At 35.4% G+C, this 57,671-nt stretch carries 50 protein-coding genes (2 of these 50 running past the window's edge); 23 read left to right on the forward strand and 27 right to left on the reverse strand.

The features are described 5' to 3' along the window. Together AC51AA_RS18200 and AC51AA_RS18205 are read left to right on the forward strand one after the other, a co-directional pair. On the forward strand, window positions 1-647 hold the end of the coding sequence (locus AC51AA_RS18200) for a methylmalonyl-CoA mutase family protein (RefSeq protein ID WP_500703615.1). Its footprint begins 2,794 nt before the window's first position; 647 of the gene's 3,441 nt are visible here — the last part of the coding sequence; its start codon lies off the left edge, out of view; the stop codon is at window positions 645-647. 503 nt (window positions 648-1,150) lie between these two features. After that, a complete protein-coding gene (locus AC51AA_RS18205) occupies window positions 1,151-3,931 on the forward strand; it encodes an outer membrane beta-barrel protein (RefSeq protein WP_500703616.1) in 2,781 nt (926 codons plus the stop codon). Between the two features lie 88 nt (window positions 3,932-4,019). Here the strand turns inward: AC51AA_RS18205 and AC51AA_RS18210 are convergent, their stop codons facing one another. Further along, complete coding sequence (locus tag AC51AA_RS18210) at window positions 4,020-4,403, reverse strand: flagellar motor protein MotB (protein ID WP_500703617.1); 384 nt, start codon at window positions 4,401-4,403, stop codon at window positions 4,020-4,022. Between the two features lie 311 nt (window positions 4,404-4,714). On the opposite strand from AC51AA_RS18210, the gene AC51AA_RS18215 reads away from it, so the two are divergent. Next, entirely contained in the window at window positions 4,715-5,200 is a 486-nt protein-coding gene (locus tag AC51AA_RS18215; RefSeq protein WP_500703618.1) for a type ISP restriction/modification enzyme, read from the forward strand. 50 nt (window positions 5,201-5,250) lie between these two features. Here the strand turns inward: AC51AA_RS18215 and AC51AA_RS18220 are convergent, their stop codons facing one another. Together AC51AA_RS18220 and AC51AA_RS18225 are read right to left on the reverse strand one after the other, a co-directional pair. Continuing rightward, a complete protein-coding gene (locus AC51AA_RS18220) occupies window positions 5,251-5,637 on the reverse strand; it encodes a T9SS type A sorting domain-containing protein (protein WP_500703619.1) in 387 nt (128 codons plus the stop codon). 373 nt (window positions 5,638-6,010) lie between these two features. Further along, entirely contained in the window at window positions 6,011-6,391 is a 381-nt protein-coding gene (locus tag AC51AA_RS18225; protein ID WP_500703620.1) for a T9SS type A sorting domain-containing protein, read from the reverse strand. Between the two features lie 186 nt (window positions 6,392-6,577). On the opposite strand from AC51AA_RS18225, the gene AC51AA_RS18230 reads away from it, so the two are divergent. The 3 genes from AC51AA_RS18230 (at window position 6,578) to AC51AA_RS18240 (ending at window position 9,084) form a co-directional block, all read left to right on the forward strand. After that, the gene (locus tag AC51AA_RS18230) at window positions 6,578-7,450 is read left to right on the forward strand and encodes an AraC family transcriptional regulator (protein ID WP_500703621.1); all 873 of its coding nucleotides are present in this window, start codon (window positions 6,578-6,580) and stop codon (window positions 7,448-7,450) included. Between the two features lie 159 nt (window positions 7,451-7,609). Next, window positions 7,610-8,482, forward strand: coding sequence for an alpha/beta hydrolase (locus AC51AA_RS18235; RefSeq protein ID WP_500703622.1), 873 nt, complete (start codon window positions 7,610-7,612; stop codon window positions 8,480-8,482). An 83-nt stretch (window positions 8,483-8,565) separates the two neighbouring features. After that, window positions 8,566-9,084, forward strand: coding sequence for a hypothetical protein (locus AC51AA_RS18240; protein ID WP_500703623.1), 519 nt, complete (start codon window positions 8,566-8,568; stop codon window positions 9,082-9,084). Window positions 9,085-9,150: 66 nt separating this feature from the next. Here the strand turns inward: AC51AA_RS18240 and AC51AA_RS18245 are convergent, their stop codons facing one another. Further along, window positions 9,151-10,116: a TerC/Alx family metal homeostasis membrane protein gene (locus AC51AA_RS18245; RefSeq protein WP_500705658.1), complete on the reverse strand. Its 966-nt coding sequence runs from the start codon at window positions 10,114-10,116 to the stop codon at window positions 9,151-9,153. 245 nt (window positions 10,117-10,361) lie between these two features. Continuing rightward, on the reverse strand, window positions 10,362-11,378 hold the full coding sequence (locus AC51AA_RS18250) for a glutamine synthetase beta-grasp domain-containing protein (RefSeq protein WP_500703624.1): 1,017 nt from the start codon (window positions 11,376-11,378) through the stop codon (window positions 10,362-10,364). Window positions 11,379-11,783: 405 nt separating this feature from the next. On the opposite strand from AC51AA_RS18250, the gene AC51AA_RS18255 reads away from it, so the two are divergent. From AC51AA_RS18255 to AC51AA_RS18310, 12 genes are all read left to right on the forward strand, one after another. Further along, window positions 11,784-13,973, forward strand: a complete 2,190-nt coding sequence (locus tag AC51AA_RS18255) for a glutamine synthetase III family protein (RefSeq protein ID WP_500703625.1) — start codon at window positions 11,784-11,786, stop codon at window positions 13,971-13,973. 390 nt (window positions 13,974-14,363) lie between these two features. Then, window positions 14,364-14,987: a hypothetical protein gene (locus AC51AA_RS18260; RefSeq protein WP_500703626.1), complete on the forward strand. Its 624-nt coding sequence runs from the start codon at window positions 14,364-14,366 to the stop codon at window positions 14,985-14,987. A gap of 66 nt (window positions 14,988-15,053) precedes the next feature. Then, window positions 15,054-15,539: a hypothetical protein gene (locus AC51AA_RS18265; protein WP_500703627.1), complete on the forward strand. Its 486-nt coding sequence runs from the start codon at window positions 15,054-15,056 to the stop codon at window positions 15,537-15,539. Window positions 15,540-15,544: 5 nt separating this feature from the next. Next, window positions 15,545-16,282 carry a CsgE family curli-type amyloid fiber assembly protein gene (locus AC51AA_RS18270; RefSeq protein ID WP_500703628.1) on the forward strand — a complete coding sequence of 246 codons (738 nt, stop codon included), beginning with the start codon at window positions 15,545-15,547 and terminating at the stop codon, window positions 16,280-16,282. A gap of 70 nt (window positions 16,283-16,352) precedes the next feature. Further along, window positions 16,353-16,847: a curli assembly protein CsgF gene (locus AC51AA_RS18275; protein WP_500703629.1), complete on the forward strand. Its 495-nt coding sequence runs from the start codon at window positions 16,353-16,355 to the stop codon at window positions 16,845-16,847. Between the two features lie 55 nt (window positions 16,848-16,902). Further along, on the forward strand, window positions 16,903-18,291 hold the full coding sequence (locus AC51AA_RS18280) for a CsgG/HfaB family protein (RefSeq protein WP_500703630.1): 1,389 nt from the start codon (window positions 16,903-16,905) through the stop codon (window positions 18,289-18,291). A 66-nt stretch (window positions 18,292-18,357) separates the two neighbouring features. Then, entirely contained in the window at window positions 18,358-19,851 is a 1,494-nt protein-coding gene (locus AC51AA_RS18285; RefSeq protein ID WP_500703631.1) for a carboxypeptidase regulatory-like domain-containing protein, read from the forward strand. Between the two features lie 235 nt (window positions 19,852-20,086). Then, window positions 20,087-21,265: an AIR synthase related protein gene (locus AC51AA_RS18290; protein ID WP_500703632.1), complete on the forward strand. Its 1,179-nt coding sequence runs from the start codon at window positions 20,087-20,089 to the stop codon at window positions 21,263-21,265. 160 nt (window positions 21,266-21,425) lie between these two features. Continuing rightward, complete coding sequence (locus tag AC51AA_RS18295; RefSeq protein WP_500703633.1) at window positions 21,426-21,782, forward strand: hypothetical protein; 357 nt, start codon at window positions 21,426-21,428, stop codon at window positions 21,780-21,782. Window positions 21,783-21,879: 97 nt separating this feature from the next. Continuing rightward, a complete protein-coding gene (locus AC51AA_RS18300) occupies window positions 21,880-22,485 on the forward strand; it encodes a GNAT family N-acetyltransferase (protein WP_500703634.1) in 606 nt (201 codons plus the stop codon). Between the two features lie 432 nt (window positions 22,486-22,917). Then, window positions 22,918-25,257: a GH92 family glycosyl hydrolase gene (locus AC51AA_RS18305; protein ID WP_500703635.1), complete on the forward strand. Its 2,340-nt coding sequence runs from the start codon at window positions 22,918-22,920 to the stop codon at window positions 25,255-25,257. A gap of 203 nt (window positions 25,258-25,460) precedes the next feature. After that, the gene (locus AC51AA_RS18310; RefSeq protein WP_500703636.1) at window positions 25,461-25,904 is read left to right on the forward strand and encodes a hypothetical protein; all 444 of its coding nucleotides are present in this window, start codon (window positions 25,461-25,463) and stop codon (window positions 25,902-25,904) included. Window positions 25,905-25,968: 64 nt separating this feature from the next. Here the strand turns inward: AC51AA_RS18310 and AC51AA_RS18315 are convergent, their stop codons facing one another. The 15 genes from AC51AA_RS18315 to AC51AA_RS18385 form a co-directional block, all read right to left on the reverse strand. Continuing rightward, window positions 25,969-27,828: a M61 family metallopeptidase gene (locus tag AC51AA_RS18315; protein ID WP_500703637.1), complete on the reverse strand. Its 1,860-nt coding sequence runs from the start codon at window positions 27,826-27,828 to the stop codon at window positions 25,969-25,971. Between the two features lie 103 nt (window positions 27,829-27,931). Further along, a complete protein-coding gene (locus tag AC51AA_RS18320) occupies window positions 27,932-28,210 on the reverse strand; it encodes a DUF2805 domain-containing protein (RefSeq protein WP_213297686.1) in 279 nt (92 codons plus the stop codon). A 111-nt stretch (window positions 28,211-28,321) separates the two neighbouring features. Next, window positions 28,322-29,158, reverse strand: a complete 837-nt coding sequence (locus AC51AA_RS18325) for a sterol desaturase family protein (protein WP_500703638.1) — start codon at window positions 29,156-29,158, stop codon at window positions 28,322-28,324. A gap of 136 nt (window positions 29,159-29,294) precedes the next feature. Further along, complete coding sequence (locus AC51AA_RS18330) at window positions 29,295-29,537, reverse strand: GlsB/YeaQ/YmgE family stress response membrane protein (RefSeq protein WP_500703639.1); 243 nt, start codon at window positions 29,535-29,537, stop codon at window positions 29,295-29,297. A gap of 45 nt (window positions 29,538-29,582) precedes the next feature. After that, window positions 29,583-30,290 carry an aquaporin Z gene (gene aqpZ / locus AC51AA_RS18335; protein WP_500703640.1) on the reverse strand — a complete coding sequence of 236 codons (708 nt, stop codon included), beginning with the start codon at window positions 30,288-30,290 and terminating at the stop codon, window positions 29,583-29,585. 26 nt (window positions 30,291-30,316) lie between these two features. After that, complete coding sequence (locus AC51AA_RS18340) at window positions 30,317-30,673, reverse strand: DoxX family protein (RefSeq protein WP_500703641.1); 357 nt, start codon at window positions 30,671-30,673, stop codon at window positions 30,317-30,319. An 83-nt stretch (window positions 30,674-30,756) separates the two neighbouring features. After that, window positions 30,757-31,653, reverse strand: a complete 897-nt coding sequence (locus AC51AA_RS18345; protein ID WP_500703642.1) for an EamA family transporter — start codon at window positions 31,651-31,653, stop codon at window positions 30,757-30,759. Between the two features lie 251 nt (window positions 31,654-31,904). Next, window positions 31,905-33,047 (reverse strand): peptidylprolyl isomerase, encoded by a 1,143-nt coding sequence (locus tag AC51AA_RS18350; protein WP_500703643.1) that lies wholly within the window; start codon window positions 33,045-33,047, stop codon window positions 31,905-31,907. Between the two features lie 40 nt (window positions 33,048-33,087). After that, entirely contained in the window at window positions 33,088-34,164 is a 1,077-nt protein-coding gene (locus AC51AA_RS18355; RefSeq protein ID WP_500703644.1) for a peptidylprolyl isomerase, read from the reverse strand. A gap of 14 nt (window positions 34,165-34,178) precedes the next feature. Then, window positions 34,179-34,820 (reverse strand): gliding motility-associated peptidyl-prolyl isomerase GldI, encoded by a 642-nt coding sequence (gldI, locus tag AC51AA_RS18360; protein WP_500703645.1) that lies wholly within the window; start codon window positions 34,818-34,820, stop codon window positions 34,179-34,181. A 6-nt stretch (window positions 34,821-34,826) separates the two neighbouring features. Continuing rightward, a complete protein-coding gene (locus AC51AA_RS18365; protein WP_500703646.1) occupies window positions 34,827-35,831 on the reverse strand; it encodes a DHH family phosphoesterase in 1,005 nt (334 codons plus the stop codon). A gap of 203 nt (window positions 35,832-36,034) precedes the next feature. Beyond that, a complete protein-coding gene (locus AC51AA_RS18370; RefSeq protein WP_500703647.1) occupies window positions 36,035-37,270 on the reverse strand; it encodes a voltage-gated chloride channel family protein in 1,236 nt (411 codons plus the stop codon). Window positions 37,271-37,384: 114 nt separating this feature from the next. Beyond that, window positions 37,385-37,771, reverse strand: a complete 387-nt coding sequence (locus tag AC51AA_RS18375; RefSeq protein ID WP_500703648.1) for a RidA family protein — start codon at window positions 37,769-37,771, stop codon at window positions 37,385-37,387. Between the two features lie 165 nt (window positions 37,772-37,936). Then, on the reverse strand, window positions 37,937-38,242 hold the full coding sequence (locus tag AC51AA_RS18380; RefSeq protein WP_500703649.1) for a chaperone modulator CbpM: 306 nt from the start codon (window positions 38,240-38,242) through the stop codon (window positions 37,937-37,939). Next, on the reverse strand, window positions 38,232-39,152 hold the full coding sequence (locus AC51AA_RS18385) for a DnaJ C-terminal domain-containing protein (protein WP_500703650.1): 921 nt from the start codon (window positions 39,150-39,152) through the stop codon (window positions 38,232-38,234). Before AC51AA_RS18385 ends, AC51AA_RS18380 begins: the two co-directional genes overlap by 11 nt. A 315-nt stretch (window positions 39,153-39,467) precedes the next feature. Between AC51AA_RS18385 and AC51AA_RS18390 the strand changes: the two genes are divergently transcribed. The 5 genes from AC51AA_RS18390 (at window position 39,468) to AC51AA_RS18410 (ending at window position 44,889) form a co-directional block, all read left to right on the forward strand. Continuing rightward, window positions 39,468-40,181: a hypothetical protein gene (locus AC51AA_RS18390; protein ID WP_500703651.1), complete on the forward strand. Its 714-nt coding sequence runs from the start codon at window positions 39,468-39,470 to the stop codon at window positions 40,179-40,181. Window positions 40,182-40,337: 156 nt separating this feature from the next. Beyond that, entirely contained in the window at window positions 40,338-41,867 is a 1,530-nt protein-coding gene (gene guaA / locus AC51AA_RS18395; protein ID WP_500703652.1) for a glutamine-hydrolyzing GMP synthase, read from the forward strand. A gap of 113 nt (window positions 41,868-41,980) precedes the next feature. Then, window positions 41,981-42,316, forward strand: a complete 336-nt coding sequence (locus AC51AA_RS18400) for a hypothetical protein (RefSeq protein ID WP_500703653.1) — start codon at window positions 41,981-41,983, stop codon at window positions 42,314-42,316. Between the two features lie 84 nt (window positions 42,317-42,400). After that, complete coding sequence (locus AC51AA_RS18405; RefSeq protein WP_500703654.1) at window positions 42,401-44,488, forward strand: LysM peptidoglycan-binding domain-containing protein; 2,088 nt, start codon at window positions 42,401-42,403, stop codon at window positions 44,486-44,488. After that, window positions 44,488-44,889, forward strand: a complete 402-nt coding sequence (locus tag AC51AA_RS18410) for an OsmC family protein (RefSeq protein ID WP_500703655.1) — start codon at window positions 44,488-44,490, stop codon at window positions 44,887-44,889. The genes AC51AA_RS18405 and AC51AA_RS18410 overlap by 1 nt, the downstream gene beginning before the upstream one ends. Window positions 44,890-44,955: 66 nt before the next feature. Here AC51AA_RS18410 and AC51AA_RS18415 read toward each other — a convergent pair whose 3' ends face one another. The 7 genes from AC51AA_RS18415 to AC51AA_RS18445 form a co-directional block, all read right to left on the reverse strand. Continuing rightward, window positions 44,956-46,818: a glycoside hydrolase family 35 protein gene (locus AC51AA_RS18415; protein WP_500703656.1), complete on the reverse strand. Its 1,863-nt coding sequence runs from the start codon at window positions 46,816-46,818 to the stop codon at window positions 44,956-44,958. Window positions 46,819-46,984: 166 nt separating this feature from the next. Then, window positions 46,985-48,364, reverse strand: a complete 1,380-nt coding sequence (locus AC51AA_RS18420) for a Gfo/Idh/MocA family protein (RefSeq protein ID WP_500703657.1) — start codon at window positions 48,362-48,364, stop codon at window positions 46,985-46,987. An 88-nt stretch (window positions 48,365-48,452) separates the two neighbouring features. Further along, window positions 48,453-49,763 (reverse strand): DUF3472 domain-containing protein, encoded by a 1,311-nt coding sequence (locus tag AC51AA_RS18425; RefSeq protein WP_500703658.1) that lies wholly within the window; start codon window positions 49,761-49,763, stop codon window positions 48,453-48,455. 91 nt (window positions 49,764-49,854) lie between these two features. Then, window positions 49,855-51,552 carry a RagB/SusD family nutrient uptake outer membrane protein gene (locus AC51AA_RS18430; protein WP_500703659.1) on the reverse strand — a complete coding sequence of 566 codons (1,698 nt, stop codon included), beginning with the start codon at window positions 51,550-51,552 and terminating at the stop codon, window positions 49,855-49,857. Window positions 51,553-51,562: 10 nt separating this feature from the next. Then, window positions 51,563-54,565 (reverse strand): SusC/RagA family TonB-linked outer membrane protein, encoded by a 3,003-nt coding sequence (locus AC51AA_RS18435; RefSeq protein WP_500705659.1) that lies wholly within the window; start codon window positions 54,563-54,565, stop codon window positions 51,563-51,565. 999 nt (window positions 54,566-55,564) lie between these two features. Continuing rightward, a complete protein-coding gene (locus AC51AA_RS18440) occupies window positions 55,565-56,617 on the reverse strand; it encodes a substrate-binding domain-containing protein (RefSeq protein ID WP_500703660.1) in 1,053 nt (350 codons plus the stop codon). Window positions 56,618-56,807: 190 nt separating this feature from the next. Continuing rightward, window positions 56,808-57,671 carry the 3' end of an alpha-1,3-galactosidase-related protein gene (locus tag AC51AA_RS18445; RefSeq protein WP_500703661.1) on the reverse strand. It continues 1,014 nt past the right edge of the window, so 864 of the gene's 1,878 nt are visible here — the last part of the coding sequence; its start codon lies off the right edge, out of view; the stop codon is at window positions 56,808-56,810.

Consider the following 57,671-nt stretch of genomic DNA (forward strand, 5'->3'; position numbering starts at 1 on the left):
ATGACATTAGAACGACTTTGCAGGCTTTGTATGCGATTTATGACAACTGTAATTCATTACACACCAATGCCTACGATGAAGCCATTACAACACCTACAGAGGAGTCAGTGCGTCGTGCTATGGCGATTCAGTTGATTATCAATAAAGAATTAGGTTTGGCAAAAAATGAAAACCCGATTCAAGGATCATTTATTATCGAAGAATTAACTGATTTAGTAGAAGCTGCTGTTTTACTAGAATTCGACCGTATTACTGAAAGAGGTGGCGTTTTAGGAGCGATGGAAACCATGTACCAACGTTCTAAGATTCAGGAAGAAAGCTTGTATTACGAGACTTTGAAACACAATGGAGATTTCCCAATAGTAGGGGTGAATACTTTCTTGAGTTCAAAAGGGTCTCCAACGGTAATCCCTGCTGAGGTAATCCGTGCTACCGAAGAAGAAAAACAATATCAAATTACGATGTTAGATAATTTGCATCAATTTCATGACGAAAAAGTGAATGAGCATATAAATAAACTACAAGAGGCAGCCATTAAAAATGAAAACTTATTCGACTATCTAATGGAGGCTACAAAAGTTTGTTCGTTGGGTCAGATTACTTCAGCATTGTTTGAAGTAGGAGGACAATACAGAAGAAATATGTAGAAAGTACTATAGGTAAACTTGCAAACACTCTCTATGCTGTATAGTATAGGGAGTGTTTTTTTTATGCCCATTTGTTTTCTTTGTTTGTTTATAAGCATCGATGTTTATTGGTCTGCCGACAGGAAAAGAACTGTCACAGTATTGCAGAAAAAGCGTGTATGGAGTAGGTAGTTTGAAGGCGTTTTTGATTAATAATAGTTTTCGTTTTGCTTTTAAAATCATAAGAAAAAACTTAGTTAAAACCAAGGAGTTATTCCTAAAATAATTCAATATTTGTAATCTTTTTTTTCTTAATTTGTGATGAGATTACAAGTCAGAATTTACAAAAGCTATTGAAGTTTGCGCTGTTTTTATTGATCATTCAGTGGTGTTATTACTGTTGAAATGTGCTAATGTATTGTATAGTAATGAATTAGTTTTTAAGTAGTACTGCTTACTTAGATAGGAAGTCTTTGGTCTGATTGTTTTTTTTGGAAGATAAATTAAGGTTTTGAAACAATTTTATGAGTAAAACAATTTCATTTTTACATACAAAAGGCGCAAGCGTTACTAAAATACATCTTTTGGTGATGCTATGCTTTTTTAGTCTTTTTTCTAATGCGCAATCCAAAATAACCATAAAAGGAAAATTGATTGACAATACAACTTCAACTGCCATTGAAGAGGCTACAGTCTATATTACAAGTGTAAAAGATTCGACAGTTATTGATTATACGATCTCGGATAAATATGGAGATTTTGTGTTTCAAACCAAAAAAATAACAATTCCCTTTTATTTGAAAACATCAGCTACAGGTTATAAGAATCATGTGCGTAAGGAGAATTCATGTACAGAGAACAAGGATTTTGGCTTTTTGTCGCTTTTGAAAGAAGAAATTCAACTAGACGAGGTAGTTATAAAAAGTGAAGTACCTCCTATCAAAATCAAGAAAGACACATTAGAGTTCAATGCATCTTCCTTCAAGGTACGTCCTGATGCGAATGTGGAGGCTTTACTCAGGCAATTACCAGGAGTCGAAATTGATGCGAACAAGAGAATAACCATCAACGGTAAAGTCGTTAATAAAATATTGGTTGATGGAAAGCCTTTCTTTGGTGAAGACGGACAAATTGCGCTTCAGAATTTACCTGCTGACCTGATTAAAAAGGTGCAGGTTTCGAATACCAAGAGCAAGGAAGAAGAATTGACCGGACAACATTCGTCTTCGAATAAAGCGACTATCAATCTTACTTTGCAAGAGGATAAAAGCAAAGGTTTTTTTGGAAAAATAATGGGTGGTATTGGAACTAATAATCGTTACGAAACCAGTGGAATTGCCAGCTATTTTAAGGATAAACGTCGTATTAGTGCAATTGTTTCGTCAAATAATATCAATGCAACTGGCTTTTCCATGGACGAGGTTTTTGATAGTATGGGAGGAGGAAGAAATGAAGAAGATACTGAGAATGGTTCAAGTAGACCAGGCATTACCCGTTCTAATCAGGCTGGGATAAATTATGACGACCAAATCGCAAAAAAAGTGGATTCTCATCTGGACTACAACTACACCAATTCGGATTCTGAGAACCGCAACAAAACGTCACAGACTTCTTTTTTACCTACAGGAAATATTCAGAATAATTCAGAAAGTACGACGAATGTTTTGACCAATAGTAATATTGTTAATACTGGGCTTGAATATCAGAAAGGGAATAAAATCCGAGTGTTTATGAATCCTAAATTTTCAAAACAAGTTTCAACGACAAAAAATAGTTCGATGTCCTCTTCGCATGACGATAAGAATCAATTATTAAATGATAATACAGCAAAATCAACATCTGAAGATGAAATAGGAAGTTTTAAAAATAGATTGTATGCGATGAGGACTTTTGAAAAAAAGAATAGATATGCATCGGGTATTTTTTTTAGTACCAACGAAAGGCGTGAAGGTCTTTCATTGATTAATTCGACTACCGCCTTTTATCGAGATACTAGGCCAAACGACACTCGAAATCAACAAAGCTTACGTAAGATCGTGAATGATAGTTATATAACGACTCTTACTTATAATGAGCCAGTTACCGATTCCTCATCGGTAGAGCTGTCTGTAGAGGCACAATATATAAAAGCTAATTTAGGTAAATCTACATTTGATTTTAATCAAATGGATGGGGGTTATACGGACAAAAATGAATTGATGTCATCATCCATTGGATCGCTTGAAAAACATTTCGACCCTACTGTTTCTTATAAGATTTCTAAAAATAAAATTTATTTAGCAGCGAAACTAGGTGCCTATATTGTTAAATCTAATAACGGATCTAATTATTTGGACGCTGTCACCAGTTTGGATAGGAATTATGTGTTTCCTGATGCCAGTTTTAATATGAGGCTAGCTTTAAAGAAGAACAAAAATCTATATCTGTCCTATAATCATCAACTGACGACCCCAAAAGCCGAACAGCTTTTGCCCGTAGCCAATCTATTCGATCCTTTGAATACTATAATAGGTAATCCGAACCTAGATTTGGCCACTTCTCATGTAAGTACCATGACTTTTAGTAAATATGACAATTCATATCAGTCGGGCTATTATATTTATGCTAATTCTACCTACAATGATAGTGAGATTGTGATGACTTCGATGTATGATGAAAATGGAAAGCAAACCACGACATATACTAATGTTTCTGGGACCTATACCATTGATGGTGGAATTCATTTGATGAAATCGACCAAGAAGGATTTACATACCTTTAAGTATGGTTTGAGTGGTGTTTTTGGTTATAGTTACAAAAAGGGATTCATCAACGATGAGATGTATGGAGCAAAAATCAAGTCGGTAACTCCATCCGTAAGTATTTCGTATAATTATGCCGATTTGTTAACCATTTTCCCATCCTACTCCTTTAGTTTTAACAACAGTCATTACAGCAATTATAAACTCGAAGAGACCCAGAACCATCTACACAAAGCTAAAATGGAATTGACTAATTATTTACGTAAACAATGGGTTTTCGGAAATGATTTTAGTTACAACTACAATTCGGATATTTCTGGAGGTTTCAAAAAGGATTTCTATTTATGGAACACCAGTTTATCTTATAAATGTAAAGAGGATCAGTGGATTTTTAGATTGAAAGTATATGATATTCTGAATCAAAACCAAAGTGATATACGGACCATTACCGAAACTTCAGTAATAGATACCCAAAACACGGTTTTGAAACGATATGGAATGCTTTCATTGACCTACAAGTTTCAAAAATTTGGAAAGAAACTGGGGGTAAATGAGAATAAATAAAGGAGTTGAGAAGAACAAAGAAAAGAAAGTTCAAAAAAGACAGTTAATTTTCTCAAGTTACCATTTCTAATGGTTTGGAGCTGTTAACTTAGATTTTGCTTTTTACCGTTCCTTTTGACTTGCTTCTTAATTTTTCAATTATGGCATCTGCTTTTTCATTTTGACAGATGAATCGAAGTGATTCCGCATAACGATAATAATAGACTGGGTCTAAATCAGTTGTCATGGCAAATAGTTCACCATACCAGTCTGCTGCTTTTTCCAATTTAAAATTCGAGTAAGAGGAATTTCCTAGTTTTTGGAATAATTCTACTGATTTATAGCCTTTTGCAGCCACTCTTTCGTAGGTTTTTATGACATCAACGTAGGCATATTTGTCGCTTATTTTATTAGTGACATAATTTTTTTCACTTTGAGCTGAAGCGGCAAATGAAAAAATAGTTAGTAGGATTACAGCTAATTTTTTTTGCATATAAACTAGTTTAAAAGATTTTTTAGGGCGGTCATTTTTTTGCTCTTATGAAATAATTCATAACCGAAGCTACTTTCATATACCCACCATTGGTATTGATTTGGTCGATTTTTAATTTTTGCAAATATATATAAATCAATTACATAACGCTTTGTTCGGTATTTTTATTATATTTATTTTAAGAAGAAAACGGCTTTATTTGTAAGTAGCTGTATTATATTAAGAAGTTTCATACAGTAAAAAACACTAGAGAGAAAGAGTGTAGTTTGCCGATATGGATTCTTTAACTTTATTGCTCCAAAACTAGAAGTATGATGACCATTCCACAATATCTAAATAAAGTACATAGTTTATGCAGTGCACCAACTACAATAGAATACTTTAATGCTGTTGAATTGGAAAACTGTATGCTAAAAATTCCCTTGGATCAAAATGAAGATTATTTTTTTCAGCCTATTGTTTTCCAAAAAAAAGCTGATGAATCACTTTCGATAAATACTGAGTTGGTAAGACAAATGGCCAGTTGCTTAGGATTGGTTTTTATAGCAGAAGAGGAAAAAGAAGGTAATGTCTGTTTTGCAAACAGTGGTGAATTACGTCCCGAATTCAAACAAGCTTTCACAGAGGTAGAGCTGTTGGCTTATCATTATACGCTTTTGCATTCGCGGCGGTACCTTGAAGCGAATAAAGCCTTTTTAAAGGATACTCAGTTGAGGATTTTGATACCACCAAATGCTGATTTTTTTTGGAAATTGGTTCAAATAGGAAAAGATCTGTTCAGGAGAGAAGGTGCATGAAAACAAAAAAGCAGCTCAAGAGCTGCTTTCCATTTTTAAGGCAAAAGGATTTAACGACGAAAGGCAGGACTTTCGTTTGTTGTTTGATCTAGTTTTACTTTTTTTGATTTTTTAGTTGTCACCTTAATTTCATGTTTAACAACTTTTTCACTTTCAGTTACTTCTAAGAAATAAGTTCCGGCTGGATAACCTTCTAAACTTATTGTTTTAGAAATTTCTAATTTGTCTTTTGGAGATTCTCCTGTATACAACAAATTGTGGTTTGCATCATAGATTGAAAATGCAGATTTTTCAACAGTGTTTAAATTAAAACTGATTACTTCTCCATTTCCGGTCACTATATTTAAAATATAATTTCCTTTTGAATCCATCGCGTAGGTAAAAAATGTGGTCAACAAAGCGGTTACAACTAAGCCTAATTTGGGAATTTTGGTCATGTTTTTTTTAATTGGTTAAGTACTATTTTCGGAAAGCGTAAAACTACAAATACAGATTCAATTTTCTGTAAAAAAATCACTTTTTAAAGGTGTAAAGCTGCTGATTTTAAGATGTTTCGCTGTTTTAATTGAATTATGTACGTAAAAACTTAATATTACGGCCATTTCTGAAGTTGTTTTTTAAGGGGGTAATAATCAGTGTTTTAAAATTATTAAGAATAGTTTTTCAAAAATTTGATTGGATAGTAATTCGATACAATTTGAGCATAAAAAAAAACAGCTCTTTGAGATCAAAGAGCTGTTTTTAAAATAATGATTTTGACTTAACTAACGGTATAATTTTATTTTTATACGGTGATGCAAGTATATTTTTTTAGCGGGCCGCTACGTTTGCAGTAGTAAAAATTGCTTTTGAAGATAAAACTGAAGTTTGATCAGTTATCGTGATTTCATGTTTTGCACTTTTACCATTTTGAATTACTTCTAAGAAATACGTTCCTGTTGGAAATTGCTCTAAGTTAAAGGTTCTCAAAATTCCTTCCTTACCAGAAGCAGTTTCAGTATAAATTAATGTACCGTCTTTTTCGTAAATCGCAAGGTTGGCTCTTTTGGCTTGGTTTAAAGCAAACGTAATCTGTTTGCCATTATTTTTTAATACATGAAGACCTGAATCTTCAATTCCATCATTGGCATAAGTACTCATTCCTGTGAAAAGCACTGCGCATACTAAACTTAATTTTAAGATCTTTTTCATAGCTTTCATTTTTTAAATTATTACTTAATTCTCTGGGACAAAGTTAGTTCGGGAAAAGCTTGTTTTTCACAGCTGTATTTGCCTATATATATGCTGTATTCTCATTTACGAAAGCGTTATAGGTTAAAATTTGAAGTATATTAGGTGATTTTGTTAATTTTGCAGTTATCTTTTAAAAAACTGATCATGAAGACTATAGCTCCCGCACTTGAAGTAATATCAAGCTCATACGGAAGTTCTTTCACCTATACAAAACATGCAGGAAAGGCCAACAGTAGAGCTCATTTGTGGCATTATCATCCCGAAATTGAATTGGTTTTTGTAAAGGGAGGGGCAGGGAAAAGACAGATAGGTAGCCATGTTTCGTATTATACCAATGGTGATTTGATTTTGATAGGTTCTAATTTGCCTCATTGTGGTTTTACCAATGAACAAACAGGAAATCAAAATGAAATTGTTATTCAATTTAGGCCGGAATTTCTGGGGAATGGTTTTTTTGATACCCTTGAAATGAAAAAGATTCAAAATATTTTGAGTCAAGCCAACACTGGAATAGCTTTCGGTGGAGAAACAAAAAGACGAATAGGAGAGCAGATTGAAATGATGGAAAGTCAGCTTCCTTTTGAGCGTTTGTTTACACTTTTAAGTATTTTGAATGACTTAGATTCTTCAGAAGACTACACAGTACTTAATGCCGATGGTTTTTCGTTGGAATTGTATGCCACCGATAGTGATCGAATCAATGTTGTATTTAATTATGTAAAAGATCATTTTCAACAAGCCATTGCTATAGATGAGGTTTCAAGTATGGTAAGTATGACGACACCATCCTTTTGTAGATACTTCAAAAAAATATCAAATAAAACATTTACAGCCTTTGTAAACGAATATCGATTGGTTCATGCCTCGAAGCTTTTGGCAGAAAAACCAATTAGTATTAATGATGTTTGTTTTGAAAGTGGATTTAATAATTTTAGCCACTTTAGTAAATCTTTTAAGCAGTATACAGGTAAAAGTGCTTCTCAATACCGCAATGAACACAAGATTATTATTAGTTAAGTTTTAAATAACACAATGAAGTAATTAGAATTCATAAGGTAAGCTGTTGAAAAAAATATCACAATTAAAGGATCCGACTATTGAAAAAATGGTCGGATTTTTCATATGATTTGGTCGGAATAAAGTATATTTACATTCCCTAATCCGAAAATTTAAAATATGAAAAACCTGAAATTTTTAGTATTTACTGTTCTGCTGTCTGTTTCTTCGATGTCGTACGCGGCAAAAGTGGATACCTTGCAAATAGCCAGTACAGCGATGAGTAAAACCTATAAAGCGGCAGTGGTGTTGCCTAATTCGTATTCAAAAGGGAAAAGTGCCTATCCGGTCATGTATTTGTTGCATGGTGCTTATGGACATTTTAGCGACTGGTTAAAAAACACTCCTAATAAAAAATTAGTACAAGGTTTATCGGATCAGTACAATATGATCATCGTCATGCCAGAAGGGGAAACCTTTAGTTTTTACTTGGACAGTCCCTTTAATAAAGAAAGTCAATTTGAAACCTTTATTACACAGGAAGTAATTCAAAAAGTGGATAAAACATATAGAACCATTAGTAATAGAAACGGAAGAGTAATCACGGGGCTCTCAATGGGGGGGCATGGAGCTTTGTATTTATCAACTAGACATCCTGAACTGTTTTGTGCGGCAGGGAGTATGAGTGGTGCAGTGGATATGGGTACTTTGCTTAATCGTGAATCTTCAGCACAAATAGTTAAATTGATGCAGCCGGTTTTTGGGGACAAAAGTGCTAACTCAGAATTGTATGCACAATATGCTGTTATGGGAATGTTGGATAAAATAAAAGCGAATAAATTGCCGTTAATTATAGATTGTGGAGTGGATGATTTTTTGATAGAACCTAATCGAGAACTGCACAGAAGATTAGTATACAATAAGGTAGATCACGACTATACTGAGCGTCCAGGAGGACACACTTGGGATTATTGGGAAAACGCGCTACCATTTCATGTGTTATTTTTTAATAAAATATTGCTTAAAAATCAGCAAGTTGTAAAAAAATCTTAAAAAAAATACTCAAGAACCCCTCTAAAAGTTTTTTTTGGTTTGGTTTTTGGAATACCTTTATAAATCTTAAAAAAATAAAAATTATGAAAAAGATACTTACCCTTATTGCAGTGGTTGGACTAGTGGTGTTTTCGAGTTGTGAAGGACCAGAAGGACCTCCGGGACTAGATGGTGTTAACGTAGTGGGAACTGTTTATGAAAATGAGGCGCCTAATTATTATAATTTTACTTCAACTAATAATTATAGTGTTGGTTTCGATTTTCCTCAAGCATTAGTTGACTCTGATGTTGTTTTGGTATACCGTTTCGATGGTGTGGATGCTGGTGGTCGACCAGTTTGGCAAGCATTACCAGAAACCTATTATCTAGCGGACGGAACTAGAGAATTTTCTTTTAAGTTTATTTTTACTAGAAATTACGTTGATATCTATATGGACGGGAAAAATCGTGCGGATGCTCCTGCTGCTTATAGAACAAATCAAATTTTTAGAATTGTTGTAGTGCCAGCTGATTTTGCTAATACAGTAAATAAAAATAGTTATTTTGATGTTGTCAGCAAGCTAAACATAAAAGATAGTGACATTCATGAAATTAAAATGTAATTTTAATTGAAAGCATAAAAAAAGGAGATCGTAATGATCTCCTTTTTTTGTGTCTATGTTTTTAAGCTATTCTTCTAGTTTAGCTTCTTCTTCTGTTTTTCCATATTTTAAAGAAACTAGTATTCCCACTAAAAGTGAAAGAGCGATAAATCCTAATGAGGCCCATTCTGGTATGTGAATGAAATCATGAAGGAGCATTTTAAGTCCTACAAAGGTTAGAATAGCAATCAAGCTGTATTCTAAGAAACTGAATTTAGCTAGCATATTAGCTAAGAAAAAGTACATCGAACGCAATCCAAGAATAGCAAAGATATTAGAACTAAATACTAAAAAAGGATCAGCGGTAATGGCCAAAATAGCTGGAACGCTATCAATGGCAAATATAACATCCATCACTTCGATTACTATTAGGGCTACAAATAATGGGGTAGCAGCTTTTTTTGCTTTTTTGGTTGCAACGAAAAATTTCTCTCCGTCCATTTCAGAGGTCATTGGAATAATTTTTCCAAGTGTTTTGTAGACAAAAGAATCCTTAGGTTGAAAATCTTCATCTTCGCCAGAGAATAACATTTTTAGTGCAGTAAAAATTAAGAAGAGACCAAAAATATAGGTCATCCAGGTGAATTTATTGATTAGCATCACACCGAAGAAAATCATCAAACCACGGAAAACAATGGCTCCTAAAATTCCCCAAAATAAAACACGGTGTTGGTATTTTTGCGGTATTTTGAAAGAGGCAAAAACAATAGCAATGACAAAAATATTATCAATGCTTAAAGATAACTCAATTAAATAACCAGTAATGAACTTCATGGAAGCTACTGCAGGTTTTAGATTGTCGGGGTTGGCAATATAGTCCGTTGTGTACAACCAGTAAATTACGCCCGAAAACAAGAAAGACATGGTAACCCAAATCAGGGTCCATTTACTCGCTTCTTTGGTGCTAATAATATGAGGTGTTTTATTAAAAACGCCCAAATCTAAAGCAAGGATAAGAACTACCGCAATTAAAAAGAAAATCCAAACCATTATGATATATTTTAAATGATTTGCAAAGATAGTTTTTGAAATTTAACTTAAAAATTAATTATCGAAAAGTTACTTTTTAAATTGAAGGGTTTGGGTAAAATAAAGTGCATTTGAGTTCTATTGTACGAACTAATGTTAGGAGAAAGGTTTCTACTACACGGGAAGTAACAAGGAAACCCTGTTTGGGATAAAGCAAAAAAAAAGTGCCATCGAAGATGACACTTTTAAGTATAGTAGGAACTAATGAATTATAGTGCTGATTTTACAGTTTTGATAATTCTAGCTGCAATTTTGTATGGATCACCATTAGATGCTGGTCTTCTGTCTTCCAACCAACCTTTCCATCCTTTTTGAACAGTGATTAATGGAATTCTTATTGAAGCTCCTCTATCAGAAATTCCATAAGAGAAATCGTGAATAGAAGCAGTTTCATGTTTACCAGTTAAACGTAAATCATTGTAAGCGCCGTAAACTGCAATGTGTTCAGCAGTTACTGGACGGAAAGCCTCGCAGATTCTTTCGTAAGTAGCTTGGTCTCCACATGTTCTTAACACCTCGTTAGAGAAGTTAGCGTGCATTCCTGAACCATTCCAGTCTGTATCTCCAAGAGGTTTTGGGTGATACTCGATATAGTAACCATATTTTTCAGTCAAACGATCTAATAAATATCTTGCAATCCAGATTTCATCACCGGCTTTTTTAGCCCCTTTAGCGAATAATTGAAATTCCCATTGTCCACAAGCAACTTCTTGGTTGATACCTTCAAAGTTAAGACCTGCAGCAATACATAAATCAGCATGCTCTTCAACTAATTTTCTACCGTGAGTGTTTTTTCCACCTACAGAGCAGTAGTACATACCTTGTGGAGCAGGATATCCTCCAACTGGGAAACCTAATGGCAATAAAGTTTTAGTGTCCATGATGAAATACTCTTGTTCGAAACCAAACCAGAAATCATCATTATCATCATCAATAGTAGCTCTACCGTTAGAAGGGTGTGGAGTTCCATCCGCATACATAACCTCAGACATTACTATGTATCCATTAATACGAGTTGGATCTGGATAAATAGCAACAGGAACCAATAGACAATCTGAAGAACCTCCTTGGGCTTGTTTTGTTGAAGAACCATCAAATGACCAGTCTCCTAGCTCTTCTAATGTTCCTTGAAAATTTTCGTGTTCTTCAACTTTAGTTTTGCTTCTAAGATTTTGAGTTGGTTCGTATCCATCTAACCAAATGTACTCTAACTTTATTTTAGCCATAATAATATAAATTAATTTTTTTGGATTTTTTTGTTGGGTCAAATGTATATATATTTTTTTATTGCTAAAAAAAACGGGGGTAGTTTTTATTTAAGTGGTGGTTATTTTTTACATAAGCTCAATTTTGGCATCCTAAAATTGAAAATAGGCAATTTTATAGGGGGATAAAAAATAATATCGCAATTATGAATGATTTTTTTTTGATACTGGCTGTTTTATAGGGGAGGTGATTTGTGTTATTACTGCTGAAAAAAGCGACCTTTTGTTAAATTACATTAAAATCAAGGGGGTGCAGGTTGCAATAGTCGTCTAAAAGAGGGTTGTGGGGTTATAAAAAAGGGGATTTATTATTATATTTGTGCTTTATTATAAAATCAAAGTAGTAATAACTTAAAATTTGTCCGCATGTCAACATTACGTTTTCAAGCTTTAAGAGAAGCATCCACAAGAAAGCCTGTTCATTTTGAAGAAACAGACAGAAAATCCACCATTTTTGGTTCTAATGTATTTAATGATAAAGCAATGAAGCAGTATTTGACTTCGGATGCATTTAAGGGAGTACAAGGAGCTGTTCAACATGGAACTAAGATAGATAGAAAATTAGCTGATTATATAGCCATGGGGATGAAAGAATGGGCACTCTCAAAAGGAGTTACTCATTATACACACTGGTTTCAACCACTAACGGGAACAACAGCGGAAAAGCATGATGCCTTTTTTGAGATTTCTTACGATGGTAGTGATCCAGTGGAGAAATTTGGTGGAGCACAATTGGTACAACAAGAGCCAGATGCCTCTAGTTTTCCAAATGGAGGAATAAGAAATACTTTTGAAGCAAGAGGATATACCGCTTGGGATCCTACTTCTCCAGCCTTTATATTTGGAACTACTTTGTGTATTCCTACAGTTTTCATTTCGTATACAGGGGAGGCTTTAGATAATAAGATCCCTTTATTACGAGCTTTATCGGCAATTGATGAGGCGGCAACAGATGTCTGTAAATATTTTGATAAAAATGTAAAGAAAGTGACAGCAACCCTTGGATGGGAGCAAGAGTATTTCCTTATAGACAGATCGCTTGCAGAATCCCGTCCTGATCTTATGATGACAGGAAGAACAATGTTAGGGCATACATCAGCGAAAGGACAGCAATTAGACGACCACTATTTTGGTTCTATTCCGACTCGAGCTTTAGTTTATATGAGAGATTTAGAACAGGAATGTATGTTGTTAGGAATTCCTGTAAAAACACGTCATAATGAGGTAGCACCAAATCAATTTGAGTTAGCTCCTATTTTTGAAGAGACCAATCTAGCGGTAGACCACAACTGTTTGCTAATGGATGTGATGCAAAAAGTAGGCGAGAGACATGACTTTAAAGTATTATTTCATGAGAAACCTTTTAAAGGAGTTAATGGTTCTGGTAAACACAACAACTGGTCATTGGCTACCGATACTGGAGTAAACTTGTTAAGCCCAAGTAAAACGCCAATGAGTAATTTACAGTTTTTAACGTTCTTTATTAATACGATTAAAGCCGTTAACGATTATGAAGAATTATTAAGGGCGGCTATTGCTACGGCAAGTAATGATCACCGATTAGGGGCAAATGAAGCGCCACCGGCGATTATCTCCGTATTTATTGGAGAGCAATTAACAAAGGTTTTGGCTGAATTAGAAGGAGTAACTAGCGGAAAGTTATCTCCTGAAGAAAAAACAGATTTGAAACTAAATGTAGTGGGAAAAATTCCAGACGTACTTTTAGATAATACCGATAGAAACAGAACTTCTCCATTTGCTTTTACAGGGAATAAGTTTGAGTTTAGAGCGGTGGGTTCATCTGCAAACTGCGCCAACTCTATGACTACACTCAACGCTATTGTTGCCAAACAATTAAAAGACTTTAAAGTAGAAGTGGATGCTTTGATTGAGTTAAAAGACATGAAAAAAGATGATGCTATCTTTAATGTTTTAAGAGAATATATTAAAGTTTCTAAAAAAATTCTTTTTGAAGGAGATGGATATAGTGAAGCCTGGGAAATCGAAGCTGCGAAAAGAGGATTGAGTAACTATAAAACAACTCCTGAGGCGTTAAAAGCAAGAGCTTCTAAAAAAGCGTTGGATTTATTCTCGGAGATGGGCATTATGAATCATGTGGAAGTTGAAGCGCGTTATGAAATAGAATTGGAAGAGTACACTAAGAAAATTCAAATAGAAGGAAGGGTTTTGGGAGATATATCTAAAAACCATGTTATTCCTACTGCTATTCGTTACCAAAACACTTTGATAGAGAATGTAAAAGGATTAAAAGAAATTTTTGGAGATGATTTCTTAACTACAGCCAAAGAGCAAATTGTATTGATTAAACAAATTTCTGGACATATCGAAGGAATCAACTCTAAAGTGGAAGCGATGACTAATGAAAGAAAGAAAGCCAATCAACTTACAGATGCACAAGAAATGGCCGAAGCCTATTGCAATCATGTAAAGCCTTATTTTGAGGACATAAGAAATCATTGCGATAAACTAGAGTTACTAGTGGATAATGAAATTTGGACCTTGACAAAATATAGAGAACTCTTGTTCACTAAATAATAGATACCAAGTATTGTAGTAAAGCCTGTCTTTTAAGACAGGCTTTTTTTGTGCAAATATGTTAAAAAACTGTAATCTAGACGTTTTTTTTAACATTTGATGGGTATAAATACTGTTAAAATTCGATACGTAGTTAAATTCCTACTTATGTTTTTTTTGATTGAAGTAGTTCGTCGAGATAGTTTTACAGTTCATCGAAAAGAGGTTAAGTTATTGTAAAATAGGTATTTATACCTGCTTTGCTTTTCTCTAAGTTTTCTAATTTTGGGTAAGAAATAAAAGAAATAGGTATATATCCTACTTTCAAACGCTTTATTTTTCTTGCTAGGATTCCCCCACTTATTAACCTACATAATAACACGTATTAATAACCAATTAAATATATTTATTATGAAAAAAGTGATTTTAAGCATCTCCGCGATGCTGTTTATTGGAGTAGCTGCATTTGCACAAGGTAATGTCAGCGATGTAGATCAAACTGGTGCATTGAACGGAGCATTAGTAGTTCAAGTAGGGTATCATAACCATTCTGATGTTGATCAATTTGGTATTGGAAACCTTGCTATTGTAGGGCAAGTTGGAGCGCTTAACCATGCGAAAATTGCACAATTCGGATTTGGAAATAGTGCTGTAATAGCTCAAGTTGGTGCATTTAACAATTCTACTATTACACAAGCTTCTTTTGGTAACAGTGCTATGACTACTCAAATTGGGTTTGGTAATAATTCTAATATTTTACAATTAGGTGCTTTTAACGATGCAACTTCTTTCCAATGGGGTCTAGGTAATAATCAGTCTACAACTCAAATTGGATTTGGTAATGATGCTTCTACTTCGCAATATGGCTTCTTGAATAATGCCAGTACATTACAAATAGGATGGGGTAATGATTCTGATATTCAACAATATGGAGCTGCTAACTATGCCTCTACTACACAAGTAGGAAGTGGTCATATGAGCACAGTGACACAAGCTGGATTCTTAAATGGAAGTTTGGTATACCAATCTAACTAATAATAACCAAGAAAAGGAAGAACTTAAAAAGTTAAGTTCTTCCTTTTTTTTTATTACGCTACTATCATGAAACGTCTAGCTACTTTTTTTTCCTTTCTCATCACGGGGATTTTATTTGCTCAATCAATTGATGCCAATAGAAGTGACTACGTTGTATCTATGAATGAAATAAACAATCACAATCAAAATCAAGCAGTAAATCAATACATAAAAAGCAGAAATATTGTAAGTGTGATGCAAATTGGAAATTACAATCAAGCCGATTTGACCATTATCAGCAATAATGCCAATGTTTCAGCAAGACAGATCGGGAATGGGAACTACTTGAATGTCTATAAAAATGCTGAAGCCATTAATCAAGACTATAACCAAACGGGTAATAATAATTATATAAGTGATTTTTCATTGTATTCAAGGGGAGTCACATCAATGTCAATCAGTCAGTATGGTAATAATTTAAATGTTTTCAGTACCGGAGCAAATTCGATATCTAAAGATTTAATCATTAATCAAGCTGGTAACTCAGGAACAATTTACATATTCAATCGCTAGGAATTATGAAAAAGTATTTGGGCCCAATATTAATAACTGTTTGTACTATTTTCTTTTCCGAATCAGGATCTGCACAGGTGGTATATAAAGAAGTAAAAGCAAAAATTGAAGTAAAAGAAATTGAAAATCTGTTGGCTATTACTGGAACAGTTGAAAATTTAAAATCAGAATATAAAAACATTTCATACAAATTAACAGTTTTTAAAAAGAATAAATCAAATTCGAATAAATCAAACAATGCTCAAGACGGAAGGGTCACTTTACAAGCGATTCAAAAAGTAGATCTTTCTAAAATGCAAGTTAATTTCACCAAAGATGATGAAATCATCATTCTCTTATTGATATATGATGAAAATGATGCCATCATCGGTAAAGACAGAGTGGTGTTTGGAGAAGAAAATAAATCGGATACGGGTTTATTAACACCAAACGATGGAATTGAGATGACTGGAATCGTAGCCAATGACACCAAGACCAAATTGGGAAGTGATTTTTATGACATGTTTTATTCAGAGTATGCTAAACTAAGGATTAACACCACTAAAATCGTAGATGTTTCGGAAGAATTAACCTTTGTGAGAACAACCAAAATTTCGATTCTTGTCGATGGAGAATTAATTCAGGAGTTTATTTCCCGACCGGATGAAGATTTTTTAAAATATATGGCAGAATCCTCAGCAGCTAAAGTGTTTAAATACTTTAAGGATCTAGAAAAACAAAATAAAATGATTACTCAATATTAGATGTTTAATAGAAAGTTGTTTAGTTTGTTGCTCTTTTTTTTTGTTGGATAAAAATATAAATAACATCAAGATGAAAATTATAGCCTCAATAGTAAGTGTTCTTTGTTTTTGCACTGTGGGAATGGCGCAAGATCTTGTTTATAAACCAATTAATCCATCCTTTGGTGGAGATGCGTTTAACGGTCCGTGGATGCTTAGTTCTGCGGAAGCGCAAAATAAGTACAAGGAAGACCAAACAAATCAGTTTAAACAGCAAACCGATTTAGAACGCTTTAAAAGTAATTTGAATAACCAATTTTTAAACCGGCTTTCTAATGCGTTGCTTGACAATAAATTTGGAAATGGAGTCGGAACTGGTACAGGAACCGGTACCGGAACGGGAGTGGGTACAGGTACTGGAACTGGAAGTGGTATTAGTAACGGTAACGGCGGTTCACTTGGACCTGGTAGCTATGTCTTTGGAACTTTGTCCGTCGATATTTACAACTCTAATTTAGGTATGGTTGTCGATATTTTAGATACAGAGACAGGTGAACAAACACAAATTATAATACCTGGTAGTTAATGATGAAATTTTATATCTCGCATTTAAATTCATGTTCTATTTTAAATAAATAATTATGAATAAAAGTCCCCTTTTATTACTTGTAGTAACTTGCCTATTCTCTAGCTGTGGAGCTTATTTTAATCAGCCAGTGGGAGTTCAGAAAGCAGTTTTCGGAGAACGTACTCCAGCAACAACTGTCTTAACAGATATGCCGAAACCCAAGGATCCGATAGTCGTTGGGGTATATAAATTCAAGGATCAGACCGGGCAATACAAAGCCACTGAAACAGGAAGTACTTTTAGTACTGCTGTAACCCAAGGAGCAACTTCAATTTTAATAAAAGCGCTTGGGGACTCAAAATGGTTTGTTCCAATTGAACGTGAGAATCTCGGTAACCTTCTAAACGAAAGAAATATTATTCGATCGACTCGTCAGGAATATGCAGCTAAAGCAGATCCGAGCGAAGCTGTTTTAACACCTCTTTTATTTGCAGGAGTGTTGTTAGAAGGAGGGATTATTTCCTATGATACCAATATTATAACGGGAGGTTTTGGAGCCAAGTATTTTGGAGCTGGAGCATCCACTCGTTACCGACAAGATAGGGTAACAGTGTATTTACGATTAGTATCTACTTCCAACGGGAAAATTCTCAATACCGTGTACGTTTCCAAAACCATTTTATCACAAAGTGTCGATGCTAGTTTGTTTCGATATGTCAATCTAAAAAGACTTTTAGAAGTGGAAACGGGTTTTACCCGAAACGAGCCTATTCAATTAGCTGTTACTGAGGCTATAGAGAAAGCTGTGCAAGGGTTGATTGTAGACGGAATTAAAGATAAATTATGGGAGGTAAATGCCTCTCCACAACAAGTTGAGGAGTTTATAGCCAACTACGATAAAGAGAAAGATGAAGCCGATTTAGCGCAATTGTACGATCGAAATTTGGACGAAAAAAGAGCAAGATTTGGTATTGAAATTAGTGGTGGGGCCACCTATATGCAGGGGGATTATAAAAATCCAATAGCCAAACCAATGGGCAGAGGGGCGATAAAGTTTTTCTTTACTCCTGGTTTAAACATCAGTGCTTCGACCAATGTTTTTAAGCTGGGTAATAAAAATCTACTTGATGTTGGTTATACTACTTTAGATTTAAACTTAGAACTTATAGTATTGCCTCACGATAACTTTACGCCTTATATTTTTGGTGGAACGGGTATTGGTTTTAATAAGGATTATAAAAATGTCCATAATAAAGTGCAATTTGGTACAGGAGTGGAATATTTGGTAGGCAAACACTTTGGGGTTAAAATGTATGGCGAATTTAATGTCAATTTTAGTGATAAGATTGATTACTTGGATAGTGGGATTCGTGACGATAATTATTTTAGGTTTGGCTTGGGAATGACCTATTATTTTCCTAAAAGCTATAAATACAAGAAAAGCCCGCCTAAAAGGCCTTAAAAGACTATTTTTTTAAGAAGATTACATGAATAAAATCAACCTAAGTCTAATAAAATAAAATCGAAGATGAAATCTAATATAAAAATAGGATTAAAAATTTTGGTGTGCTTTATTCTCTTGATCTCTTGTAGTGAAGAGCAGGTTGATAATACCACCGGTACAGGACTAGTAAAAGGAAGAGTGGTAAAGGCTCGTACCTTTGAACCAATAGAAAATGCTCGTATATCTACCAATCCAACAACAAGTACGGTATTCACAGATAAAGACGGGTACTTTACCATAGCTGATATACCAGCAGGGAAGTATGCGCTCCAAGCTCAAAAGGACGGTTATCTTACCCGATTTGAACCTGGTACGATTGTAGGGAAGGACCCAGTTGAAGTTATCTTCGAATTAGAGATTTCTACCGCCCAAAATAAACCACCAGAAATTCCAGTGCTTACGGCCCCAGTTGACAATGCAGTAGGGCAAGCATTGAGTCTTAATTTGACGTGGACAGCAACAGATCAGGAATTAGATCCTTTGACCTATCAAGTTACGGTGAAAAATGGAACTACAGATGAAGTTAAAACATATTCTGATATTAAAGCGATGACTTTAGCAATATCAGGGTTGAGTTATAGTACTAAGTATTACTGGCAAGTTTCGGCTAGTGATGGTATTAATAAACCAACCAATAGCGTGACCAATTCTTTTACTACTTTACCATTTCCAAATCCTAGGTATTTGTATGTTAAAAAAGTAAAAAATAACAATGTTATTTATACTGCTGATGAGGCTGGGAATCAGTTGCAATTGTCCTCGGCAGAAGTAAATAGTTATAGACCTAGGAAAAACTTAAGTATAAATCGTATTGCCTACATCAGTTCTGATGGTTCTGCAAACCAGATATTTTCAATGAATCCTGATGGGTCAGATGTGAGAAAAATAACGAACTTTATACCGATAGCGGGATTTAATATGGAACATGTTAATTATTGCTGGAGTAATAATGGAAAACAGATTATTTATCCAAATTTTGACAGACTATATCGCATCGATTCAGATGGCGCTGGATTAGTTCAATTGTTTCAAACCCCTAACGGTAAATTTATTTCAGAATGTGATTGGAGTCAGGATGGATCTAAAATCGTGTTAAAAGTAAATAATGCTGCTGGGTACGAGGTCGAGATCTATGTAATCGATACAGCAGGGCAAGTTTTATACCAAGTTCTTTCAGGAGTAACGGGAGGCGCAAGTGGAATTAATATTTCGGTTGACAATAAAAAAATTGTCTATACAAGAGATGTTTCCGGATACGAGGATTCGACCTACCGAAGATTAGATTCTAGAATTTTTATGTACACTGTGGCGGATAACACTTCAGCGGAATTAGCTTCTCAGAAAGAAAATGGATTTAACGATTTAGATGTTAAGTTCTCGCCTAATGAAGCAAAAGTTATTTTTGTCAATACCTCTAATGATGGTGTGTCTGCCCAAAATATTCAGACTCTCAGTGTGACGGATGATGCCACAAGGACTACACTATTTCAGAGCGCTTCGATGCCAGATTGGCGATAATGTAAAAGACCAGAATTTTCAAGATAATTTCATTCTTAAAAATCGGCAGTTTTAATAAAGCTGTCGGTTTTTTTGTGAATAAAACCTTCGGATCCTGTGATTTAAATTTAGATTTTATGGAATATGAGCAGAAAAAAGAATATTTTGGGGTAGTAGATTCTAATTTTAAAGGGGATGAACCCAAGAATTAAAAAAACTGGTTATCTTTGCACCACATCAACACAAACTAAGTTTCATGAGTTCAGATTCTAGCAAAAGGTACGCACAAAGAGGTGTTTCGGCATCAAAGGAAGACGTACACAACGCCATAAAAAATATAGACAAAGGTTTATTTCCTCAAGCATTTTGTAAAATTGTTCCAGATTATCTTACCCAAGATCCTGAACATTGTTTGATTATGCACGCAGATGGAGCGGGTACAAAATCGTCATTGGCGTATATGTACTGGAAAGAAACGGGTGATATTTCAGTTTGGAAAGGAATTGCTCAAGATGCCTTAATCATGAATATTGATGATTTATTGTGTGTAGGGGCAACCGATAATATTTTACTTTCTTCTACTATCGGAAGAAATAAAAATTTAATTCCTGCAGAAGTTATTTCGGCAATCATTAACGGTACTGAAGAATTAATCAACGAATTAAAAACATTTGGCGTGACCATTCATTCTACAGGAGGCGAAACTGCCGATGTTGGAGACGTGGTTCGTACCATAATTGTAGATTCTACTGTAACGGCTCGTATGAAACGTAGTGATGTGGTAGACAATGCCAATATCAAAGCAGGTGACGTAATTGTAGGTTTGACTTCTTTTGGACAAGCAACTTACGAGAAAGGCTATAATGGTGGAATGGGAAGTAACGGATTAACATCTGCTCGTCATGATGTTTTTGGTAAATATTTGGCCAAAAAATATCCAGAAAGTTTCGATGCTCTTGTACCAGAAGAATTAATTTATTCAGGACAGGTAAATCTAACAGATGCTGTTGAAAACAGCCCAATAAACGCTGGTCAATTGGTGCTTTCGCCAACGAGAACCTATGCGCCAATTATCAAGAAAATTTTAGATACCTATACACCAAACGAAATTCATGGAATGGTGCATTGTAGTGGGGGAGCGCAGACCAAAATTTTGCACTTTGTTCAGAATTTGCACATTATTAAAGATAATTTGTTTCCAGTTCCACCATTGTTCAAGTTAATTCAGGAGCAATCAAAAACGGATTGGAAAGAAATGTATCAAGTTTTCAACTGTGGACATCGTATGGAAATTTATGTTCCTGAAGATATTGCACAAGATATTATTGCGATTTCAAAATCGTTTAATGTTGATGCACAAATTGTGGGTAGAGTGGAAGCGGCAACTGCTAAAAAATTGACCATCACTAGCGAATACGGAACATTCGAATATTAAGACATATCAACAATTAAGACACACTATAGTGTGTCTTAATTGTTTTATATCATAAAGATAATTAGCTTTTTTAGGAGCTAATCGTGATAACAATTGGACTCTTTTGCAGACCGAAGTGAAAGATTCAACAATAGTATCAAAACTATAAAAAGACAAGGCTATGTACGAATTACTTTTTTGGAGATATTTAGAAGAAGTTTACCTAAACCATCAAGAAGTGTATGAAGCTCTTGTGGAAAAAGAAGAAGTTGAAGGTCTTGAAATACTTCCGGTTGAGGTGATCATGAACCGAATTGCTTCAGTATTCTCACAATGGGAAAAAGTCGATGCAAACAGCTGGAAAAACAGCAATGGAAAAGGGGCTTTTCAGGTAATTACTACACCTCAAAGTATCCAAATAGACTGTTATGGTACTGAAGGCAAAACCATGAATAAGCTAGTGGCTTTGATGGAGGAATTTAAATGTCCATTGTATGATCCGCAAGTTCCGGAGCGTTACGACGAAATGAGTGAATAATTTGTTTTTACTGAAATAACTTTGTCCATCTCCGACCAGCATTTGTGCTACAAAATCTCGCTTGGGATTCATAGAGATGTTCAAAAATAGATACGCTATGACAGCATATAATTTTAATTTTTTTGATGAGGTTGTATTAGAAGACGAGTTGGTTTTATTACGTCCCTTACAAGAATCTGATGTAGATAACTTATTAGAGATTTCTATTCATGAACCAGAGACCTGGAAGTATTCTTTAGTGGGTGCTGATGGAAAAGAAAATCTAATTAACTATGTTCAATTAGCAGTTAAAGCAAGAGAAAATAAAAAAGAATTCCCTTTTATTGTTTTCGATAAAAAATCTCAAAAATACGCAGGTTCAACACGTTTTTATGACATGAATCTTGAATTCAAGACGCTTCAACTGGGGTTTACCTGGTACGGATCCGCCTTCAGGGGGACCGGGCTTAATAAACATTGTAAATTTTTACTACTGCAGTTTGCTTTTGAAACGCTCGGTATGGAGCGTGTAGAATTTCGTGCTGATAATAACAACGAAAGAAGCATTGCTGCCATGAAAAGCATTGGATGTAAAGTGGAAGGCGTTTTACGCAGTCATATGCCCACTGCTGATGGAAATCTGCGCCGAGATTCCATTGTTTTAAGTATTCTCAGACAGGAATGGTTTACGGTAGTAAAAGACAATCTAAAACATAAACTCTAAGACCTTAATTTTATTGATTTTCAATAAGAGGCCGTGGAAATTTGTTTGTTTTTCGCTGGAGTGACTAAGTTTTTTTGCAAAGAATACTTTTTAGTGGATCATAAAGACTTCTTCTCTTAGCATTTTCTATAATTCAAATCCTAAGCAGCTTTTTTAGGAAAACTAGCCTGAACCTTAAAGAGGCAGACGGCCTTTACTTTAGTACCTAAAGACCTCAATTGGCAATCCTTTCCTATTAGTGGGAGTATAGACCATTTTATCTTCGATTACCATTTTTGACTAATTCAAAGCGATTGGAAAGCTTTTGAATGTGAAAATTTTATGTTTTTTAAAGGTCTTTTTATTGTAATTTTCTGATTTAGAATTTAACTGAGAATCTGTAGGTATGACCTACAGGATGGGGAGGTTTAAAATAAGGATTAAAAAATACCGATGAGTGCTATGAATTGTAAAAATTTTCTTTTTGGATTGTCCGTTGTATTGATGGGGTGTGGTCATTATGCTTCTGCCCAGAAAAAAGTAGTAAGTAAACCCAGTCTAATTCAATATGTTGATCCCATGATTGGAACCGCAAAAATGGGACATACTTATCCTGGGGCAACTGTTCCTTTTGGGAGTGTGCAGTTAAGCCCTGAAACCGATACCATTGCGTACAGTTCCAATGGAAAATACAATGGAGATGTTTATAAATATTGTGCAGGATATCAATACGAAGACAAAACTATTGTTGGTTTTAGTCATACTCATTTTAGTGGAACTGGTCATTCGGACTTAGGGGATTTTTTAATCATGCCAACCACAGGAAAATTACAGTTGAATCCAGGTATTGCCTCAAAACCTTTATCGGGTTATCGATCGGCATTTTCACATGCTAGTGAAAGAGCGGAACCGGCCTATTATAGCGTTCTATTAGAAGATCATAATATTAAGGCAGAACTTACCGCAACCACTCGAGTAGGAATGCACCAATATACTTTTCCAAAGTCAGATCAAGCGCACATTATTTTGGATTTGACTTCAGGGATTTATAATTACGATAAGAAAAATGTATGGACTTTTGTCCGTGTAGAAAATGATACTTTAATTACAGGATATCGTCAGACCAATGGTTGGGCAAGAACCAGAACAGTGTACTTCGCGATGTCTTTTAGTAAACCTATTAAAAGTTATGGGCAAGCTAAAGCGGAGAGTAGTGTTTATAAAGGTTTTTGGGGAAGATTTGATCAAACGAAGAATTTTCCAGAAATGGCAGGTCAAAATCTAAAACTGTTTTTCGATTTTAATACGGAAGAAGGAGAGAAAATTAAAATCAAAATGGCTTTATCTCCAGTGAGTTCGGCAGGAGCTTTAGAGAATATGAAAAAGGAGGTTACTAGTTGGGATTTTGAAAAAACAAAAAAGCAAAGTCAAGAACTTTGGAACAATGAGCTAAACAAAATTCAAGTGGAGACCCTTGCCAAAGAAGATTTGGTTAATTTTTATACGGCCATGTATCACGCATTTTTGGGTCCAACGGTTTATATGGATCTGGACAAGAATTATAAAGGTTTGGATATGAATGTTCACAAAGCAGAAAACTTTACCAATTACACCAGTTATTCTTTGTGGGATACCTATAGAGCTTTACATCCCTTGTTTAATCTGGTACAGCCAGCTCGAAATGCAGATATGATTAATTCTATGTTAGCCCATTCTGATCAAAGTGTGCATAAGATGTTGCCTATCTGGTCTCATTATGCCAATGAAAATTGGTGTATGATTGGTTATCATTCGGTTTCGGTCATCGCCGATGCTATCGTAAAAGGGAATACGAACTTTGATGCTGAAAAAGCACTTCAAGCTTGTGTTAACACCGCTAGGGTCCCTTACTATGATGGCTTAGAGTATTATATGAAAATGGGGTATGTGCCTGAAGACAAAAACGGTTCTTCCGTGTCCAAAACTTTAGAATATGCTTATGATGATTGGGCCATTGCTCAGGCGGCCAAAAAGTTAGGGAATACTCAAGTGTACAATGAGTTTATAGAAAGAGCGCAAAATTATAAAAATGTATATGATGCTAAGACGGGTTTTATGCGTCCAAAATTGTATGATGGGACTTTCAAAAAAGAGTTTGATCCTTTAGATACGCACGGGCAAGGGTTTATTGAGGGGAATTCATGGAATTATAGTTTATATGTTCCTCAGGATCCAGCAGCGATGATCAAAATGATGGGAGGGAATGATGCTTTTAAGGTACGATTAGATTCGTTGTTTAGCATGGATTTACCGGATAAGTATTTTGAAAATACAGAAGACATTACCCGAGAGGGGATCATAGGGAATTATGTGCATGGAAATGAACCTTCGCATCACGTGGTTTATTTGTACAATTGGACCAACTCGCCTTGGAAGGCACAAGATAAAATCAGAATGATCCTCAAGAAAATGTATCGAAATGGAGCTGATGGTTTAGGAGGAAACGATGATTTTGGACAAATGAGTGCTTGGTATATTTTTAGCAGTTTGGGATTTTACCCTGTAGCACCTGGATCCGATGAGTATGCTTTGGGAAGCCCACTAGTAAAAAAGGGCGTTTTTAATTTAGAAAACGGAAAGAAGTTTGAGGTAGAAGCTCTCAATCAATCCGATAAAAATGTATTTGTGTCTAAAGTACTTCTAAATGGGAAAGAACTTTCTAGACCGTTCTTACAACATAAAGAAGTTGTAAATGGGGGGAAAATAACCTTTTATATGAGTAGTAAGCCCAACAAGACGAACTATCAAAATTAAGTAGGGGGTCTATCCAAAAAAAGTGTTTTAGACGATCGTTTTTTGTTCTAACTTGGCTGTTTTGAAATGAAGATTGTCGCAACTTTGCCTACTAAAGAATGGATAAAGAGGATCAAAAGGATAATTTTATTAATAAATTGGAAATGTGATGGAGTTTGTGAAAAACTTCACGAAATTTGCATTTCAAAATTAAAATACTTGCTATGAAAATAAATCTAAAATCAGGAATTGATAAGTTGCTTTTCGGAATGAAGCAAAATGATGTGACGGCTGCTTTAGGAAAACCGGATAAAAATTATGTAGACGAAGATGATAATGTGATTTTTGTTTATAATGCTCAAAAAATTAGATTGACTTTTTATCAAGAAGAAGAGTTGAAATTAGGATATTTAGTTGCTTCTAGTGCTGATTTAGAGCTTTTTGGATTTAAAATAATTGGTAGAAAAATTGCTGATGTAAAGAAAGATTTTGCCGCAAAAGCAATAACCAAATTCAATCAGGAAACTTTTGATACTTTTGAAAACTATTTCAATGAAGACAATTGGTTTATCCTTCAAACAGAATTTGATGAAGTAGTAAAATTCGAAATAGGGGCAATCATCAATGATAAAGATGAATTTGATTGGAAATTTCCAGCTAAGAAATAAAACATTTCAAAATAGAACATAAAAAAACCGACAAAATTTTGTCGGTTTTTTTGTGTTTTAAGCTCTAGCCTTTTAGCCAAGCATTTTTAAGTTTTTCTTTTGAAGGGTCTGTAGCTTTAAAAGTTTCTGTTTCTTCGTAGGGAAATTTCACAGTTCCTTTTATCGTTTGCTCAATACCTCCACGTTTAATTTGAAGCGTAATTGGATCGTTTTCTTTCCAGCTTTCACTCACTGTAATTAGGTCATAAATATTAGCCAAAGAATAGGCTTGTTTGTTTACCGATAGGATGATGTCGCCCCCTTTTAGCTTTAAATTCTTGAAGAATTCGTTTTGTTCAATATCAGAACGAACACTAATTTCTTTTGTTTTTTGGTCAACAGCAATATAAGGAGTTTGTCCTTTTAAGAAAACAGGACCGGCCTTTTTTTCAAGGGCCTTGGCTACGCCAACTTTCGCTAAGTAAAAATCGTATGGAATTGGAGTGGTACCGGCAACATATTTGGTTAAAAATTCGCCAACTTCAGGATACGTTAAGGCTGTAATTTTAGCAAAAAGTTCATTATCATTAAAGGGTTTGTCAATACCATATTCATTCGACAAGCGGTGCATTAAATCAAGTATGCCTCTTTCTCCATTGCTTTTTTCTCTTATGATAAGGTCAATACACATCCCAATTAAGGCTCCTTTTTGATAAACATTTAAATATTGGTCTTTATAAGGCTGTTCTAGTACATTAGCACTCATTTTTGTAAAAGACATCGTATCATTTAACGTTTTTGCCTGTTCGATTTTATCTGCAATACGCGTATAAAATTCAGCTTCACTGATTAAACTTTGGTTGATCTGAAAAAGATTAGCAAAATATTCGGTTACGCCTTCATACATCCATAAATGTTCAGACATTTTAGGGGCATTATAGTCGAAAAATTGTATTTCTTTAGAGTGAACCGTTAAGGGGGTTACAATATGAAAAAACTCATGAGAAACAACGTCTTTCAAAGATTCTACTAATTTCTCTTTGGGTATAGATTCAGGTAAAACAACTGTAGTTGCAGTCGGATGTTCTAAAGCTCCAAAGCCATGAGCGTCATCTTTAGCCATACTAGATAAATACAATAAAACCGTATATTTTTTAGTGCTATTTACTTTTCCTAAAAAGTTTTTCTGCGCTGTCATCATGGTTTTCATTTCAGGTGTGATACTCTCAGCAGTAAATTTTCCTGTTGGAGAATATACAGCGATCAAAATATCCATTCCATTCACGTTGAAAGTGGTGTAATCTGGTTTGGCATACATGATTGGATTTTCAACCAAAACCGCATAACGAGGAGTTGTGAAAACATCGCTAGTAGCACTTGCATCTTCGTCAGTCATTGAAGTTGCACCCCAAAGTGTTTCCGGGTGCGTAATGGTAACTTGATAAGGAAGATCTAATTTGTCTTGAAAATAACCTACGAAACCATGTGTGTTCACCATGAAGTTAACGCCTGCATTGATATTGGTTCCCGCTGGAGAGAATATATCATCATTTCCAAATCCAGTCCCTTTTTCGGTATCAAAAGTATCATTTACTAAATACGTAATTTTATTTAATTTTTTTGCATCAGAAATGGACCAAGAGTTATCGTCTATTCTTTTTACTGTTAAAGCATTTCCTTTGCGATCAAAAGCTTTAAAATCTTCTGCATATTTACCATAGTTGTCTGTGGAGTACGTTCCAGGAACCGTTTTGGGTATGCTATAGATAATTTCGTCTGTTTTTATTGCAGGCGCTGTAACACTTACTAAAACTTTGTCTCCTTTAACATCAGTAAGGTTCAAGGTAACAGCAACGATGTTGTTTTGAGCAGCACCAGAAGGATTCCCAGTTTTACAGCTCCAAATGAGCATGGCCAGGGCAAGCGTATAAATTACTTTTTTCATTTTATAGGGTTTAGTTCTGCTATAGGTCTTAAAAATATAGAATTGTTACAGTTTTTGGTAAAAAATAGAGATAAAAAAAACTCCTGAATACAGGAGTTTTGTGTTAGTCTAGTTTATTTTTTATGTAATACTTACCATCCAAATCTTCATCAAAATCGTCTATTTTAACGGGTTTTGGTTTTGGTTTGTTTGCAACTGCTTTCTTTTTCCACATTTCAAATTTCTCAAGTGGCATTTTCTTTTTCATGATTTCTAAAACTTCCTTTTCGGCTAATCCAAATTCTTTTTTTATGATTTCAAATGGATTTTTTTCTTCTAAAGCTAACGAAACAAGTTTTTCCGTTTGTTCCCAATTCAATTCTTTGCGGTTACTCTTTTTCATCACGTGAAAATTAATTCAAAATAGAGGTTAATGATTAATAGATTGATTTTCAATTTAAGTATCAATATTAATAAAAAAAAGAATTAGTTCGTCAGATCGGGTGCATTTTTTTTACTGATTTTTGCTGTTTTTTATGGATCGCGGTTTTTGAAAAGGAATTTGCAATAAATTACTCAATTTGTTGTTTTCTTCCGAGCTCATATGTGTATCTACGCCATAAATGATTTCTTCTTTTTTTAAAGTCGTAAAGGTGCCAAAAATGTGATCCCAAACGGAAAAGATGTTTCCGTAATTGCTATCGGTATAGGGTAAAAGATAATGATGATGTACTTTGTGCATATTGGGAGATACGATGAAGTAACTTAATATGGTATCTAATTTAGAAGGAAGGGAAATATTAGCATGAGTAAATTGCGTAGAGATAACCGATAGCGTCTGATACAAGAACACCATCCACATGGGGCTTCCTACTAGTAAAACGGCAAGTAAAGTGAACACAAAGCGAAGAATGCTTTCCCCAGGATGATGCCTGTTGGCACTAGTGGTATCGATCCAAGTATCAGTATGGTGTATTAGATGAAATCGCCATAAGAATTTCACTTTGTGTTCGATGTAGTGCACTAAATAGGCTCCAATTAAATCTAACAAAAGTAATCCGATAAGGGTGTAGAGCCAAATAGGAATTTCAGGTAGTTGTTGTAGGACTCCAAACTGATGTTCAACAGTCCAATTGGCAGTTTTAATCAAGAGAAAGGCCAAGATAAAATTGACAAGTATTGTAGTGAAGGTAAAGAAGATGTTGATTCCAGCATGCTGCCATTTCTTATAGTTCATGTGCAACAGCGGAAAACTATTTTCAATAATCCAAAAAAAAGTAATGCCTGCAATCAAAATAAAACTGCGGTGTGATGCGGGTATACTGCTAAAATAGGCTATAATTTCATCCATAAATAAAGATTTGAGTGAAAATAATAGATTCCCTTTAGAGGAGAAAGACTTGAATATGGAGTAAAAAGAAAGAGAAAATCAAATACAAATAGATTGGATTTTCTCTTTCTAATGAACTTCTTTTCGGTTGCTAAATTTACGCTTTTTTAATCAAGCTAATGATAAATAATAGAATCCAAGCACCTCCGACAGCAATTATAATTTGCCAAAGAAGACCACCACCGCCAAGACCAATTTTAGTAGCGATCCACCCTCCGAAAATACCACCAATAATACCTACGATAATGTTACCAAGTAAACCAAAACCAGCTCCTTTCCAGATTTGGCCAGCTAGCCAACCGGAAACGGCTCCAATGAGTAAGAAATATAAAAATGCCATATGCTAAAGTTTATGAGTTATTAATTGTTGAGCCGTGTACTATAATTATGCTTGGGCGTGATCTTGTAGTAATGTTTTATAGATGAAACCTGCTACAACAGCTCCTAAAATGGGGGCAAGCCAAAACAGCCATACTTGTGACAATGGTTCACCACCAGTGAAAATAGCTTGAGATAAAGATCGTGCCGGGTTTACGGAAGTATTGGTGATGGGAATGCTGATTAAGTGAATTAAGGTTAAGGCTAATCCGATGGCAATTCCTGCGAATTTTCCGTTTGCAAATTTATCGGTAGCTCCTAAAATGATTAATAAGAAAAAGAGGGTCAGCACAAATTCAGCAATAAAAGCAGATTGCAGTGAATAACCATCAGGAGAAAAGGCTCCAAAACCATTTGAAGCAAAAGCACCAGCTTTAGTATTGTCAATGATAAAACCTACTTTTCCAGAAGCGATGGTGTACAAGGTTCCTGCTGCTGCTATAGCACCAATACATTGTGCAATGATATAAGGAATAAGATCTTTTAGAGGGAATCTTCCTCCAGCCCACAAACCAAAGGAAACCGCTGGGTTAAAATGCCCTCCAGAAATGTGTCCCACGGCATAGGCCATCGTAAGTACAGTTAAACCAAAAGCGAGTGCAACACCTGCGAATCCAATTCCTAAAGTGGGGAATCCTGCGGCAAAAAGGGCGCTTCCGCAACCACCAAAAACCAGCCAATAAGTTCCAAAAAATTCTGCAAATAATTTTTTCATAATGAATAATTTTAATTAATGATTTGTCAAAGGGTATATTGGTAGGCCCATAAAATCAGTACGATTTGTAAAGGCAAACGCAGTAATAATATTAGTTTTACGATAGAGAATTGTCTTTTTTTGTTGGTGTACATAAAAAGGTTGGCTGGAAATACAGCGATCAAAAGCGCTATAAGACCCCAGGCCGCAAAACAAGTTGTAAACGGAATCATTAGCAGGACGCCTAAAATAATTTCGGCAGCTCCACTTAAAATATTTAATAATTTGGGATGAGCAAGGTAGGGAGGAATGATTGTAAGATACATTCTAGGGTTTCTAAAATGGTTAATTCCGGCAACGATATACAGAAACGCCATTAGATATAAATGCCAAGGTAAATTCATGATAGGGTTGTTTATCACGAATTTACAAAATAATTAACAATTATTACGCTACAAGATTTTTTTTTTAAAAGACTAAAAAAAAACTATTTTTTTTGTTTGAAATTGACATTCATAATAATGATGGCAAGAATGATTAACACGATGCCCACCCATTGTAAAAAGATCACTTTTTCATTTAATAATACATAAGCCATCATGACAGAAACGGGAAGTTCTAGTGCTGAAACAATACTACCTAAACCGATTCCAGTTAGGGGAAATCCAGCATTCATAAGTAGGGGAGGAATGATGGTTCCAAATAACGATAAGACAATTCCCCATTTCATGAAAATCGCAAAATTAAAAGGAGTTAGCTGGGTTGCCAATGCGAATGAGAATACAATGATCGCACCCCCAAAAAGCATATATAAACTGCGTTGAGCAGATGAAATTTCAGTAGCGACACGATTTGCTGTGAACATTGTAGTGGTAAAGGATGCAGCTGCAAAAACGCCCCAAACAATTCCACGCCAATCTAATTTGATATCATTGTTGAGTATATTGGTGGCCAAGATCGTACCGATCAGGACAATAAAAACGGCGATGACTTTTTGTTTAGAAGGTAATTTTTTTTCTAAAATCATTTCGAGTAAAACACCCATCCAAACAGTTTGCATCAACAAAACAATTCCTATTGAAACGGGAATGTATTTTACTGCCAAATAGTAAAATAGGCTAGTCATCCCTAAGGAGGTACCGGCCAGCATTAAATTGAAAATATTTTTAGGAGTTGCTTTGACAACCTTATTTTTGAGTTTGATTTTTTGAAAAGCGTTGATTAATAAGATTCCAATAATTCCAAGTACAAATTGAGAGGTAGTCACTTCAGCAGTAGTATACCCTTCTGAATACGCTATTTTGACAAAAGTAGCTAACATTCCGTAGGTTGTAGCTCCTAAAGCTACTAGAACTACCCCTTTTAATACATTGTTTTGTGCCATCTTAATTTGTTTAGTTTGAAAAATTGAAGAGGGCAAAGGTAAGTTATTTTGTTTGAGATTTAATAGAAATAAAGCGAAATCGTTAAGAGTGATCTCGGTTCAGGGTTGATTTTGGTCATTAAATTGAGAATTTGTCAAGCTTGTAGTTTCTTAGATGAAATAAAAAAGCCATCAAAATACAGATTTTGATGGCTTTAGATGTTTACCACTGAAAAGTATTGGAAGTACTTCAGTTGTTATTTTTTAGCGCATTACTTTGCAGGCTGATTCTGATAAGTCTCGATTTCAAATATTAAAGTAGCGTTGGGAGGAATTACGCCTCCAGCCCCTTTTTCTCCATAGGCTAAATTTGATGGGATGTAGAAAGTAGCTTTCTCTCCAGGGGTCATCATAGCTAATGCCTCTATAAAACCTGGAATCATTCCGTCTTTTTTACCAGCAACAAATGGAAAAGCTTGATATCCTTTTTGCGCGTCTCTATTAGCATCATATTTGCCGTATGCTTTAGCAACGGATGTAATACTGCTATCAAAAAGATTTCCATCTTCGAAGTAACCCGCATAATGAAAATAGAAAGTAGTTCCATCGGCAGGTTTTACCCCTGTACCTTTTTGTGTAATCACATATTTTAAGCCAGAAGCTGTTGTTGTTGCAGTGGCTTTATTAGTTGTGAAATAGGCTGCTTTTGTGGCAATTACTTTTTGGCTTTCTGCTTTTTTAGCTTGTTGTTTTTTTACATCTTCAGCTAAAACTTTTAGGGCATCAAATTTTTTGGCAAGGGCACCTTTACGACTAATGGTGATTTTAGTCATAACATCATTCTGAACAATTTTATTTACATTATCCATTCCAGAAACAACATGTCCAAAAATGGTATGTTTTCCGTTTAACCACGGTGTTTCTTTATGAGTAATAAAAAATTGACTTCCATTGGTAGCGGGCCCGGAATTAGCCATTGCTAGTATACCCCCTTTTTCGAATTTCAAATCCTCCACAAATTCATCTTTAAAAGAGAATCCTGGACCTCCAGAACCAGTTCCATCTGGATCACCACCTTGAATCATAAAATCATTGATCACTCTGTGAAATTTTAGTCCATCATAAAAGGGTTTTCCTTTGAGCTTTTCTACTTTTAGATTCGGGTTATTACCTTCTGCTAAAGAGACAAAGTTCGCTACGGTCACCGGTGCTTTTGTGTATTCTAATGCTAAAACGATATCCCCTTTAGTAGTAGAAATTGTAGCAAAAACACCTTCAGTAGGATCTACTTTTGGAGCTAGTTTTGTTGTCGCTACTTTTGGTTTTATCGCCGTTTTTGCAACAGGTTTTTTTGTGGTTTGTGCTTGGATGTTTAGGGCTGCCAAGCAGAATAAAAATAAAATTTTAAACTTCATTGTATTTTAAATTTAAGACGGTGTTAATCTTTAAATAGGGTTATTGAGGCTTTTCTAATAATTGAATTTCGAAAATGATGTTAGCATTTGGTGGAATAACCCCTCCAGCACCAGTTGCTCCATAAGCTAAGTGCGATGGGATAAAAAGAACCGCTTTATCTCCAAAAGAAAGTTGTTCGATTCCTTCAATAAATCCAGGAATCATACCGTCTTTACGACCCGCTTGAAATGGTATTGGTTGGTATCCTTTTGCTTCAGCTCTAGCAGCATCAAATTTCCCAAAAGCTTTGTTAACTTCTTCTACACTAGAGTCAAATAAAGTTCCATCTTCCAAGAAACCAGAGTAATGAATGTAAAGTTGTGTTCCTGTTTTTGGTTTTTGTCCAGCTCCTTTTTCAGTAATAACATATTCTAAACCATCGGCAGTTTTAGTGGCTTTTGGTCGTAAAGCTGCCAAGTAAGCAACTTTCTCTTCTTGCGCTCCAGCGTATTTACTTTTCTCTTTAGCAATGGCAGAAAAGTAATCGTTAAATACTTTTACAGCATCAAATTTTTTAGCCGCTTCACCATTTCGGATGATCGTAACAGAAACGACTTGATCACCTTGTTTTACTTGGTTGACTACTTCTTGTCCTTTTTCAACAACATGACCAAAAATGGTGTGTTTACCATCTAACCAAGGTGTTTCTACATGCGTAATAAAAAATTGACTGCTGTTGGTGCCAGGACCATTATTTGCCATGGCAAGAACCCCTGGTTTGTCAAATTTTAGGTCTGTGATTTCATCTTTAAATTTATAGCCAGTATCTCCAGAACCAGTTCCTTCAGGATCTCCAGTTTGAATCATGAAATTTTCAATTACTCTATGGAATTTTAGGCCATTAAAAAAAGGCTTTTTCTTTAAGTAATCTTTGGTTACGAAATCATTTTTACCTTCTGCTAGACTGATGAAATTAGCAACAGTAACCGGTGCTTTTTGATAATCTAAGGCCACAATGATATGTCCTTTATTGGTTTCAATGTCAGCATATAAACCATCAGGCAGATTACTATGTTCATCTTTACAAGAATAAAGGGAGGTAACCGCTAATAGTAAGAGTAAAATACTTTTTTTCATTTTTAAAATGGTTTTTATGGGTTTATAGTGTCTTTTTTGGTTTCAGTTACCGGTTTTGCCGTCGCAGGTTTAGGTGTCTGTCTAGCTGCAGCAGGTTCAGTTGCAGTTGGGTCAGGTACAAAATTGCGGAGCGTTACGGTACAAATTAAAGATTGGTTGGGGCCTATTTTTTTATCGTCTCCATGGTAGCCGTAAGCAATATGTGAGGGGAATAAAAAAGTAACGGTTTCATTTTTATGCATCAATTTGATACCATCACGTAAGCCCATCATGATCTCTTGCTTGTCTACATAGTAGGTTTGTGGTCCAAGATCTGCTTCTGAATAAATGAGCTGTCCCTTTATGTCTTTTACTTCTAGATTGTAATACGCAATATCTCCTCTTTTAGGTGTTGCTGTATCGGTTAGATTTCTTTCATCATAAGAAAGCCAATAGCCTTTTCGGGTAGCAAAATATTTTACCTTAGGATTGCTTTGAATGATTTTTTTGATAACATCTTCTTCGCTAGCAACTAATTTTTTATTGCGGTCAACTGATTTTTTCATGAAGGTACCCGAAGCTGTTGAAATAGGTCTTCTGGCTTCTTCGTGTTGCTTACAACTGACCAATAGAAGAGAAAAGAGTAGGGTGTAAGTGCTGGTTTTGAAGTAGTTCATACGGGGTTATATTTTTAGTTTTGTTACTAAATCTTCAAATTTCTTAAGGGTTTCTTCCATCGAAACATCTGATCGTCCACCAGCAGCATTGCTATGACCACCTCCATTGAAATGGTCTCTTGCAAACTGATTAACATCAAATCCACCTTGTGAACGGAAGGATATTTTTATAATTTTTTCTTCTTTATTTTCAATAAAAATGGCAGTAAAAACGATCCCTTTTATGCTAAGTCCATAATTGACAATTCCCTCTGTATCTCCTTTTACGTAATGAAAAGAATCTAACTCATCTTGTGTCAGGGACGTATAAGAGGTTTTGTGGTCCTCGAGAACTTTCAAGTTTTGCAAGGCACGACCTAATAATTGTAAACGACTGTAAGAACTGTTATCGAATAATAAAACAGGGATTTGTGTGTTTTCAACTCCTAGATCGATGAGTTCGGCAATGATGCGATGGGTGTTTCCTGTTGTTCCTGGAAAACGAAATGAACCAGAATCAGTCAAAATTCCAGTGTAAATACAAGTAGCAATGGTTTTGTCTAAATCTTGTTTTTTATCCAAAAAGGAAATGAAATTATACACCATTTCACAAGTAGAGCCAAACGAAGTATCCGAGTAGGTAAGAGCAGCATAATCATCTGGTTTTTGATGATGATCAATCATGACAAATGTTGCTGTTAATTTAGCCAGGGTATGTTCCATTTCACCAGTACGATGAAAAGCATTGAAATCGAGGGTAAAAATCAACTCTGCTTCTTCTAATATTTTAGTGCAATTTTGAGTGTCTTTTTCAAATATTTTTACTGTTTCAGAACCTGGCAACCAAGCTAAAAAATCAGGAAAGTCATTAGGAGCAATTACCGTTGCTTGATGATTGTTTTTTACTAAAAAGTGATATAAGCCTAAAGTAGAGCCCATAGCGTCACCATCAGGACCTCTATGTGGAATGATAACTATTTTCTTTGGGGTTGCGAGTAATAATTTTAACGCTTGAATGTCTTGTATTTTCATAGTGTGCGAATTTACATTTTTTTAATGTAATGTTGAAATCATTTTAGAGATTAACACACTTTTAGGGATTCTTGTTTTGTAGTCTTAGTTTCGGGTTTTTAATTTGACTTTGGGCTTGGCTTGTGAAAGTGATTTTAGGCAGATAGGAGGGGCTAAGGTCACCGTACGTTCTAGCTGAAAAATAACTTTAAACCCAGACCAAATTAAAGCCACTTCTGATACAGTTTGTATTTAGCTCCCTTGATAATTTGGGATTTATAAATTCCCACAGTACCTGACGAAAAATAGGCCATGACACAAGCAATGGCGATGAAAATTCCAGGTTGAAGACCAAAGAGTTCTATTCCCATAAGGGTACAGGCAATGGGTGTATGGGTGGCTCCAGAAAAAACGGCGACAAAACCCAAGCCAGCTAAAAAGGCTATAGGCAGGGGAATAATTAAGGATAAGGCACTTCCTAAAGTAGCGCCTACAAAAAATAAGGGGGTTACTTCGCCTCCTTTAAAACCTGCTCCTAGGGTAAATCCCGTAAACAAAATTTTAAGCAAAAAATCGTACCAAGCACTAGGCGTTGAAAAGGAGTCCACTATAAAAGGAACACCTAAACCGGAGAATTTTGTGAACCCAAAACCGGCAATAGCCAGGGCTAAAAGGATACCTCCAATAAAAGGTCGAAAGGGTGGGTGTTTAATAGTTTTTGAAAAAAGTGTGCTCCAAAAGTGAGTGCTTCTGGAAAACAACAAAGCAGCAAAACCAGACAAAATACCGATTATAAGGGTATAACATAAGGTAGGGAGGCTGAGTGCAGGTACGGTAGGAATCAAGTAATGGGTATGTTTTACTTGCCAAAACGCAACGGTAAAATAAGCTACATAGGCGACCAAAAAGGATAAGAAAATACTCTTGACGTTTATTTTGCTAAAATATAAAACCTCTAAAGCAAAAACAGCTCCTGCCAGTGGGGTTCCAAAAACGGAAGCAAAACCAGCGCTTATTCCTAAAATGATTAGAGTTTTTCGTTCTGCATGGGTTAAGTTGAAAAGACGGGTGAATTGATCGGCAATGGCGCCTCCCATTTGTACCGCTGTACCTTCACGACCTGCCGAACCCCCGAATAAATGAGTGACTAAGGTTCCAAAAAGGACTAAGGGAGCCATTTTAAACGGAATCATTTTTTTGGGACTTTCGTATTCTTCCAATAATAAATTATTGCCTTTAACTACGGACGTTCCATAGTAATGATAGCTCATTCCTATGCATAAGCCACCTAGGGGTAAAAACCAGATAATCCAATTATGTTGGAGTCTAAATTGCGTGACCCATTCTAAAGTAACTAAAAAAAAAGCAGAAGCAGATCCTGAAAAAAGGCCTATTAAAATACAAATGAGAAGCCATTTGAAAACCAGGAAGGATAGCGCTTTTAATTGTAGAAGGCTCATTAATTAGGGGAGTATTTTTTTGCCACGAATTACATTAATAAAACGGATTTCAAAACAATAGGAGTTTTAGAATCCTTAACAAAACTAATCTTTTTTAATCAGTGGCAAAAAAAATTATCCTTGAATAACAGCAGTGAATTCAATTTCAACTAAATATTCAGGAGCGACCAGCTTGCTGATTTCATAAAAACCTGTGGTAGGTTTTACATCTTTAAAAAAGGCAGCATGAGCTCTTGCTACTTCTTCAAAAGTAGAAATATCAGTGGTGAAAATACGGGTTCTGATCACATCTTTGATGCCTACATTTAAATCCTGTAATACCGTTTCAACTCGTTCTATAATGTTGTACGTTTGAGCATAAGCATCAGTTGCTGTTACTTTTTCCCCATCAACAATAGCTACTGTTCCGGAAACTTCAATAATATTGCCAATTCGCACGGCGCGACAATACCCCATTTTGTCTTCCCAAGGAGATCCTGTTAAGATGTTTTCTCTTTTCATTTTTTATGTTTTATGAAATTGTTCTTTTGAATTCAAACAAATTCAGGTTCGTTAATACCGTTGCAATTTATAAAATATGTGCATCAAAAAGAGTGGAATTAAGTTGAAATCATTTTGAAATTCAGTCTTTTTTGTGATATTTTTGATCGAGATTCGACACTGTTTTTATTTTATTTCGTAGTGCTCAAAGAGACGTAGTTTGTTTTGAGCGGCCGTAAGGTTTTGTTGTAAAACCTCAATTTTATTTAAGAGATGAGCTATGGCATCAATTCCCTCTACGTTTATTTTGAGATCATAGTGCATACGTATCATTTTTTCAACTGCGGGTAATTGTTCCGTTGGCAAATAGTCATCCTCTTCAAGGGTGATAATTTCAATCAAGCCATAATTTTTCAACTCTTTGATAAAAGTGTTTTCAATTTCGTGATACAAACAAAATTGTTTGATTAGTATTAAATTTTTAGGATCCATGATTTCTTATTTTAGCTAATTCTTGGAATAGTTGTTTTTCTTTTTCGGATAAATGAGTGGGAAGTTTTATGGTGTATGTAATATAGAGATCGCCAAAATGATTGTCTTTTTTATATACAGGAAACCCTTTACCTTTTAATTTTACTTTTGTTCCGGGTTGGGTTTCAGGCGGAACTTTTATTTTTACTTTTCCATCGAAAGTATTCACGAAAATTTCACCTCCGAGTAGGGCGGTATATAAATCAAGATCCACATCAGCGTACAAGTGGTTCCCCTCTCGTTTAAATTCAGAATGGTTGTCAATTAAAAAAGTAATATAGAGATCGCCATTGGGACCTCCATTGGCTCCAGGGGCACCATGGTTTGGGATTTTTATGATTTGCCCATTTTCCACTCCAGCGGGAATGGTAATTCGGATGTTCTTTCCGTTTACGGTTAAATTTTGTTTGTGTGTAGTGTAAGCGGAGGCTAAGTCTAATTGCAATTCAGCATTGAAATCGTGTCCTCTGTATTTGGCCTGTTTTCTAGAACTTCCGCCAGCGCCGTACATGGAATTAAAGAAATCCGAAAAATCACTTTCTGAGAAATCACTTCCGCTAAAATCTGCATAGTTTGGATTAGCTTGCTGTTGTCTCGAGCTGCGTTGTTGGTTAGGATCGTAACCTGCTTTTTCGAATTCGTCGGCATGTTGCCAGTCTTTTCCATACTTATCATATTTTTTGCGATTTTCAGGGTTGCTCAAAACTTCGTTTGCTTCGTTTAGTTCCTTGAATTTTTTCTCCGCCTCTTTATCGTTCGGATTTAGATCAGGGTGGTATTTGCGTGCCAGTTTTCGATACGCTTTTTTGATTTCGGCTTCTGTAGCCGATGGGGTGATTTCTAATACTTTATAATAATCGATATAATCCATATTATTTGAATTTTTAATAAAGGTAAATTAAAGCATTGAAGTTAGGTATAAGTTGTTAATTATCAAAGTGCTGTAGCTTTTTAACACGAAAAAATGGTGTGTAATTTGGATTTAGACAGGACGGGACGACTTTCTACAGGGGGATTTTTTGATAATATAATGATTCTTGGCAGGTTTTTTGATTCTAAAAATTAGCCTAATATATTGTTATAATAGTCTTAAAGTTGTAGCGCCTTAGTAAATTATGCTATTTTTGTGATGCTATACTATTGATTTGAGACAACTTTTAAAAGCCGATTCTATAATACTTTTTCAATGAAGCATATCTTATTTTATATCTTATTTTTGACCGCTCTAACGGTAACTGCGCAAACTGAATTTAGTACTAAATTTAAGGCTATACCTGCTCCAAAGTTTAGTGCAAAAACTAAAAAAATGCCGATTCCAGAGGTCAAAAATCCTCAAGGGGAAAATAGTGATATACCAAGTATTAAAACCCCAAACGTTTTTGATCATACGAGTATAACTCCAAAATCGCAATTTCAAATAGGGGTTGAGAAAAGTAAGTTTACCATGTCTACTGAAACTGGGTTCGCTAATCCGGGGGATCGTTATGTAGCAAAAATGGAGAAAGATTTGGATAAAGCTTTAAAAGCCGCTGGTTTAAGAGAAGGTAGAGGAACATTGATTAAAAAAAATATATCCTTAGGGGAGTTTAAAACCAAATCGGAATTTTTTGTGGTAAAATTCCGCGATTTTGGAGCCATAGATGGAGATTTAGTAAAAGTATCTTCTAATGATCTAGTGATCCGAGATCAATTGTTTTTGGATGCTAATTTTAAAGATGTCAAAATAGTACTGGTCAATGGTTTTAATAAATTAGACTTTGAGGCTTTAAATATTGGTAGTTTAGGTGGGAACACGGCTGAAATTCGTGTTTACGATGATAAAGGTACCTTGGTCGCTAATGAGTACTGGGATAATCTTGCCGCTGGTTTTAAGGCTTCTATATTGGTTACCAAAGAGTAATTTCTTCTCAATAGATTAGGTTTTAGCCGGTAAAGAGCGCTGTTTTTTATGACCTAAGATTCAAAATTATAGGCTGTTAGAAACGGATAAAAAGAAAAGCTAAAAAAAAATTAAAAATCAATTTTTCAAATTCGAATATAAAAAGTATTTTTGCGCATGCAACACAACGTACTTATTTTAGATTTCGGATCGCAATATACTCAGCTTATTGCGCGTAGAGTTCGCGAATTAAATATATTCTGCGAAATTTTTCCTTACAATCACTTTCCAAGTGATTTATCACCTTATAAAGCCGTAATTTTGGGAGGAAGCCCATTTTCTGTTCGTGCAGAAGATGCTCCGCATCCTGATTTATCGCAAATTAGAGGCAAACTTCCTTTATTGGCCGTTTGTTACGGAGCACAATATTTAGCTCACTTTAGTGGTGGTGAAGTAGCTGCTTCGAACACCAGAGAATATGGTAGAGCTAATTTATCTTATATTAAAGAGGATGAAGTTTTCTTTAAAGGGGTTTCTGAAAACAGTCAAGTTTGGATGAGTCATAGTGATAGTATTAAGGCCTTACCAACTAATGCTGTGAAATTAGCCAGTACTCACGATGTAGAATTTGCTGCTTACAAAATTGAAGGTGAAACAACTTACGCTATTCAGTATCATCCAGAAGTTTTCCATTCTACAGATGGATCGAAAATGTTGGAGAACTTTTTAGTAGATATTGCTGAAGTTCCTCAAAACTTTACACCAAATGCTTTTGTTGAAGAGATGGTGGGGGAATTGAAGGAAAAATTAGGAAATGATAAAGTAGTTTTAGGATTGTCAGGTGGAGTAGATTCTACTGTAGCGGCAGTTTTATTACACCAAGCGATTGGTAAAAACCTATATTGTATCTTTGTTAATAACGGTTTACTTCGTAAAAACGAATTCCAAAATGTATTGGATCAATACAAAGGAATGGGATTAAATGTAAAAGGAGTGGATGCTGGAGATCGTTTTCTTGGCCAATTAGCAGGAATTAGTGATCCAGAAACCAAACGTAAAACAATTGGTCGTGTATTTATCGAAGTTTTTGATGATGAATCACACCTTATTGAAGATGTTAAATGGTTGGCTCAAGGAACTATTTATCCTGATGTTATCGAGTCTGTTTCTGTAAAAGGACCTTCGGCTACGATTAAGTCACACCACAATGTTGGTGGGTTACCAGATTATATGAAATTAAAAATTGTAGAACCACTTAGAATGTTGTTTAAAGACGAAGTTCGAAGAGTGGGAGCTAGTTTAGGAATAGATCCAGAATTATTAGGAAGACATCCTTTTCCAGGACCTGGATTATCAATTAGAATTTTAGGAGATATTACACCTGAAAAAGTACAGATTTTACAAGATGTTGATGCTGTTTTTATTGACGGTTTAAAGTCTTGGGGATTGTACGATAAAGTTTGGCAAGCTGGAGCTATTTTGCTTCCGGTAAATAGTGTTGGAGTAATGGGTGATGAGCGTACTTATGAAAAAGTAGTAGCGCTTAGAGCTGTTGAATCTACTGACGGTATGACAGCTGACTGGGTACATTTACCATATGATTTCTTGATGAAAGTATCAAACGATATTATTAATAAAGTAAAAGGCGTGAATCGTGTCGTTTATGATATTAGTTCAAAACCACCAGCAACTATTGAGTGGGAATAGGACATCGTTTTAAAAAAAAAGAGGCATTACTTTAGTAATGCTTTTTTTTTGCCTACAATTTAGAAGAGGTTTTTCTGTGATTTTGATGGTGTACTTGTATTATTGGATAAGAGATGAAGGATCAGCAGTCTAACAAGCCACTTTTAAGGTGCGAAATCCCCAGCGCTGAAGTTTATGATAATCTTAGAGAAGTTTCAAACGGCTTTTATCTAGATTTAGGTATATTTACAGTAGCAATACTAAGAGATGAGTGGATTGTGAAACTCATTGATTCTGTATATTTTAGCACTAGTTTTTTATTGAAAATTAAGGTTATTTCCCACTGTATTGGTCTATTTGGATACTTAAATAAGGAAGAAGTGATCCCTAAATACAAGAAAAATAAAGAAAATGAGTTATATAAAAACAGTATTATCGCTAAGGTAGAAGTTAACCTAAGTAATAATTAGTGTGGCATGACAAGTGGCCCGAATCTTGTTTGAAGAAAAAGGAGTCGTTTGTGAACTAGAAATTAAATTGTTTAAGTCCTATATATGAAATATTATTCACCTTTATTGTCCTTAGTTTTTTTTGTTGCGAGTTCCGCTTTTTCTCAGGAAAAAGTAGTGAAGTATACTGTCGCAAGTGGAGAAACGATTAATCAAATTGCAGTAAAATTTAAAGTTACTCCTTATGATATATACGCTCTAAACCCGGATGCGCGTAGAGGATTAACGCCAAATTCAGTTTTGTTGATACCCACCCATACAGGCAAAGTAGCCTCGGTTGCAGCAAAACAGGAAACGACTGTTATAAAAACAGGGGGGAATACCAAGGAAATGATCCACGAGGTGCAGCCAAAGGAAACTTTTTACAGTATAGAAAAAAAGTATGGTATTTCAGACGAAGCTTTGAAAGCAGCCAATCCTTTTCTGGAAAAAACGGGTATCCAAATTGGACAAAAATTGGTGATTCCTGCAAAAGGATCTGCCGCTAAAGCAGCCGTAGCATCAAATAAAACTGCCAAAACAAGCGCTCAAGAAAAGTATGTTTATCATGATGTTTTAGCAAAAGAAACTAAATTTTCGATTGCTAAAAAATACAGTACGACCATTGAGGACTTAGAGCGACGTAATCCTAGTATTGTAGCTAATTTACCGATTGGGTATCGATTGACCATAAAAGGAATCGCACCTAAAACTGAAGCAGCAACTCCAGTGAGCAATGTAGCTAAGGCTGTTGAAACTAAAAAAACAGTTGGAGCAACTAAAAAAGCCACAACTTATATGGATTATCAGGTGAAACCTAAAGAAACTTTTTATAGTTTATCGAGGACTTTTCATTTGACACAAGAGGAATTAGTGGCGTTAAACCCGACACTTACCGAGGGCGTAAAAGAAGGAATGGTTTTAAAAGTTCCAACAGGATATTTGGCACCAGCACCTATTATTGCACAACAACAGCCTGTAATTGAAAAAGCAGTTGAAAATGCAGGAACGATCAAAATTGTGGAGAAAGTAAAATCAGAAACGGTGGCTGCTGCTCCTGAAGTGGTGGAGTTAACCAAAAAAAGAGGTCAAAACGATCGCAAGAAATTAGTTTTATTACTGCCGTTTAATTTGGCCAAAATGCAAGGAGACACCCTTAGTGCCTCAAGCCGAATTAAAGGGGATAAATTTTTGAATATGACACTTGATTTTTATTCAGGTGCAATGATGGCAATCGATTCTGCTAAAGCGTTAAAGTTGCCAATAGATGTGGCGATTTACGATTCTCAGGAAACAAAAAACACTTCGAATGTATCGAATTTGCTAGCACAGAATAAATTGCAAGATGCCGATGCTGTAGTAGGTCCATTTTATCAAAACAATGCTGAGGCTACGGCCAATACGCTTCGTTTGTATAATGTTCCAGTGATTTCACCTTTGTCTAAAGATAGTGCAAATCCGATTGATAATTTGTATCAGACCATACCAGGAAGTGATGTGGTGCGAAATGCTGTTTTCGACTATATGCGTGCAAAAAACGGAAATATTGTTGCCGTGGTTGATAGAAAGAAAGAATCAGTAATCAATTATATCAAACAAAAGCAAAAGGGCGTTGTTTTTGCCAATTTAACCGAAACAGGTGGTCTAGATGTCTCTAGCTTAAAAAGTTTATTGTTACCTAATAGAATCAATTATGTGGTAATGGAGACCGCTAATACAGCTATGGTTAGAACAACGATAAAAGCGCTAATTGATGCACAAAAGAGCTGTCAGGTACAATTGGTGATTTTAGAGCCAAACAGTACATTGGATACCGATGAAATAAATTTTGATCAATTAGTAAAATTGAAATTGATGTATCCTTCTGTGACTCGTGAAAGCGATGAAGCTGCTGTTTTAGTTTTTGAAAAAGAATACAGATTAAAAAATAAAGTGAATCCAAATACTTATGCAACTAGAGGATTTGACGTAACTTTTGATACTATGATGCGTTTGGTACAAGGAAAAACGTATCAAGAAACAACTGATTTAATGACCACAGAACAGGTGGATAATAAATTTCAGTTCTATAAAAAAGAAGATGGTGGGCACGCAAATAAAGGTGTTTACATTTTATATTACGATACCGATTTAACTTTAAAAGTAGCAAATTAATGACATCAAAAGTAACCTATTTAGGCGATTTAAGAACAAAATCAATCCATGTGCAATCAGGAAGTGAGATTATCTCAGATGCACCAGTAGACAATAACGGAAAAGGCGAGGCCTTTTCTCCAACCGATACAGTAGCTAACGCATTGGCAAGTTGTATGATGACCATCATGGGAATCAAAGCGCGTGATATGGATGTAAATATTAACGATTCGACTGCGGAAGTGACTAAGATCATGAATGCTGAACCAAGAAGAATAGGCGCGATTGAAATTGCTTTTGAAATGAAGGGTGTAGCAGATGAAAAAAGTAAGACGATATTAGAAAGAGCAGCGATGACTTGTCCTGTTTTCTTGAGTTTGAATACCGAAATCGAAAAACGAATTACTTTTAACTGGAAGTAATTTCGTACTGTATTTATAAACAAAAAGCCATCGATTTCTCGATGGCTTTTTGTTTACTATAAAAGACTACCATTGTCCTTTTTCAGGTCTTAAATCTTGTAGTACAGGTGTACTAATTGATTTTACTCCCTTTTGTAAGGTTTGATTCTTTTGTTCAAAAATAACAATATTGTTTTTGCCTTTTTTAAGCCAGCATCCTGGTAGGTAAAGGGTTTGTTGCGGACCAACACTCCAGTAACGTCCAATATTGATACCGTTTACAAAGACAATTCCTTTGCCCCAATCACGCATATCTAAAAACGTATCTCCAGTTTTACTCAGGGTAAAAGTACCTTGGTATACAGTTGGGCGGTCTATTTTAGCTGAATTTTTATAAGCAGTTAAATCAGGCTCTTGGGCCATTGGTAACTGATACATTTTCCAATCTCCCGTAATCGTCTCACCATTAATGATAACCGGACTAATGATTCCTTTATTGTTAGCATTAATTTGAGAGCCATAATTGATACGTCCCATGTTTTCTACGATAATGTCTAAAGTAGCATTGAAAGGAACGTCAATTTCACAGTCGTATTTTTTGTAGTAACGGTTTAATTCGGCTACTTTTTTACCATTTACGTACACTACGGCATAATCGCGTAATCCGTTTAGTTCTAGTTTTCCGCTAATGGGTTGGGTGAATCTTTTGCTGTACCATACATATCCATCACCCTGGTTTAGTTGTTCAAACGTTAGGGGGGTATCACTAGTAACAGGAGTGATTTTAGCTTTTAAATCAGCTAAATCAACCGCTTTAGTCAAAGCAATATTAGGAATGGTAATGATTGGCATTTTTTCAGGAACTGCAGGAGTTTCTTTTGTTTTTAATAACTCTCTAAGTAGATTGTACTTTGGAGTGGCCCAACCTGCTTCACTAATAGGAGCATCATAATCGTAAGAAGTCATGTCGGGTTGAATGTCATGTTCTTTATCGTAATTGGCTCCAGTAGTAAAACCGAAATTTGTTCCACCATGAACCATATAATAGTTGAATGAAACTTGATTGTCTAGGTATTTTTTGGTCAACTGAGCCGTTTCTTCTGGTGCTTGTGTTGGGAACGGTTCTGCCCAATGATCCAACCAACCTGGATAAAATTCCGCTACCATATAAGGGCCTTGACCATTGTTGTATTTATTGACAACATCTTTTAATTTCTTAATGTCACTCTCGCCATTGGCGGTTGGCAAGGCACCTGGTAAAGCACCACCTTCGAACAACCAACTTCCGTCAGAAGTAAAGAAAGGAACTTCAAAGCCAAGATCTTTTAATTGTTGAAAAACCGCTGCGCTGTATTTTTTATGATCAGCTAAGGGAATATCTTTACGTTGGGCAACATACGAACCAAATTCATTTTCGCCTTGTACCATAATGATGGGACCACCTTTGGTAATTTGCAAGTCTTTAACTTGATTGTATAGCTCAGTAAAATAGGCTTTGGTAGCGCTTAAATATTCTTTATTGTAACCGCGAATGACCATATTGGGAACATTTTGTAAGAACCATGGATAACCTCCAAATTCCCATTCAGCACATACGTAAGGACCTGGACGTAAAATAACGAATAGACCTTCTTCTTGTGCTATTTTGATGTATTCAGCTAGGTTTTTGTTTCCCGATTTAAAATCCCAAACTCCTGGAGCTGTTTCGTGGTAGTTCCAAAAGACATAGGTCGCTACCGCATTTAAACCCATCGATTTCATCATCTTTAGACGATGACGCCAATAAGGCTGAGGAATACGAGAATAATGCATTTCACCTGAGTGAATTTGTACTGGTTTCCCGTTTAATAAAAAATGACCATCACTAATCGCAAAAGTTTGTTTTTGCTGGGCCGTTACGGCCGAGAGGGTCAGAAGAGAAAATAGGAGGGTTAAATAGACTTTTTTCATTTTTAATAGAAGTAATGATTAAAATATATTGTGAAATTGGTTTTTTGGTTGATGCGAATTTCAAAAAAGAATCTAGAACTGATTTGATTGAGGCAAGTTGTACATAACGAACAAGAGGACGTCCTTAAAAAGTGTCCTCTTGTTGCTACTTAACTAACCAAACATATTATTCTGAAAATTCTAATTTTTTTAATTTGTTCCATCCACCACGTGTGAAATCTGGGATTTCTACTGGAGCAGAACCGTTATCAAGTGAGATTTCAGTTAATGGAGCTAAACAAGACCATTCTGCTAAATCGTAAACATCCATATCTAAAGGAAGTCCTTTTTGTAAACAGTGAATCAAACGGTAATCCATGATGAAATCCATTCCACCGTGTCCACCCACTTTTTTCGCTTGCTCTTCGATATTCTTCACCATTGGGTGTTTGTATTTTTGCATCAAAGCTTTTTTAACCTCGTCAGGAACATAAGAGTGTGCACTCAACTTCTCGTGGTTTGGTTTTACGTCATCACTTAATTCTTTACCGTCTAAAGCATATCCTTCGAAAGGGTATTTGTTTGCAAAACCTTTAGTACCACTTAATTGATACATTCTGCTATAAGGTCTAGGAGATGTAACATCATGTTGAATTTGAATTGTTTTCCCGTTTTCAGTACGAATCATCGTCATGGTGTGATCACCATTTCTAAAGTCTTTAATTTCTTTTCCTGTTTTTTCTTTGATGAAAGCAGGGTTTCCAACTGCTTTTGTATCCATAGAAACTAAGAAATTCATTTTATCACCACGGTGAATGTTTAACGCCTGACAAGCAGGTCCCATACCATGTGTTGCATAGATATCTCCACGGTGTTTGATGTTGTAATCCATTCTCCAGTTATTCCAGTATTCACCCCAGAAAGGTTGTAGACCGTGAATGTAAGAACCTTCAGCATGCAGAATCTCTCCAAATAAACCTTGTTGAGCCATGTTTAATGTAGTCAATTCGAAGAAGTCATATACACAGTTTTCAAGTTGCATACAGTGCTTACGCGTTTTCTCAGAAGTATCAATAAGATCCCAGATTTCTTTCATATTCATTGCACCTGGAACTTCAATGGCAACGTGTTTACCGTCTTTCATTGCTTGAACACCAATTTGTGCATGGTGTTTCCAATCTGTAGCGATGTATACTAAATCTACGTTTGGTAAAGCGGTAACTTTTCTCCAAGCGTTTTCATCTCCAGAAAATTCTAATGCTTTTGGAAGTCCAGCTTTGGTTAAAATTTCATTAGCTGATTGTGTGTTTTTTTCTAACATATCACAAAGTGCTACGATTTCCACACCTGGTATGTGTGTCATACGTTCTACAGCTCCTGGTCCACGCATTCCTAAACCAATAAAAGCCACACGGACAGTTGGGATTGGTGCAGTTGCTAAACGTAGAACATCTTCTTGTCCTTTTGCACGTGCAGGTGCTTTAGTTTTGATCATTTGTGCTGATGCACTTGTCCATCCAAACAAAAGACAAGCCACTAACATGAATTTAAAAATACTAGTTTTCATAATTTAATTAATTTGATTTGTTTGATAATCGTACTGTTGATTATCAGGAAAAATTGTTTTTGTGTTGTTGCTTTATACAAATACCTATTTAAGGTAGATTATTGAAATTTATTTCAGGCTTTTTATTGTTTAAGGGCCTAGTAAAACTTGTTTTTGGAGTGGTGTAATTGTTGAAAAAACCTCCATCTTTCAAATAAAAGGAATTCTGATCCAGTCCACCTGCAAAATCCATTCGGTATTCTTTAGTTCCAGTATTGTCTGTTGTAAAACGAACGGTGTTGATTTCTGACCAATTCCCTTTGTCGTCACAAACCCATTGATTATTGAATAAAACTTTACGCGATAGATCTCCTTGTTCGGGAATAAAATTCTCTAGAAACGAATGAAAACGTTTTAAATATGTATTCGTTTCTGGGCGGCTAAAGCTAGCGATTAATAACCATTTATTCAATTCAGGAGCAAAGAAATAGGCTGTGTAATTGGTCGTATTGTTCTTTTGCGGTATTCCACTCAATAGAAATTTATAAGAAGTTCCTGCCTTCCAATTGTATTTCAGATAACTTTGACCACCTGATCCTTCGTTTCCGAATTCACCAGTATGCACATTTTCTCCTTTTTTAAGCATTTTAATTTTATGCGTCTCTGGAATGCTAGCCGGATCATCTGTTGTAAAGGGACTCCAAACAGAAAATAAAACTCTTCTTTCGGTTGGTGAGTTTACTTGAATACCAAAATAGCCTTCTCCAAAACCATTGGCCATAAAATACGAACCAACTTTGTCTTCATTTACAGGGATGGTAACTTCGTTGTAGTACCAGGCTGCATTGGTGGTTTCAGGTACTTGATAGTTTAAATGTACCGATGGACCACGACGTCCCCAGTGATAAAAACTCCCTTCATTGTTCGGGACATAAGAGATTTTACCCTCATAGTCTGCACTTGAAATAGTTAAGCGATCAAGAGAGGGAAAGCGGTCTCCTGTTTTGTTGATGGCTTTTATTTTAATGGCCACATAACCTTCCTTGTTAACTTTCCAAGTTCCTACTGTGATGGCTTTTTTTGAAGTATCGAATTTTACTTTTTTAGCTACATTGTTAATCGAAAACTCCAGTTCTGATGGACCATAAACCGTTACGGATTCTTCAACGGTAATTTGAAAGGTTCCCGCTTTAGAAACTCTAAAGTAGGCCGTAAAAAATTCCTTCGAGTCCGTCCAGTTTTCAATACCGCGATTGGTAATGCTGTTATTGTCTTCTAAATGTTTAGAACTAAATGCATTTCCAGCCAAAGGCAAAGAAATAGTCGTTTTTGGATTGTTTTTCGCTGGATTTTCATTGGGATCAATTCCAGTGAAAGACATGAATAACGAAGCAAGAAATAAGCAAAATAAGTTTTTCATTTTCTGTGTAATTAGTTTTTTTTACTTTTTAAAAATTGCCTCTCTAATCTACCAAATTAGAGAGGCTTCAAAAACAAACAATCTAAATAAATTACGGATTTTGAGTCAAAGTTCCTGGGTATGCGTTGATTTCCGATTGTGGAATATATTGTACTACTCTTAGACTTGATGCTGGAAAATCAATCATTGGTTTATGAGGACCAGGATAATGACGAGTCATGGTTTGTCCATTTCTGTAAACATCATAGCCACGGTGTGCTTCAAATGCAAGCTCTAATTGACGTTCTTCATCGATACGTTGTACTGCATTTGTACTGTTTAATGAAGTATAACCACCACCTACGATTGCTCTTTCACGAATAATGTTCAAGTTGGTCAAGGCATTGGTGTAGTCTCCTTTTTTAGCATAGGCTTCAGCCATATTCAAGTACATTTCTGCTAATCTTGAAATAGTAGGTGAGTGTAGATGAGAACTGTTGTCTTGTAGAGAACACTTCGTAATGTAATACATTGGATAGACACGATTTAATAACATCATATAATCTTTCTCCCCTGTGTAGGTCTTACCTTCATAAGTAATAGCGTATTGGTTTTCAGCAACATTAACTGCTGTAAGATTATAATCTGTAGTTCCGATAGTGATATAATAAGAACCATTTGAATTAGTCTTAAGTGGCTGCTGTATATAGTTGTATCCTGTTTGTGTACCAGTAGCATCTTTTGAGTCCGTGATAAAACGGAAAGCTGCTGTTTTATTGTTTGCAGCATCTAATTCATATTGTGGATCGACAAACGCCCATCTTGCATCTTTTTTCATACCTGATTTGCGTAACAAATCAAGGTATTTAGCACTAGCATACATTTCTCCCCATCCTTGTCCTTGAATGTTGGCATACATACCTCCAATTCCATAATAATGATCATCACCTGAGAATTCTGATGCGACACGTTTAACAGCAAAAATAGTTTCTGTTTGTCCGCTTGCATCTGGAGCAAAGGTGTTGTATTTCATAAAGTCATTTCTGTTTAACAAATTATAACGACCACTAGAGAGTACTTTATTAGCATAGTCAATCGATAAAGAAGCATATTCTTGATTTGGACTCTCGTATGTTCCACTCATATATAAGTATACTCTAGAAAGCATCGCTTGCGCTGCTTCTTTTGTTGCATATGAAGCTGTTCTGCTTTCATTCATTAAGGCTTCCCCTTTTTTAAGATCACTAATCGCTTGCTCGTAAGAAGCTTTTACTGTTGCTCTGTCTGGAAGGTTGATGTTATCGATGTCAGCTGGTAATCCATTTACGATTGGTACTCCCAAATTGGTTTCAGGAGATTGTGCATAAGGTCTACCATAGGTACGGGTTAAGTAAAAATAGATCATTCCTCTTAAGTAATACGCTTCTCCTAACTGTTGATCAGTTTTAGTGCTTTCTCCTTCGGAAATCATTTTCATTAAATCACTTGATTGTGAAATGATTTTATAACTATTGTTCCAAAATGTAGATAGTCTGTCATTATTAGTGACATGCTGATAGGAAATAAAAGAATAGAAGGCATCAGTAGAGGTTCCTCTAATCATGATGTTATCTCCTGGATATTCTCCAACACGGTGCATGACATCAGACCATCCTTTAAGTTGTGCATAACATCCACTAAGTAATACTTCTACAGCAGCTACTTTGTCTTGTAAAATTTTATCCTGTGTATATGATCCGTATGGTTCTCGATCTAATTCACATGAAGATAGAAAACTTAAGGCCATACATAATATAAATATTTTTTTCATGATTTTTTTTTTAAAGAGTAAGATTTAAACCTAGTACAAATTTGCGTGTCTGAGGGTATACAGAGGTAGCAACTCCTGTTACCGATCTTACACCGCTAGCTTCTGAAGGTGGGATCTCTGGATCAACACCTGAGAAATCTGTTATGGTGAATAAGTTTTCTCCAGAGACAAATAATCTTAAGCTAGAGATGTTCAAACGCTCAACAGGTACATTATATCCAAACGAGAGACTTCTCATTTTTAAGTAAGATCCATCTTCTAAGAAACGAGTAGATGATTTATTTGATTGACTATTGTTATCATAAATGGCCTGTGGGTGTGTGGCAATATCACCTGGTTTTTCCCAACGGTTCCAACCCTCTTGAAGGTTCATTTGATTTCTGTCTGTATAGGCTCCATCGGAATCAAATTCCGCACGAGCATAATTGTAAATTTTACCTCCTACTGAGTAGCTAAAGACAGCTCCTAAATCGAAATTTTTATAGGTTAAAGATGTTGAAAATCCACCATAATAATCTGGGGTGTATGCTCCAGCAGCAATTTGGTTTTTTGAGGCATCACCATAGCTAAATGTTTTAACACGCTCTCCACTAGTGGCATCTGTTTTAAACCATTGCGCTTTACCAGTAGCAGGATCTACGCCAGCCCACTCGGTAAGATACCAAGTATCTACATCATAGCCAGGTTTTAATAGTTTGTACGCTGAACCCGCAATATTGCTTCCGTCCCCTACGATAATTTGTTGTTTGGTTCCGTAAAGACTCGTTACTTCATTTTTGTTGAAACCAATATTAGCATCTACATTCCATAACCAATTTTTATTCTTGATAACATCTACACTAACCGTAGCCTCAAAACCTTTGTTTCTTACAGCACCAACATTTTTCCAGATGCTTGTTACTCCAATAACTCCCGGAAGGGGTACTTGATATAATAAACCTGAGGTGTCTTTATCATAATAATCCAAGGTTACATTCACTCTGTTGAAAAAGCTAGCATCTAAACCAACACCAGCTGTAAAGGTTTTCTCCCAACTTAAATTAGGATTTGCAATTTGTGAAATAAGAGCTCCAGGGTTTTCATTATAACTAGATTCCACAGAGTATAACGGTAAGTGTAAGTATAAGCCTGTTGGTCTATTTCCTACCGAACCATAACTTGCTCTTAGTTTCAAGTTGTTGATATAATCTGCTGTAAAGAAACTTTCTTTATGGATATTCCAACCACCACTGATAGAAAAGAAATTACCATATCGTGCATTTTTTCCAAAATTAGAAGCTCCATCACGACGCAATGAAAATTGTGCCATGTAACGGTCGTCATAAGTGTAATTGATGTTGGCTAACAAGGATTGTACAGCCCATTCGGATCTGCTTCCACCCACTTTTTCTGGGACAGCGGCAGCATCTGAAACGATAAACCCAGGAGGTAGACCTGTGGCAACTCCTACTGTACTTTTACCACTATATTCATTCCACTCATACCCTGCAACCGCGTTTAAAGCATGTACACCAAAGGATTTATTGAATTTAAACAATTGACTTGTATAAAGACGATTGTTGCTACTGGTGTTGTCTTCAATTCTTCCTTTGACGGCCAATCCTCCAGATGATCTAGGATCGGTGTAATTCATTGAATTGAAGTTTGAAAAAGTATAGTTATTGGTAGAAGTAAAGGTCAACCAAGAATTGAATTTAATATCAAAGTCTAAATTGCTTCGTACCGCATATCTTTCAGATTCTGCAAAATTCCATTGTAAGTCATACAAATAGTTTGAACCAGTTGTATTTACCCAAGTAGGGTTTGGTTGGTTTCCTACCAAAGTACCATCAGCTAGGTAGGGATTATCCCAAGGCATATTACCATACATAGCCCCTACATCATGTTGTTGGTCGTTGGTTTCAATACGAGTAATATTGGCTTGAGGACGAATGGTTAACCAGTCGTTTACTTTATAACTAAATTTAAGAAGTAAGTTGTAACGCGTGTAATCATATCCTTTTACAGCACCTGTCTCATCATAAACACCAAGAGAAACATAACTTTTAAAGACATCAGTACCCCCGTTTATAGAGAGGTTAAAATCTTTTGCAATACCGGTTCTCGTCGCATTTTTCCACCAATCGTAATTTTTATTTCTCAATTGTGGATTCCACCACCAAACATTACTAAAATCTTGTTTATTAGCGAATGAATCGTATAAGTCGTATAATTCTTCTCCATTCATAATGCTGAAATTTCCTGAATTTACAGTTGTTGCAGCAGTTTTCATAGAGGCATTAATAGTTGCTTTTCCATTTTTACCACTTTTTGTGGTCACAACAATAACACCATTTGCTCCTTGTGAACCATAAACAGCAGTAGAAGCCGCATCTTTAAGTACGGTTAAAGTTTCGATATCAGCAGGATTCATGTTTCCTGAACTACTCCCTACAATAACACCATCAATTACCCATAATGGATCTGTGCTTCCGTTAACAGTGGTTTTTCCACGGATAACTATTTTACCTGCATCTCCTGGTTTTCCATTTCCAGAAGTTACATTTACTCCGGTTGCTTTACCAGCTAATAAATTCTCTACAGATGGAGTGGTTACATTGGTTAACTTTTTGTTGTCTAAAGTTTGTAATGCTCCTGTAAGACTTTGTTTTTTTATTTTAGAGTAACCAACCACAACAACTTCGTTCATTTGTTGCCCGGCTTCTTTTAAGGTAACTGAGATTGGTCCTTTGCCTACCGTTACTTCTTGCTCCTGCATTCCCATATATGAAATGATCAACACCGTTTGGTGGTCTGCCACTTCAATGGCAAATTCACCATTGAAATCGGTTTGTACACCGATGGTTGTTCCTTTTACTAGAACATTCACCCCAGGAAGAGGGACTCCATTAGTATCTGTGACTTTACCCTTAACAATTTTTTGAATTAATGATAAATCAATGCTGTTTGTGCTGATTTTTTTGGTCGGAGCAGCTGTTGAAATCTGGAACGTGAATGCTAACAATGAAAGCACTGTTAATTTGACTTCCTTACTAGATAATTTTTGAAACCGCAAACTTCTAGGTTTTTTTTCAATTAATAAGTTCATATTCTTAAAAATGGGGTTGGTTAATAATGCGTTCTACGTGAACTGGTAATCTCTTTATAATAATAGCTCTAAGGAAAATGACCTTAAATGAAATCTCAATTAATTATTCTTTAGCCTATAAAAGGGTTTTGAATTTTATTTATGTATTCTTAATTGCATCCTCTTTTTCTTGTTTATTTCATCACAATTCTTTAACAGAAAAAAGGTGTGTTTTTATTAAGATATGACGAAACTATATATTTAATTTATATTAAACAAGGAAATGCACTAAAAATGTGCTCGAACACACGATATTTGTGTTCTCGAGCACATAAAAATTAGTAGAAATGTTTTTTTAGTCGTAAAATTCTAGTTTTTTGCTAAAAAAAATGAGGATTCATTTTTGTTGAAAAATTGCAATTTTGCACATAATTATTATTAGATGACAAAATATAGAATTAGATTGATGAAAAAGTTATGGAATTCTTATTCATAGAGTGGAAGTGCTCTTGAGGATTTAGACGTATTATTGTTAATTTTTTGTGATATATTGGGCTGTTATGAAGCTGTAAAACAGGATATTTTAAGTTTTTTTGTAGCGAGTTGTTGTGGCGTAATGTTGCTCAAATTCTCGTGACGATTCGCAGGCTTTTTTTAGTTAAAATTTTAGGTATGCTTGTTTGTTTTGGAAGGAAATAAGGGACACGTATTTGGTAACTGGGATAATAGAAAGCTCTTTAAGAAAATCCAGTGGGATTTTTTTTTGGTTGCGCATAAGAAAGCATTAATAAAGCAAAGCGTTGGTTTTAATGAAGAGTGAGTAAGCGTAACGTAGTGTTGAAAGAGCAGGAGGCCCAAAGGGATTAGTCTGATTCCTCTTCTTGTATTACGCAATAGGAAAGAGGAATTCGAATCTAATAGGATGTATTTGGTGTAGCATGGCTGTTAAACCATGGATTGTTCTTTATAAAATGCCGCATTTTCAGAGTTGATGATGTCGATTGGCAAAAGGGTTACCGCGGGGGTTTCTTTATGAAATAGAAAATGGTCTACTAAATAGGTGAGGCCAAGATAGGCTTGTCTTTTTTGGTTTTGGTGAATTAAAAAGTCAATGACACCAAGATTGAGATGGTTGACATTTTCATCGATTAAATCGTAGCCAATAATGCGAATTTTTTTATGTTCAACAGCACTGATGGTTTTGGCTATTTGATAAGCTTTGGAGGTGGTAATAAAAACAGCAGACAATTCAGGGTTTTCATTGATGAACTGTTTTAAGCTAACTTCGATATTTTGACTTTTGAAGTTCAAAGTAGCAATCTGATACGCTAATTGGTCTGTTTCGCTAAAATAGTTTCTAAAACCTCGCTCTTTTTCCTGCATGTGAATCGCATTCTCATAAGTCTCGTCGATATGAATGATGGCAATCTGACCTTTATCTAAAATCGAATTTAATAGTTTTGCCGCGACACGGCCGCTTCTAAATAGATCTTGCCCAACAAAATTTTTGATCGAAGTCGATTCTACCTGGTTATTAAAAGTGTTCACAATAATCTTTAAAGAGTCGTATTTATGGATAGCATCTAAGGTTTCCTTATGGAATAAAGGAGCCAATAAAACGGCATCGGGCGCTTTGGCTATTATGGTGTCATTAGTAGTAGTGAACGATGTTGTTTTTTCAGGGTCGAAATAAAAGGTTTCTACCAGTATATTGTAGGCCTTAAATTCGGCTTCCGCCTCTTTTATACCGTGGATACACGGTAACCAATAAGGATCGATTTTAGGATCGGGTAGTAGGATACAAATATGATAAACCTTATTGTTTTTTAAATTTCGGGCAATAAGATTGGGTTCGTAATGAATGACATTTAAAACTTCGTTTACTTTTTCTAAGGCTAATGGAGAAACTTTTCCTCTCTTGTGTAGCACTCTGTCAACGGTGCCTTTAGAAACTCCTGCGAGGTGGGCAATATCTTTAATGGTATATTTTTTATTCATAAGTTGACCAGTATATAAGTAACTAAGAAGTTATTTTTAAAGCGTTATCATACTCTCGGAGCTCATCCAATGAAGAATGATTATGGACAGAGATTTAGTTAACACCAGCTCATTAAAGCTGGTGTATGTTTTATTTATCGCAAGGACTATTAGCTCTTTTTGGAGTTAAGAAATATCCTTTTTTCCTGTATTAAGGCTGTGAATCTTTGCTTGAAGTTTGTGCCATTTCAACACTTAATTCGGTATTGGTTAGCTTTAATTCTTCGCGTTTCATTCCTTTAAGAAGGATGTTTTTTCCCAATACGTCTTTTCCTATTTTATTTCCACTAATGGTTACATTTTTACAAGCCTCAAGTCGAAAATTGTATTTTTCAGGATACCAAGGGGTAAAAGCAAAACTGCGTTTGATGGTATTGTTTTTAAAACTTAATCCGTCTACCGATACGGCATACAGTAGGGGGTAATCAGATGGATTGAAACTGTTGTTTTCGATTTTTATATTTTTATGAAAAGGCTGCGAAGGATTTGGTGTTGGGATTTCAGGATAAATACTAATCACAGCTTCGCAGAATTGATAGTACGACGAATTACACGGAAATCTAAATTCATTATTTTTAATAGTAATATCTTTTACTGCACCGCTTTCGTACCAGTAATTGGCATCTCCAGCAATAAGAATGGCCGAACCGCTGGTTTCAAAGATGTTATTTTCAATACGTACTTTCCCTGGTGTAGAGATCAAATACCCTCTGGCTCGGTTACTACCTACAAAACAATTTGTAATGGTAGCATTGGGTGTCCAACTCATGTTTTCTAAAACAAAGTTAGCATCTAGGGTAGCGGGGATTTTATCTTTGAATCGAATAATAAAATGATCAACATCTAAAGGTTCAAAACTGGAAACAGTACCATAGGATAAGGTATTCATTTCTTTCTTTTGAATAAAGCCCACTTGATCTCCAACGACTGCCCATAATAAACCGTGAGACATATCTTGACCAAATTTGCATTTTAGGGAATAGTCATCTACTTTTTCAACTACGGGTACATAAGT

This window comes from Flavobacterium sp. OHVDL-2026-0007, assembly GCF_059882335.1.

Bases quoted from the DNA above. Each gene is read 5' to 3' on its own strand.
- AC51AA_RS18295 (WP_500703633.1), top strand. From the start codon at position 21,426: ATGTACGAATTACTTTTTTGGAGATATTTAGAAGAAGTTTACCTAAAC.
- AC51AA_RS18315 (WP_500703637.1), bottom strand. From the start codon at position 27,828: ATGAAAAAAGTAATTTATACGCTTGCCCTGGCCATGCTCATTTGGAGC.
- AC51AA_RS18230 (WP_500703621.1), top strand. From the start codon at position 6,578: ATGAAGACTATAGCTCCCGCACTTGAAGTAATATCAAGCTCATACGGA.
- AC51AA_RS18255 (WP_500703625.1), top strand. From the start codon at position 11,784: ATGTCAACATTACGTTTTCAAGCTTTAAGAGAAGCATCCACAAGAAAG.
- aqpZ (WP_500703640.1), bottom strand. From the start codon at position 30,290: ATGAAAAAATTATTTGCAGAATTTTTTGGAACTTATTGGCTGGTTTTT.
- AC51AA_RS18275 (WP_500703629.1), top strand. From the start codon at position 16,353: ATGAAAATTATAGCCTCAATAGTAAGTGTTCTTTGTTTTTGCACTGTG.
- AC51AA_RS18425 (WP_500703658.1), bottom strand. From the start codon at position 49,763: ATGAAAAACTTATTTTGCTTATTTCTTGCTTCGTTATTCATGTCTTTC.
- AC51AA_RS18375 (WP_500703648.1), bottom strand. From the start codon at position 37,771: ATGAAAAGAGAAAACATCTTAACAGGATCTCCTTGGGAAGACAAAATG.
- AC51AA_RS18330 (WP_500703639.1), bottom strand. From the start codon at position 29,537: ATGGCATTTTTATATTTCTTACTCATTGGAGCCGTTTCCGGTTGGCTA.
- AC51AA_RS18290 (WP_500703632.1), top strand. From the start codon at position 20,087: ATGAGTTCAGATTCTAGCAAAAGGTACGCACAAAGAGGTGTTTCGGCA.
- AC51AA_RS18420 (WP_500703657.1), bottom strand. From the start codon at position 48,364: ATGAAAACTAGTATTTTTAAATTCATGTTAGTGGCTTGTCTTTTGTTT.
- AC51AA_RS18370 (WP_500703647.1), bottom strand. From the start codon at position 37,270: ATGAGCCTTCTACAATTAAAAGCGCTATCCTTCCTGGTTTTCAAATGG.
- AC51AA_RS18285 (WP_500703631.1), top strand. From the start codon at position 18,358: ATGAAATCTAATATAAAAATAGGATTAAAAATTTTGGTGTGCTTTATT.
- AC51AA_RS18405 (WP_500703654.1), top strand. From the start codon at position 42,401: ATGAAATATTATTCACCTTTATTGTCCTTAGTTTTTTTTGTTGCGAGT.
- AC51AA_RS18380 (WP_500703649.1), bottom strand. From the start codon at position 38,242: ATGGATCCTAAAAATTTAATACTAATCAAACAATTTTGTTTGTATCAC.
- AC51AA_RS18415 (WP_500703656.1), bottom strand. From the start codon at position 46,818: ATGAAAAAAGTCTATTTAACCCTCCTATTTTCTCTTCTGACCCTCTCG.
- AC51AA_RS18270 (WP_500703628.1), top strand. From the start codon at position 15,545: ATGAAAAAGTATTTGGGCCCAATATTAATAACTGTTTGTACTATTTTC.
- guaA (WP_500703652.1), top strand. From the start codon at position 40,338: ATGCAACACAACGTACTTATTTTAGATTTCGGATCGCAATATACTCAG.
- AC51AA_RS18340 (WP_500703641.1), bottom strand. From the start codon at position 30,673: ATGAATTTACCTTGGCATTTATATCTAATGGCGTTTCTGTATATCGTT.
- AC51AA_RS18265 (WP_500703627.1), top strand. From the start codon at position 15,054: ATGAAACGTCTAGCTACTTTTTTTTCCTTTCTCATCACGGGGATTTTA.
- AC51AA_RS18300 (WP_500703634.1), top strand. From the start codon at position 21,880: ATGACAGCATATAATTTTAATTTTTTTGATGAGGTTGTATTAGAAGAC.
- AC51AA_RS18410 (WP_500703655.1), top strand. From the start codon at position 44,488: ATGACATCAAAAGTAACCTATTTAGGCGATTTAAGAACAAAATCAATC.
- AC51AA_RS18440 (WP_500703660.1), bottom strand. From the start codon at position 56,617: ATGAATAAAAAATATACCATTAAAGATATTGCCCACCTCGCAGGAGTT.
- AC51AA_RS18320 (WP_213297686.1), bottom strand. From the start codon at position 28,210: ATGAAAAAGAGTAACCGCAAAGAATTGAATTGGGAACAAACGGAAAAA.
- AC51AA_RS18345 (WP_500703642.1), bottom strand. From the start codon at position 31,653: ATGGCACAAAACAATGTATTAAAAGGGGTAGTTCTAGTAGCTTTAGGA.
- AC51AA_RS18350 (WP_500703643.1), bottom strand. From the start codon at position 33,047: ATGAAGTTTAAAATTTTATTTTTATTCTGCTTGGCAGCCCTAAACATC.
- AC51AA_RS18235 (WP_500703622.1), top strand. From the start codon at position 7,610: ATGAAAAACCTGAAATTTTTAGTATTTACTGTTCTGCTGTCTGTTTCT.
- AC51AA_RS18325 (WP_500703638.1), bottom strand. From the start codon at position 29,158: ATGGATGAAATTATAGCCTATTTTAGCAGTATACCCGCATCACACCGC.
- AC51AA_RS18280 (WP_500703630.1), top strand. From the start codon at position 16,903: ATGAATAAAAGTCCCCTTTTATTACTTGTAGTAACTTGCCTATTCTCT.
- AC51AA_RS18385 (WP_500703650.1), bottom strand. From the start codon at position 39,152: ATGGATTATATCGATTATTATAAAGTATTAGAAATCACCCCATCGGCT.
- AC51AA_RS18205 (WP_500703616.1), top strand. From the start codon at position 1,151: ATGAGTAAAACAATTTCATTTTTACATACAAAAGGCGCAAGCGTTACT.
- AC51AA_RS18390 (WP_500703651.1), top strand. From the start codon at position 39,468: ATGAAGCATATCTTATTTTATATCTTATTTTTGACCGCTCTAACGGTA.
- AC51AA_RS18225 (WP_500703620.1), bottom strand. From the start codon at position 6,391: ATGAAAAAGATCTTAAAATTAAGTTTAGTATGCGCAGTGCTTTTCACA.
- AC51AA_RS18215 (WP_500703618.1), top strand. From the start codon at position 4,715: ATGATGACCATTCCACAATATCTAAATAAAGTACATAGTTTATGCAGT.
- AC51AA_RS18260 (WP_500703626.1), top strand. From the start codon at position 14,364: ATGAAAAAAGTGATTTTAAGCATCTCCGCGATGCTGTTTATTGGAGTA.
- AC51AA_RS18210 (WP_500703617.1), bottom strand. From the start codon at position 4,403: ATGCAAAAAAAATTAGCTGTAATCCTACTAACTATTTTTTCATTTGCC.
- AC51AA_RS18355 (WP_500703644.1), bottom strand. From the start codon at position 34,164: ATGAAAAAAAGTATTTTACTCTTACTATTAGCGGTTACCTCCCTTTAT.
- AC51AA_RS18250 (WP_500703624.1), bottom strand. From the start codon at position 11,378: ATGGCTAAAATAAAGTTAGAGTACATTTGGTTAGATGGATACGAACCA.
- AC51AA_RS18400 (WP_500703653.1), top strand. From the start codon at position 41,981: ATGAAGGATCAGCAGTCTAACAAGCCACTTTTAAGGTGCGAAATCCCC.
- gldI (WP_500703645.1), bottom strand. From the start codon at position 34,820: ATGAACTACTTCAAAACCAGCACTTACACCCTACTCTTTTCTCTTCTA.
- AC51AA_RS18365 (WP_500703646.1), bottom strand. From the start codon at position 35,831: ATGAAAATACAAGACATTCAAGCGTTAAAATTATTACTCGCAACCCCA.
- AC51AA_RS18310 (WP_500703636.1), top strand. From the start codon at position 25,461: ATGAAAATAAATCTAAAATCAGGAATTGATAAGTTGCTTTTCGGAATG.
- AC51AA_RS18305 (WP_500703635.1), top strand. From the start codon at position 22,918: ATGAGTGCTATGAATTGTAAAAATTTTCTTTTTGGATTGTCCGTTGTA.
- AC51AA_RS18240 (WP_500703623.1), top strand. From the start codon at position 8,566: ATGAAAAAGATACTTACCCTTATTGCAGTGGTTGGACTAGTGGTGTTT.
- AC51AA_RS18220 (WP_500703619.1), bottom strand. From the start codon at position 5,637: ATGACCAAAATTCCCAAATTAGGCTTAGTTGTAACCGCTTTGTTGACC.
- AC51AA_RS18430 (WP_500703659.1), bottom strand. From the start codon at position 51,552: ATGAAAAAAATATTTATATTATGTATGGCCTTAAGTTTTCTATCTTCA.